This is a genomic window from Burkholderiales bacterium (genome assembly GCA_015075645.1).
Taxonomy (GTDB): Bacteria; Pseudomonadota; Gammaproteobacteria; order Burkholderiales; family Casimicrobiaceae; genus VBCG01.
Map to the genome: position 1 here is coordinate 343,557 of JABTUF010000006.1, position 54,727 is coordinate 398,283.

At 70.6% G+C, this 54,727-nt stretch carries 56 protein-coding genes, 1 tRNA gene, 2 pseudogenes and 1 riboswitch (2 of these 60 only partly in view); of the genes and pseudogenes, 21 read left to right on the forward strand and 38 right to left on the reverse strand.

Going from position 1 to position 54,727, the window contains the following annotated elements:
* The 4 genes in view from HS109_17140 to HS109_17155 are tightly spaced (at most 17 nt apart) and all read right to left on the reverse strand, a layout consistent with a single transcriptional unit that may run on beyond the window.
* Positions 1-161 carry the start of a sugar phosphate isomerase/epimerase gene (locus HS109_17140; protein MBE7524096.1) on the reverse strand. It extends 691 nt beyond the left edge of the window, so the window shows 161 of its 852 coding nt (coding positions 1-161); its start codon is at positions 159-161; the stop codon falls past the left edge of the window.
* Entirely contained in the window at positions 158-1,174 is a 1,017-nt protein-coding gene (locus tag HS109_17145; GenBank protein ID MBE7524097.1) for a Gfo/Idh/MocA family oxidoreductase, read from the reverse strand. Before HS109_17145 ends, HS109_17140 begins: the two co-directional genes overlap by 4 nt.
* A gap of 17 nt (positions 1,175-1,191) precedes the next feature.
* Positions 1,192-1,935 carry an SDR family oxidoreductase gene (locus tag HS109_17150; protein ID MBE7524098.1) on the reverse strand — a complete coding sequence of 248 codons (744 nt, stop codon included), beginning with the start codon at positions 1,933-1,935 and terminating at the stop codon, positions 1,192-1,194.
* A complete protein-coding gene (locus tag HS109_17155) occupies positions 1,932-3,083 on the reverse strand; it encodes an amino acid ABC transporter substrate-binding protein (GenBank protein MBE7524099.1) in 1,152 nt (383 codons plus the stop codon). The genes HS109_17150 and HS109_17155 overlap by 4 nt, the downstream gene beginning before the upstream one ends.
* A gap of 305 nt (positions 3,084-3,388) precedes the next feature.
* On the opposite strand from HS109_17155, the gene HS109_17160 reads away from it, so the two are divergent.
* Positions 3,389-4,057, forward strand: coding sequence for a hypothetical protein (locus HS109_17160; GenBank protein ID MBE7524100.1), 669 nt, complete (start codon positions 3,389-3,391; stop codon positions 4,055-4,057).
* Positions 4,058-4,109: 52 nt separating this feature from the next.
* Here the strand turns inward: HS109_17160 and HS109_17165 are convergent, their stop codons facing one another.
* From HS109_17165 to HS109_17230, 14 genes are all read right to left on the reverse strand, one after another.
* Complete coding sequence (locus tag HS109_17165; protein MBE7524101.1) at positions 4,110-5,255, reverse strand: ABC transporter substrate-binding protein; 1,146 nt, start codon at positions 5,253-5,255, stop codon at positions 4,110-4,112.
* Between the two features lie 87 nt (positions 5,256-5,342).
* Positions 5,343-6,122 (reverse strand): type I 3-dehydroquinate dehydratase, encoded by a 780-nt coding sequence (locus HS109_17170; GenBank protein MBE7524102.1) that lies wholly within the window; start codon positions 6,120-6,122, stop codon positions 5,343-5,345.
* 66 nt (positions 6,123-6,188) lie between these two features.
* Positions 6,189-6,935 carry an ABC transporter ATP-binding protein gene (locus HS109_17175; protein MBE7524103.1) on the reverse strand — a complete coding sequence of 249 codons (747 nt, stop codon included), beginning with the start codon at positions 6,933-6,935 and terminating at the stop codon, positions 6,189-6,191.
* A gap of 2 nt (positions 6,936-6,937) precedes the next feature.
* Positions 6,938-7,720 carry an ABC transporter ATP-binding protein gene (locus tag HS109_17180; protein MBE7524104.1) on the reverse strand — a complete coding sequence of 261 codons (783 nt, stop codon included), beginning with the start codon at positions 7,718-7,720 and terminating at the stop codon, positions 6,938-6,940.
* Positions 7,717-8,679, reverse strand: a complete 963-nt coding sequence (locus HS109_17185) for a branched-chain amino acid ABC transporter permease (GenBank protein ID MBE7524105.1) — start codon at positions 8,677-8,679, stop codon at positions 7,717-7,719. The genes HS109_17180 and HS109_17185 overlap by 4 nt, the downstream gene beginning before the upstream one ends.
* Entirely contained in the window at positions 8,676-9,551 is an 876-nt protein-coding gene (locus HS109_17190) for a branched-chain amino acid ABC transporter permease (GenBank protein ID MBE7524106.1), read from the reverse strand. Before HS109_17190 ends, HS109_17185 begins: the two co-directional genes overlap by 4 nt.
* Before the next feature lie 75 nt (positions 9,552-9,626).
* Positions 9,627-10,928 carry a TRAP transporter large permease gene (locus tag HS109_17195; protein ID MBE7524107.1) on the reverse strand — a complete coding sequence of 434 codons (1,302 nt, stop codon included), beginning with the start codon at positions 10,926-10,928 and terminating at the stop codon, positions 9,627-9,629.
* Entirely contained in the window at positions 10,925-11,437 is a 513-nt protein-coding gene (locus tag HS109_17200) for a TRAP transporter small permease subunit (protein MBE7524108.1), read from the reverse strand. Before HS109_17200 ends, HS109_17195 begins: the two co-directional genes overlap by 4 nt.
* An 88-nt stretch (positions 11,438-11,525) precedes the next feature.
* Positions 11,526-12,518: a TRAP transporter substrate-binding protein DctP gene (gene dctP / locus HS109_17205; GenBank protein MBE7524109.1), complete on the reverse strand. Its 993-nt coding sequence runs from the start codon at positions 12,516-12,518 to the stop codon at positions 11,526-11,528.
* Between the two features lie 181 nt (positions 12,519-12,699).
* Positions 12,700-13,533: a shikimate dehydrogenase gene (locus tag HS109_17210; protein ID MBE7524110.1), complete on the reverse strand. Its 834-nt coding sequence runs from the start codon at positions 13,531-13,533 to the stop codon at positions 12,700-12,702.
* Positions 13,534-13,567: 34 nt separating this feature from the next.
* Entirely contained in the window at positions 13,568-14,407 is an 840-nt protein-coding gene (locus tag HS109_17215) for a sugar phosphate isomerase/epimerase (protein ID MBE7524111.1), read from the reverse strand.
* 26 nt (positions 14,408-14,433) lie between these two features.
* Positions 14,434-16,209 carry a thiamine pyrophosphate-binding protein gene (locus HS109_17220; protein MBE7524112.1) on the reverse strand — a complete coding sequence of 592 codons (1,776 nt, stop codon included), beginning with the start codon at positions 16,207-16,209 and terminating at the stop codon, positions 14,434-14,436.
* Between the two features lie 46 nt (positions 16,210-16,255).
* Positions 16,256-17,119 carry a citryl-CoA lyase gene (locus tag HS109_17225; GenBank protein MBE7524113.1) on the reverse strand — a complete coding sequence of 288 codons (864 nt, stop codon included), beginning with the start codon at positions 17,117-17,119 and terminating at the stop codon, positions 16,256-16,258.
* 49 nt (positions 17,120-17,168) lie between these two features.
* The gene (locus HS109_17230) at positions 17,169-18,617 is read right to left on the reverse strand and encodes an aldehyde dehydrogenase family protein (protein MBE7524114.1); all 1,449 of its coding nucleotides are present in this window, start codon (positions 18,615-18,617) and stop codon (positions 17,169-17,171) included.
* Positions 18,618-18,900: 283 nt separating this feature from the next.
* Here HS109_17230 and HS109_17235 point away from each other — a divergent pair, with 283 nt between their 5' ends.
* The 8 genes from HS109_17235 (at position 18,901) to pcaF (ending at position 26,930) form a co-directional block, all read left to right on the forward strand.
* Positions 18,901-19,788 (forward strand): helix-turn-helix domain-containing protein, encoded by an 888-nt coding sequence (locus tag HS109_17235; GenBank protein ID MBE7524115.1) that lies wholly within the window; start codon positions 18,901-18,903, stop codon positions 19,786-19,788.
* Between the two features lie 129 nt (positions 19,789-19,917).
* Positions 19,918-20,814: a 4-hydroxyphenylpyruvate dioxygenase gene (locus tag HS109_17240; protein ID MBE7524116.1), complete on the forward strand. Its 897-nt coding sequence runs from the start codon at positions 19,918-19,920 to the stop codon at positions 20,812-20,814.
* Positions 20,811-21,698, forward strand: a complete 888-nt coding sequence (locus tag HS109_17245) for a sugar phosphate isomerase/epimerase (protein MBE7524117.1) — start codon at positions 20,811-20,813, stop codon at positions 21,696-21,698. The genes HS109_17240 and HS109_17245 overlap by 4 nt, the downstream gene beginning before the upstream one ends.
* Positions 21,699-21,870: 172 nt before the next feature.
* Positions 21,871-23,007, forward strand: a complete 1,137-nt coding sequence (locus HS109_17250; protein MBE7524118.1) for an ABC transporter substrate-binding protein — start codon at positions 21,871-21,873, stop codon at positions 23,005-23,007.
* Between the two features lie 174 nt (positions 23,008-23,181).
* Positions 23,182-24,588 (forward strand): sensor histidine kinase, encoded by a 1,407-nt coding sequence (locus tag HS109_17255; protein MBE7524119.1) that lies wholly within the window; start codon positions 23,182-23,184, stop codon positions 24,586-24,588.
* Positions 24,581-25,225: a response regulator transcription factor gene (locus HS109_17260; GenBank protein ID MBE7524120.1), complete on the forward strand. Its 645-nt coding sequence runs from the start codon at positions 24,581-24,583 to the stop codon at positions 25,223-25,225. Before HS109_17255 ends, HS109_17260 begins: the two co-directional genes overlap by 8 nt.
* The gene (locus HS109_17265; GenBank protein MBE7524121.1) at positions 25,222-25,494 is read left to right on the forward strand and encodes a hypothetical protein; all 273 of its coding nucleotides are present in this window, start codon (positions 25,222-25,224) and stop codon (positions 25,492-25,494) included. The genes HS109_17260 and HS109_17265 overlap by 4 nt, the downstream gene beginning before the upstream one ends.
* 233 nt (positions 25,495-25,727) lie before the next feature.
* Complete coding sequence (gene pcaF, locus HS109_17270; GenBank protein MBE7524122.1) at positions 25,728-26,930, forward strand: 3-oxoadipyl-CoA thiolase; 1,203 nt, start codon at positions 25,728-25,730, stop codon at positions 26,928-26,930.
* A gap of 10 nt (positions 26,931-26,940) precedes the next feature.
* Here pcaF and HS109_17275 read toward each other — a convergent pair whose 3' ends face one another.
* The 12 genes and pseudogenes from HS109_17275 to hppD form a co-directional block, all read right to left on the reverse strand.
* Positions 26,941-27,924 carry a TPM domain-containing protein gene (locus HS109_17275; GenBank protein ID MBE7524123.1) on the reverse strand — a complete coding sequence of 328 codons (984 nt, stop codon included), beginning with the start codon at positions 27,922-27,924 and terminating at the stop codon, positions 26,941-26,943.
* Positions 27,921-28,571, reverse strand: coding sequence for a hypothetical protein (locus HS109_17280; GenBank protein ID MBE7524124.1), 651 nt, complete (start codon positions 28,569-28,571; stop codon positions 27,921-27,923). Before HS109_17280 ends, HS109_17275 begins: the two co-directional genes overlap by 4 nt.
* Positions 28,572-28,778: 207 nt before the next feature.
* Positions 28,779-28,922: pseudogene (locus tag HS109_17285) on the reverse strand (DNA-binding protein).
* A 66-nt stretch (positions 28,923-28,988) separates the two neighbouring features.
* Positions 28,989-29,216: a hypothetical protein gene (locus tag HS109_17290; protein ID MBE7524125.1), complete on the reverse strand. Its 228-nt coding sequence runs from the start codon at positions 29,214-29,216 to the stop codon at positions 28,989-28,991.
* 10 nt (positions 29,217-29,226) lie between these two features.
* A pseudogene (locus HS109_17295) lies at positions 29,227-29,456 on the reverse strand (hypothetical protein).
* Positions 29,457-29,645: 189 nt separating this feature from the next.
* A complete protein-coding gene (locus HS109_17300) occupies positions 29,646-30,470 on the reverse strand; it encodes an OmpA family protein (protein ID MBE7524126.1) in 825 nt (274 codons plus the stop codon).
* A 115-nt stretch (positions 30,471-30,585) separates the two neighbouring features.
* Positions 30,586-31,122: a GNAT family N-acetyltransferase gene (locus HS109_17305; GenBank protein ID MBE7524127.1), complete on the reverse strand. Its 537-nt coding sequence runs from the start codon at positions 31,120-31,122 to the stop codon at positions 30,586-30,588.
* Complete coding sequence (locus HS109_17310) at positions 31,119-31,538, reverse strand: cytidine deaminase (protein MBE7524128.1); 420 nt, start codon at positions 31,536-31,538, stop codon at positions 31,119-31,121. The genes HS109_17305 and HS109_17310 overlap by 4 nt, the downstream gene beginning before the upstream one ends.
* Before the next feature lie 94 nt (positions 31,539-31,632).
* Positions 31,633-32,280 (reverse strand): SPOR domain-containing protein, encoded by a 648-nt coding sequence (locus tag HS109_17315; GenBank protein ID MBE7524129.1) that lies wholly within the window; start codon positions 32,278-32,280, stop codon positions 31,633-31,635.
* 17 nt (positions 32,281-32,297) lie between these two features.
* Positions 32,298-33,038, reverse strand: coding sequence for a type III pantothenate kinase (locus tag HS109_17320; GenBank protein MBE7524130.1), 741 nt, complete (start codon positions 33,036-33,038; stop codon positions 32,298-32,300).
* Positions 33,039-33,086: 48 nt separating this feature from the next.
* Positions 33,087-34,178: a biotin--[acetyl-CoA-carboxylase] ligase gene (locus HS109_17325; GenBank protein ID MBE7524131.1), complete on the reverse strand. Its 1,092-nt coding sequence runs from the start codon at positions 34,176-34,178 to the stop codon at positions 33,087-33,089.
* A gap of 194 nt (positions 34,179-34,372) precedes the next feature.
* Positions 34,373-35,452, reverse strand: a complete 1,080-nt coding sequence (gene hppD, locus HS109_17330) for a 4-hydroxyphenylpyruvate dioxygenase (GenBank protein ID MBE7524132.1) — start codon at positions 35,450-35,452, stop codon at positions 34,373-34,375.
* 145 nt (positions 35,453-35,597) lie between these two features.
* Between hppD and HS109_17335 the strand changes: the two genes are divergently transcribed.
* Together HS109_17335 and HS109_17340 are read left to right on the forward strand one after the other, a co-directional pair.
* Positions 35,598-36,074, forward strand: coding sequence for an Lrp/AsnC family transcriptional regulator (locus HS109_17335; GenBank protein MBE7524133.1), 477 nt, complete (start codon positions 35,598-35,600; stop codon positions 36,072-36,074).
* 34 nt (positions 36,075-36,108) lie between these two features.
* Positions 36,109-36,654: a YaeQ family protein gene (locus tag HS109_17340; protein MBE7524134.1), complete on the forward strand. Its 546-nt coding sequence runs from the start codon at positions 36,109-36,111 to the stop codon at positions 36,652-36,654.
* Between the two features lie 48 nt (positions 36,655-36,702).
* Here the strand turns inward: HS109_17340 and HS109_17345 are convergent, their stop codons facing one another.
* Positions 36,703-37,671 (reverse strand): AraC family transcriptional regulator, encoded by a 969-nt coding sequence (locus HS109_17345; GenBank protein MBE7524135.1) that lies wholly within the window; start codon positions 37,669-37,671, stop codon positions 36,703-36,705.
* 151 nt (positions 37,672-37,822) lie between these two features.
* Here HS109_17345 and HS109_17350 point away from each other — a divergent pair, with 151 nt between their 5' ends.
* A complete protein-coding gene (locus HS109_17350) occupies positions 37,823-38,302 on the forward strand; it encodes a GFA family protein (protein MBE7524136.1) in 480 nt (159 codons plus the stop codon).
* 179 nt (positions 38,303-38,481) lie between these two features.
* Positions 38,482-38,925 (forward strand): DoxX family protein, encoded by a 444-nt coding sequence (locus HS109_17355; GenBank protein ID MBE7524137.1) that lies wholly within the window; start codon positions 38,482-38,484, stop codon positions 38,923-38,925.
* On the opposite strand, the gene HS109_17360 is transcribed toward HS109_17355, so the two are convergent.
* Positions 38,926-39,645: an MBL fold metallo-hydrolase gene (locus HS109_17360; GenBank protein ID MBE7524138.1), complete on the reverse strand. Its 720-nt coding sequence runs from the start codon at positions 39,643-39,645 to the stop codon at positions 38,926-38,928.
* A 249-nt stretch (positions 39,646-39,894) separates the two neighbouring features.
* Between HS109_17360 and HS109_17365 the strand changes: the two genes are divergently transcribed.
* Entirely contained in the window at positions 39,895-40,179 is a 285-nt protein-coding gene (locus HS109_17365) for a hypothetical protein (GenBank protein ID MBE7524139.1), read from the forward strand.
* A gap of 22 nt (positions 40,180-40,201) precedes the next feature.
* Positions 40,202-40,657 carry an SRPBCC domain-containing protein gene (locus tag HS109_17370; protein ID MBE7524140.1) on the forward strand — a complete coding sequence of 152 codons (456 nt, stop codon included), beginning with the start codon at positions 40,202-40,204 and terminating at the stop codon, positions 40,655-40,657.
* A gap of 43 nt (positions 40,658-40,700) precedes the next feature.
* Here HS109_17370 and HS109_17375 read toward each other — a convergent pair whose 3' ends face one another.
* The 5 genes from HS109_17375 to HS109_17395 all read right to left on the reverse strand — a co-directional run bounded on the left by HS109_17375 (position 40,701) and on the right by HS109_17395 (position 44,727).
* Positions 40,701-41,732, reverse strand: coding sequence for an NAD-dependent epimerase/dehydratase family protein (locus HS109_17375; GenBank protein ID MBE7524141.1), 1,032 nt, complete (start codon positions 41,730-41,732; stop codon positions 40,701-40,703).
* A complete protein-coding gene (locus HS109_17380) occupies positions 41,729-42,517 on the reverse strand; it encodes an inositol monophosphatase family protein (GenBank protein MBE7524142.1) in 789 nt (262 codons plus the stop codon). The genes HS109_17375 and HS109_17380 overlap by 4 nt, the downstream gene beginning before the upstream one ends.
* A 49-nt stretch (positions 42,518-42,566) precedes the next feature.
* A complete protein-coding gene (locus HS109_17385; protein ID MBE7524143.1) occupies positions 42,567-43,433 on the reverse strand; it encodes an NAD(P)-dependent oxidoreductase in 867 nt (288 codons plus the stop codon).
* A 117-nt stretch (positions 43,434-43,550) separates the two neighbouring features.
* On the reverse strand, positions 43,551-44,456 hold the full coding sequence (locus tag HS109_17390; protein MBE7524144.1) for a DMT family transporter: 906 nt from the start codon (positions 44,454-44,456) through the stop codon (positions 43,551-43,553).
* Between the two features lie 197 nt (positions 44,457-44,653).
* Positions 44,654-44,727 (reverse strand) — tRNA-Gly (locus HS109_17395).
* A 76-nt stretch (positions 44,728-44,803) separates the two neighbouring features.
* On the opposite strand from HS109_17395, the gene thiD reads away from it, so the two are divergent.
* Complete coding sequence (thiD, locus tag HS109_17400; protein ID MBE7524145.1) at positions 44,804-45,634, forward strand: bifunctional hydroxymethylpyrimidine kinase/phosphomethylpyrimidine kinase; 831 nt, start codon at positions 44,804-44,806, stop codon at positions 45,632-45,634.
* A gap of 92 nt (positions 45,635-45,726) precedes the next feature.
* Here thiD and HS109_17405 read toward each other — a convergent pair whose 3' ends face one another.
* The gene (locus HS109_17405) at positions 45,727-48,867 is read right to left on the reverse strand and encodes an AAA family ATPase (protein ID MBE7524146.1); all 3,141 of its coding nucleotides are present in this window, start codon (positions 48,865-48,867) and stop codon (positions 45,727-45,729) included.
* A gap of 112 nt (positions 48,868-48,979) precedes the next feature.
* Positions 48,980-49,080, forward strand: a riboswitch (TPP riboswitch).
* 47 nt (positions 49,081-49,127) lie between these two features.
* Between HS109_17405 and thiC the strand changes: the two genes are divergently transcribed.
* From thiC to HS109_17430, 5 genes are all read left to right on the forward strand, one after another.
* Positions 49,128-51,011: a phosphomethylpyrimidine synthase ThiC gene (gene thiC, locus HS109_17410; protein MBE7524147.1), complete on the forward strand. Its 1,884-nt coding sequence runs from the start codon at positions 49,128-49,130 to the stop codon at positions 51,009-51,011.
* A 166-nt stretch (positions 51,012-51,177) separates the two neighbouring features.
* Positions 51,178-52,248, forward strand: coding sequence for a glycosyltransferase (locus HS109_17415; protein ID MBE7524148.1), 1,071 nt, complete (start codon positions 51,178-51,180; stop codon positions 52,246-52,248).
* A 12-nt stretch (positions 52,249-52,260) separates the two neighbouring features.
* Positions 52,261-53,046, forward strand: a complete 786-nt coding sequence (locus HS109_17420; protein MBE7524149.1) for a glycosyltransferase family 2 protein — start codon at positions 52,261-52,263, stop codon at positions 53,044-53,046.
* A gap of 10 nt (positions 53,047-53,056) precedes the next feature.
* On the forward strand, positions 53,057-54,148 hold the full coding sequence (locus tag HS109_17425) for a glycosyltransferase family 4 protein (protein MBE7524150.1): 1,092 nt from the start codon (positions 53,057-53,059) through the stop codon (positions 54,146-54,148).
* Positions 54,149-54,233: 85 nt separating this feature from the next.
* Positions 54,234-54,727, forward strand: partial view of a YbhB/YbcL family Raf kinase inhibitor-like protein gene (locus HS109_17430; GenBank protein ID MBE7524151.1) — the 5' portion only. Its footprint extends 67 nt past the window's final position; only the first 494 of its 561 coding nucleotides appear in the window; the start codon lies at positions 54,234-54,236; the stop codon falls past the right edge of the window.

Consider the following 54,727-nt stretch of genomic DNA (forward strand, 5'->3'; position numbering starts at 1 on the left):
CGCTCGACCGGATACACCTTCGTGCCCGGCGCCGCCGAATGCATCCGCAGGCCGACCCGCTGGTAGCCGGCGCGCGCCGCGACGTCGAAGAGTTCGGGCGGTCCGAAGTCGAGCAGCGGCAGATGCGCGATGCCCAGCGCGAAGCCGGCGGCGTCGGTCATGGCGTTCTCCATTGTGCGTCGCGCGCCGAGGCGAACAGCGCTTCGATGACGCGCAGCGTCGTCGCCGCGTCCTCGACCGGCCAGTTCGGCACGCGCTCGCCCAGCACATGGCGCGAGAACCGCTCGAACTGCAGCGCGTATTGGTTGACCGGATCGAAGGTCCAGGTGCGCGTCGGCATCGAACCGCCGCTCCCTTCGTCGCCGACGAACACCCGGCAGGCCGTCGGACGGCCGTGCGCGTAGGGGAAGTCGCAGGCGAGCCAGCCGCGGCTGCCCAGCACGGTGAACTGCTGGTGCGACGCCCAGGCGTTCGGGCCGCCCTGGCTCGACACGCTGATCGTGGCGTGACGACCCCCGTAGTCGAGGATCGCCGTCGACAGGCGGTCGATCCGGAAGCGCGGGTCGATGTCGAGCGCGCCGATCACCCGGCCGGGCGCGCGGCCGTAGACGAGCGTGCACGCGCTGATCGCGTAGGAGCCGAGATCGTAGAGCGCGCCGCCGCCCTTGTCCGGCTGGTTGCGGATGTCGGCGGGGTCGTGGAACTGCTTGGCGAGCGTGGCGTGCACCGACAGCGGTTCGCCGATGGCGCCCTGGTCGAGGAGTTCGCGGATCTTCGCCCACTGCGGATGGTTGCGGTAGGAGAATGCTTCCTCGATGTGGCGGCCGGTGCGGTCGCGCGCGGCGGCGAGTGTCGCGACCTCGGCCGACTTCAGCACGAGCGGCTTCTCGCACAGCACGTGCTTGCCGGCGTCCAGCGCGCGCACCGACCACTCCAGGTGCAGGTGGTTGGGCAGCGGGACGTAGAGGGCGTCGACGCCGGGGTCGGCGAGCAGCGCCTCGTAGGATCCGTGCGCGCGCGGCGCGCCGAACGCGTCGGCCATCGCGCGAGCCTTCGCGAGGTCGCGCGAGCCGATGGCGACGAGCGTGGCGTGTTCCGCGTCGGCGATCGCGGGCAGCGCCCGCGCCCGCGCGATGTCGGCGGTGCCGAGGACGCCCCAGCGGATCGTGTCCATCGAGGTTTCCCGCCCGGTCAGTAGGTCGCGCGACCGCCGGAGAGGTCGAAGGTGAAGCCGGTGCAGAACGTGCACTCGGGACCGACGACCCAGGCGACCATCGCCGCGATCTCGGGGATCGTGAGCAGCCGTCCCATCGGGATCTTGGCCTTGGTCGACGCGATGTGCTCGGCGGTCATCTCGCGGAACAATTCGGTCTCGGTCATGACCGGCGCGAGCGCGTTGACCAGCACGCCGCTGCCGACGAGTTCGCGCGCGATCGACTTCGTGTACCCGATGACGCCGGCCTTCGCGGCCGCGTACGCCGCGATGTTCTGCACGCCTTCCTTGCCGGCCGCCGACGAGATGTTGAGGATGCGTCCGTAGCCCGCCGCCCGCATTCCCGGGATCGCGGTGCGGCAGCAATGGAACACGCCGGTCAGGTCGATCGCGAGGACCTTGTGCCAGGCGTCGACCGGGTATTCCCAGGTCGGCGCGACCGGACCGTTGATGCCGGCGTTGTTGACCAGGATGTCGACGCGACCGGTGCGCGCGATCGTCTGCGCGTGCGCGCGCTCGACCGAGGCCAGATCCGCGACGTCGGTCTCGACCAGCGCCGCCGGAGCGAAGCCGGCGGTCGCCTCGTCGAACGGTGCCAGATCGCGATCCCAGATCGCGACCTGTGCACCGTCGCGTGCGAGGCGCTGCGCGATGCCGAGCCCGATGCCACGCGCCGCGCCGGTGACGACGGCGACCCGTCCGGCGAGCGGACCTGCGGTCACTTCGACGCCCAGGCGGGCCTCAACGTCTCGATGACCTGGGCCCGGCCGTTGACGATCTTGACGATGAAGCTCTCGCGGTCGAGGTCGCCCTTGTCGTCGTAGCGGACGTCGAAGAGGAGTCCCGGATAGTCCTTCGCGGCGAACTGCGCGCCGTGCAGCGTGGCGGCGAACGCCTTGTGGTCGAACTTGCGGAGCTTGTCCTGGACCGCCCGGATCGCCCAGGCGCCGGTGTAGCCCTTCATCGCGTTGTGATCCGGCCGCATCTTGAACTCGGCCTCGTACTTCTTCGCGAACGCCTGGACGGTCGCGTTCGGCGCGTCGGCGGTGAGGCCGACGTGCGCAATGACGCCGTTGGCGGCGTCGCCGGCCAGCTCGACGACCTTCTCGTTGGCGAGCGTCGTCTCCCCGACGATCGGCTTGTCGTAGCCCTGCTTGCGCAGTTCGCGCAGCGCGCGCGCCGATTCCTCCTCGTGCAGGTAGACGAACAGCACGTCGGCGTTCGCCTGCTTCGCGCGGAGCACCGGGCCGGAGAAGTCGACCTGCGGCACGTCGGTCGAGATGTCGGCGACGACCTTGATGCCGGCCGCGCCGAGGTCCTTGACGATCGCGTCGCGGCCGCCCTTGCCGAAATCGGAGTTCGCGAACAGCACTGCGACCGACTTCGCCTTCAGGTAGTCCTTGATGTAGCGCACGACCTTGGGCATCGCCGCCGCCTGCGTGAACGACGTGCGGAAGACGAACGGGTTGCCCTGCTGCGTGATCGCGGCCGCTTCGCCGCCGATGATGTTCGGCACCTCGGAACGGCGCGTCTCCTGCATGCTGACGAGGATCGAGCCGGAGAACACCGGGCCGATGACGATGTAGGCCTGGTCGTCGATCGCGCGCTGCGCGAGTCCCTTCGCGATGCCGGGATTGGTCTGCGTGTCGGACGACGTGTATTCGATCGGCCGGCCGTTCAGGCCGCCGGACGCGTTGATCTCGCGGACCGCGAGCGTCACGCCGTTGTTGAAGTTGGTGCCGGCGGTCGCGCCGGGGCCGGACAGCTCGACCAGGCCGGCGATCTTCACCGGCTGGGCGAAGGCGGCGCCGGAGGCGACGGCCAGTGCGACGGCGAGCGCGGTCACGATGGGGCGGAATGGTCGAATCATCGGGATCCTCCGGAATCGGGTGTCGAGGCGGTGGGCGCGCGGATCGGGGAACCGGAGACCGGTTCGGCAGAGCGGCCACGGTGAACCGACGATACGAGCGATCCGGCACGCTGTCGATGCGATGGGGCCAATGCGCAGCATGTCGAAACGCAATAATGCAGCGGTGGCGGGTGCGAGCCGGTGCCCCGGCGCGAATGCGCATGCCACAATCGGCCGATGGTCAACCGCTCCGAATCGCCGCGCGCACTCGGCGAGGCGATGTCCGAGGCTGGATGCGCCAGGGTGCGGGCGACGAGAGCCTCCGCATGACGACGACGGCCCGCGGCGCGCTCCTCCTCCTGTTCGACGTCTCCCCCGACGCCGTCGCGGAGCACGACGACTGGCACACGCGCGAGCACCTGCCGGAGCGCCTCGCGATCCCCGGCTTCGTCCGCGGCACGCGATGGACGCGCGAGCGGGGATCGCCGCGCTACTGCGTGATCTACGACGTCACCGCCCCCGATGTCCTCGAATCGCCGGCGTACCGCGAACGACTCGACCATCCGCCACCGTGGACCACGCGGATGATGGCGAGGTACGCGGGCATGCGGCGGACGCTGTGCGAAGTCGTGGCGGGCGGCGGCGAGGCGGTCGGCGGGTGGAGCCTCGTTGCGCCGTTCGCACCGGACGAAGGCCGCTTCGACGAGGTCCGGCGCTGGCTCGTCGACGACGCACTGCCCGCTGCGATTCCGCGCCGGGGCCTCGCGTCGTGGCGGCTGCTCGTGAACACGCGCGATGCGGCGATGACACGGGAGCAGGCGATCCGCGGTCGCGACGGCTCGGTGGCCTTCGCGCTCGTCGTGACCGGATACGACGAAGCGGCGATCACGGAACTCGCCGCGCGCGATCTCGCGGCACCCCGCTGGGCCCGGCAGGGCGCGAACCGCGTCGAGCCCGCGGTCTACCGGCTCGGCTGCACGATCGGCGCCGCCTGAATCGGGTGCGCCGCGGGATGCCTTCCGCGACGCGCGGACCGACGCGCTCGCGTCAGAACGGGTTGTTCGGCGGAAGCGTCTGCAGCACGACCTGCTTGCCGTTGCGGATCTCGACGATGTAGCTCTCGCGGTCGGGGTCGCCGTTCTTGTCGAACTTGACGCTGACGAGGATGCCCGGGTAGTCCTTCACGTGCAGCGGCGTGTCGCGCAGCGCGGCGTTGAACGCCTTCGGATCGACCTTGCCGATCTTCTCGCTCACCGCCTTGATGATGTACGGCACCGAGTAGCCCTGGATGCCGTTGTGGTCCGAACGCACCTTGAACTCGCGCTGGAACTTCTCGTCGAAGGCCTTCATCACCGCGGTCGGCGCGTCGGGGGTCAGCGCGACGTGGCCGCGGATGCCGTTGGCGGCATCGCCGGCGAGCTCGATCGCCTTCTGGCTGATGATCGTCGCCTCGCCGACGATCGGCTTCGCGTAGCCCTGCTTGCGCAGTTCGCGCGCGAGCCGCGCGGACTCCTCCTCGTTGGTGTAGACGAACAGCACGTCCGAGTTCGACTGCTTCGCCTTCAGCACCGCCGACGAGAAGTCGACCTGGTTCTGGTCGGACGAGATGTCGGCGCCCACCTTGAGGCCGAGCTTCTGCGCCGCGCGCAGGAACTCGTCGCGCCCGCCCTTGCCGAAGTCGGTGTTGATCCAGATGATGTCGACCGAGCTGGCCTTGAGGTCGTCCTTGATGTAGCGCGCGACCTTGGGCATCGACGTGGTCTGCGTGAAGTTGGTGCGGATCACGTAGGGGTTGCCCTGCTGCGTGATCGACGCGGCGGCGGCGCCGGTGAAGTTCGGGATCTCGGCGCGGCGCGTCTCGACGGCGCTGACCACCATCGCGCCCGAGAGCGTCGGGCCGATCACCGCGAACGCGCCCATGTCGACCGCGCGCTGGGCCATCGCCTTCGCGACGCCGGAGTTGCTCTGCGCGTCGAGCGTCACGGTCTCGAACTTGCGTCCGAGGACGCCGCCCGAGGCGTTGATCTCCTTGACGGCGAGTTCGACGCCGTTGCGGTAGTTCGTGCCGGCCGTCGCGATCGCGCCGGAGAGCTCCAGCACGTTGACGAGCTTGATCGTGTCCTGCGCGTGGACGAATGCGGGTGCCGCGGCGAACGCGAGCGTCGCGGTGGCGAGAACGAAGCGGGTCTTCATCATGGTCTCCGTGGGGTGACGTGGCGTCGCGCGCGAGCGGATCGCACGCGACAGAGTCCCGTGGCGTGAAACGGGGGGACGGGCGCGTCAGCGCCCGCCGCGGGCTCGGGCGACGATGTCGTAGAGCGCCTTCAAGTCGGCGATCGGCATCTGGCCGGGCGCCGACGCCCCCTCGCCGATCGCGAACGAGAGCGACGAGCCGAACACGCCGCCGATCATCCGCGTGACCGCGCCGAGCGGGCCCATCGACATGCTGATGAGCGGCACGCGCGACTTCGACTCCGCCTGCGCGGTCGCGGCGAGCAGCGCGAGCACGTCGGCGCGGTCGCGCGGCATCACCGCGACCTTCGCGACGTCGGCGCCCAGCCGCTCGGCCTCGAGGAAGCGTCCGACGAGGAAGTCGACGCCCGGCGTGTAGCCGAAGTTGTGGTACGAGAGGACGAGATGCGTCCCCGACGCGCGCGTCGCGGCGCGCACCTCGCGGACCTGTTCGGGGTCGTTGCCCATCTCGAAGTCGATCAGGTCGACGAGGCGGCTCGCGGCGACGGCGCCGTAGAGCTCCACGACCTCGGCGTCGCCGATCGGGACCGCCTCGCCGCCCTCGCGGATCGAGCGGCGCGTGAAGAGGATCGGCGTATCGCCGGCGATCGCGCGCAGCGCACGGCCCGCGTCGAGCACGGCCGCGGTGTCGGCGATCGCCTCGAAGTAGTCGACGCGCCACTCGATCACGTCGGGACCCTTGGCGTGGACGTTCGCGGTCTCCGCGAGGAGGCGCTCGCGCGTGCGCCCGACGAGCGGCGAACAGATCAGCGGACGGTCGCCGCCGAGCGTGCGGCCGCGCAGGGTGAGGGGCTTGCCGGGAGTCATTGCGGTGTCCTTGCGATGTGTCGTGGAGCCGTGGCCGCCGCGGATCGCCCGCCCGGCCGCGGCGAGTCAGGCGGCGGCGGGCGCGGCGGTCCCCCTGCCTGCGCCGAGGAACAGGCGGTTCAGGTCCGGGTCGCCCAGGAGCTCGGACGCGGGACGGTCGAGCGCGAGCCGGCCCATCTCGAGCACGAGCGCGCGGTTCGAGTACTTGAGCGCGGTGCGCACGTTCTGCTCGACCATCAGCACCGTCGTGCCCGCATCGGCGAGGGTGCGCAACAGCGTCATCACGTCGCGGACGAGGATCGGCGACAGGCCGATCGACGGTTCGTCGATCAGCAGCACGCGCGGGCGAAGCAGCAGCGCGCGTCCGATCTCGAGCTGCTTCTGCTCGCCGCCCGACATCGTCGACGCCTGGTTGTCGAGCCGCTCGCGGATCCGCGGAAAGCGCTGCAGCACTTCCTCCATGCGTCCGGGCAGCTCGCCGTGCGGCAGCGTGATGCCGCCGAGCTCGAGGTTGTGGCGCACGGTGAGCGACGGGAACAGGTTGCGCCCCTGCGGCACGTAGGCGATGCCCTCGCGCAGGAGTTCGCGCGGCGGGCGGCCGTTGATCCGGCGACCTTCGAAACGCACCTCGCCCGAACGCGGCACGAGGAACCCGAACAGCGTCTTCAGCACGGTCGACTTGCCGGCGCCGTTCGGCCCGATCAAGAGCGTGATCTCGCCCGCCCGGGCGTCGAGCGTGGTCTCGTTCAGGATCGTGAGGCTCGGCGAGTAGCCGGCGACGACCTTGTCGAACTCGATGATCCGGTCGGTCACGGTCAGTTCCCCAGGTAGGCCTCGAGCACGGCGGGATTGGACTGCACGACGGCGGGCTTGCCTTCGGCGAGCACCTTGCCCTCGACCATGCAGATCACGTGCGGGCAGAGCTTCATGATGAAGTCCATGTTGTGCTCGATGACGACGAAGCTGCCGCCCTGCGTCCGGTTGAGCTCGACCAGGAGCTCGCGCAACTGGTCGACGAGGCTCGGGTTGACGCCGGCGCAGGGCTCGTCGAGCAGCACGAGCCTGGGCGTGGGCATGAACGCCATCGCGATGTCGATCAGCTTCTGCTGGCCGTAGGAGAGCCGGCCCGCGAGCTCGTGCGCGACGTGCTTCAGCCGGAACAGCTCGATCATCTCGTCCGCGCGATGGCCGAGCCCCGCATCGGGCGCGGCGAACAGCCGGCCGGGCAGCGTGCCCTTGAACTCCTGCGCTGCGACGATCAGGTTGTCGCGCACCGAGAGTTGCCCGAACACCTGCAGCGTCTGGAACGTGCGTCCGACACCGCGCCGCGAGAGTTCGAGCGGCGACATGCCGGTGATGTCCTCGCCGCAGAACTCGACGCCGCCCGACGTCGGTCGGATCTGGCCGAGGATGGCGTTGAACAGCGTCGTCTTGCCGGAGCCGTTGGGGCCGATCACGCCGACGATCTCGCCGGGGCCTACCTTGAACGACACGCCGTCGACGGCCTTGATCGCGCCGTAGTGCTTGCGCAGGTCACGGACCTCGAGGAATGTCTGGCCGCTGGAAGGCGCTCCCCGGGGCGGCGTCGCCGCGTTCATTGCGGCCCCCCCTTGCGGTCGAGCCGCTCCTTGATCGACAGGAGCCCCCCCGGCAGCCAGATCATCAGCGCGACGACGGCGGCGCCGAAGAACGCGAGGTACCAGACCTGCATGAACTTGAGCCACGGAATCGACGAGCCGCGCATGAACTCCGGCAGGAGGACCACGATCGCCGTGCCGAGCGCCGGTCCGTAGAACCGGCCCGATCCGCCGACGATGACCGCCAGCAGCATCATGAGCGAGGTCGAGAAGTGGAACGGCCCGGGCTCGATGAACTCGACGAGCGACGCGTAGTAGACGCCGCCGATGCCCGCGCAGGCCGCGCCGATCGCGAAGGCGAGCAGCGTGTACGCGGTGATGTTGATGCCGAGGCTCTCCGCGCGGATCGGATTGTCGCGCAGCGCCGCGAACGCGCGCCCCCAGGGCGAGCGCAGCAGCCACCACAGGACGCCGCCGAGCACGACCAGCGAGCCCAGTGTCCAGTACCAGTACGCGACGTGACCTCCGAGGTCGACGCCCAGGATCGTCGGCCGGGGAATGCCGGAGATGCCGAACGTCCCGCCGGTGATCGCCTCCTCGTTGCGCATCGCGAGGTAGACGAGCACGTTGAATCCGAGCGTGGCGAACGCGAGGTAGTGGTGCTGGACGCGGAGCGCGGGGAAGCCCAGCGCGAGGCCCAGCACGAAGCAGGCGATCGCCGCGACCGGGAGCACGAGCAGGAACGGCCAGGAGAGCTTGAGCAGGATCGCGGCGAGGTAGGCGCCGATGCCGAAGAACGCGGCCTGGCCGAGCGACATCTGGCCCGCGTAGCCGACGGTGAGGTTGAGGCCCATCGTCGCCATCAGGTAGACCGCCCACAGCGTGAGCAGGTAGACCTCGCTGCGCTTCAGGAACAGCGCGACGATCGCGAACGCGGCGAGCACCGCGCCCAGGACCAGCAGGTGGTTGCGCGCGCTCATACCTTGCGTTCCTCCGCCTTGCCGAGCAGACCCTCGGGGCGCCACAGGATCACGACGAGGAAGAGCATCAGCGCGACGCCCTCCTTGTACGCCGGGGACCAGTAGAAGCCCACGAGATTCTCGAGGACGCCGATCAGCACGCCGCCCACCAGCGCGCCGCGGGTCTGGTTGAACCCGCCGATGATCGCCGCGAAGAACGCCTTGAGGCCGAGCGATTCGCCCATGTCGAACTTCGCGAGATAGGCCGGCGTGACGAGGAGCGCCGTGACCACCGCGAGGACCGCGTTGATCAGGAACGTGTAGAGGACCATGCGCTTCGCGTCGATGCCCAGCACGCGCGCCGCGTCGGTGTTCTGCGCGACCGCCTGCATCGCGCGGCCGGTGACCGTCCGCGTGACGAACGTCTGGAGGGCCACGATGATCGCGCCGGCGAGAACGAGCGTCCCGACATCCGCGTAGGAGACGGTGACGCCCGCGATCGAGAACACCCCGGCCGGGAACGGGCTCGCGAACTGGTGCGCCTCCGCGGAGTATCCGGCGCGCACGATCGTCTTGAGCGAGATCGCCAGTCCCAGCGTCGCGATGACCAGCGGAATGACGCCGTGCCGGATCAGCGGGTCGACGATCGCCTTCTTGAATCCGACGCCCAGCACCAGCATCGCCACCGCGCAGGTGACGAGGAACGCGAGCCACAGCGGCGCGCCGAAGCTCATGCAGAGGAGCATCGTGAAGGCGGGCAGCATGACGAACTCGCCCTGCGCGAAGTTGATCGTCCCCGAGGCCTGCCACAGCAGCGTGAAGCCGAGCCCGGCCAGCGCGTAGATCGCGCCGGTCGCGGTTCCCGAGACGACGAGCTGGATCAGTTCGTTCATGGTGTGCGTCCCATGTCGCGCGTTCGGCCGGCGGGCGCGCCGACGGGTTCGAAGTCGTGATGGACGTTCAACCGATCACCCCTTGTAGCCGAACAGCCGCGGCAGCCAGAGGACGAGGTCCGGCACGAATGCGATCAGCATGAGCGCCGCGACCATCACGTAGAGGAACGGCATCACCTCGCGCACGAGGTCCCTCAGCGGCACGTCGGCGACCTTGGTCATCAGGAACAGCAGCAGGCCGTAGGGCGGAGTGACGAGGCCGAGCATGATGTTGACCACCGCCATCACGCCGAAATGGACCGGGTCGACCCCGACCGAGGCGGCGGTCGGCAGCAGCACCGGCAGGATCACGAGGATGATCGTCGTCCCTTCGAGGAAGCAGCCCAGCAGGAGCAGCAGCACGTTGACCAGCAGCAGGAACGCGATCGGCGACAGATCGTAGGTCTGCAGCACCGCCGTCAGCGTCTTCGGAATGTTCTCGGCGGTGATGACGTAGTTGAGCACCAGCGCGGCGGCGATGAGCATGCCGATCGACACGGTCACCCGCCCGCAGGTCGCGAGCGAATGGTAGATGCTCGCCGGGGTCACGCTCCGGTAGAGGAACGCCGAGATGAGAAGCGCGTAAAGGGCGGCGACGGCGGCGGCCTCGGTCGGCGTCGTGACGCCGCTGTAGAGGCAGCCCAGCAGGACGACCGGCATCAGGAGCGCCGGGGTCGCGCGCCAGGTGATGCGCGGCAGCTCGCGCAGCGGCACCCTCTCCTCGACCGGGAAGTTGCGCCGCTTCGCCATCCTCGCGATCAGGCCCATCTGCACGGCGCCGAGCAGGATGCCCGGGACCACGCCTCCGAGGAACAGGTAGAAGATCGACGTGTCGGAGATGAGCGCGTAGAGCACGAGGGGGATCGAAGGCGGGATGATCGGCCCCAGCACCGACGACACGCAGGTCAGCGCGGCGGCGAACGCCGCGGTGTACTTGCCGTCGCGCGTCATCAGCGTCTGCATGATCTTGCCGGAGCCCGCGGCATCGGCGAGCGCCGAGCCCGACATGCTGGCGAACACGATGCTCTGCAGGACGTTCACCTGCGCGAGGCCGCCCCGGAAGCGCCCGACGATCGCGTTGCAGAAGCGCAGCAGGCGATCCATGATCGCGCCGGAGTTCATGAACTCGGCGGCGAGGATGAACAGCGGAATGGCGAGCAGCAGCTGGCTCCCCATCATGCCGTTCAGCAACTGCTCGGCGGCCGTGCCGAGGTCCTGTCCGGACAGGAAGAGCCACAGGATCGAACCGCCGATCATCGAGTAGGCGACCGGGAGCCCCGCGAGGCTCAGGCCGACGATGGCGATGAGCGCGAGGGAGAACGGGCTGGCGAGGTTCATAGTCCGGAGGTCGTCTTGGTCACGTCGATCTCTTCGGTCGCGCGGCCGGTGACGGCGCCGATGAGCGCCCATGCATAGCGCACGACGACCGCGACCGAGAAGACGATGTAGACCGAATAGAGGATGTCGAGGCGGATCTTGAGGTAGGACGAGCTCTCGACCTTCATGAACGCCACGTAGTCGACGCTGGCCGGCAGCGCCAACCCGAACAGGACGATCGCGCAGAGCGCGACCGCGAATCCGGCGACGCGGCGTCCGATCGGACCCAGCCGGTCGGAGATCAGGTCGAAGCGGATCTCCTCGCTCTCCTTCAGCCAGAACGCGGAGCCGAGCAGCGTGATGTAGAGCCAGGTGATCACGGAGAGCTCGGAGGTCCAGCCGACCGGGAAGTTGAGGAAGTAGCGGAAGACGATCTGCAGGATGAAGCAGACGAACATGATCGCGAGCAGCGCCGCGACGACGTTCTCCGCGCGCCGCCTCATCCAAGCGACGAGACCTGCAATGCTCATGACCTGCCCCCCCTCGCGGCGGTCCGCCGCTCGATTCGCGGCCGGCGGCGGAGACCGCGGCTGCGGCCACCGCCCCGGACCCGTGCGGTTACCTGACCGCGAGGATCTTGTCGTGGATCCCCGGCGCCCACGCCTTCGCCTCGTCGGAGGCGAGGTACACCTTCTGGGCGTAGGCGCGGAACGCCGCCTGGTCGGGAACGTAGACGTCGAGGCCGGCCTTCTTGAACTTCTCCGCGAGTTCGGCCTCCCGCTTCAGGTGCTCCTGGACGCTCCAGGCGAGCGCCTTGTCCGTCGCGGCCTGGAGGTTCTTCTGCTTCGCGGCGCCGAGCGCGTTCCAGCTCTTGAGGCTCATCGAGAGCACGTCGAACGCGACCAGATGCGAGGTCAGCACGATCTGCGACATGACCTCGTAGAACTTCATGTTCTCCACGTTCGGCAGCGGATTGTCCTGCCCGTCGATCGCGCCCGTCTGCAGACCGGTGTAGGTTTCCGCGTACGCCATCGGCGTGGGGTTGGCGCCCAGCGAGCGGCCGAGGAGCTGCCAGGCGTCGCCCGGGGGCATGCGCAGCTTGATGCCCGCCAGGTCGGCCGGCGTGTTGATCTTCTTCTTCGGCCTGAGGCCCACCTGCCGCGTGCCGTAGAACGTCGGCCCGAGGATCTTGATCCTGAGCTTGGTCTCGGCCTCGTTCTTCATCTGCGCGCCGAGCGGGCTCGCGAAGAACGCGAGCACGTGATGCGCGTCGCGGAACGTGTAGGCCGACGTCAGCACCGACCAGGCGGGCATCTGCTTGCTGATGTCCTGCGGAGCGACGTTCCCGAGCTCCAGGTTGTCGCGCTGCAGCGCGACCAGTTCCGTGCCCTGCTTGAACAGCGTGCCGCCGTAGAACGGCTCGATCGTGGCATCGGCCGCGACGTCCTTCGCGAGCATCCGGATCATGTCGGCCCGGATGTCCTTGTCGGAGAAGACGGCGGCGAAGCGCAGCGTCGGCTTGTCCTGCGCGAAGGCAGCGGGAACGATGCTCGCCGCAGCGAGCGCGCCGCCGGCCTTGAGCAGCGTACGTCGATCAATCGTGATGCCCATCGGATCTCTCCTCGATGAAGACTGCGTCCTGAACTCCCGCGCCCCGCAGGGCGCAGGCCAACTCAACCTGATGCAGGCGACGCCGGAGCATCGCCCATGGGCGCTCGCGCACGGCCATCCGCCGAGGAGGGCCCGTTCGCACGACGGTCCGGATCGAAATGCCGCGGCACGGGTGCGCTCCTCAGTAGGAGACCTTCGCGACGGCGCGCAGCTCGTCGGGGGTCGCGGTGCCGAAGCCGAAGAACTCGAGATACGGCGGGATCATCTCGAACAGCATGTCGGTGCCCACCTGGTAGCGGCAGCCGCGCGCGCGCGCGGCCTCGAGCAGCGGCGTGATCTCCTGCTTCATCACGACCTCCCCGACGAACGTCGACGTCGAGAGCCGGGCGACGTCGAACGGCAGGGGGTCGCCGGGATTCATGCCGAGCGGCGTCGCGTTCACGGCGAGATCGTAGCCTGCCGGGTCGTTCGTGGCGACCGCGACATGGGTCGCCGGATAGTGGAGGCGCAGCCGCCGGGCCAGTCCGTCCGCGGTGGCGGCATCGACGTCGCTCACGGCGATCGAGGACGCGCCGTCCGCGGCGAGCGCCGCGGCGATCGCCGACCCCACTCCGCCGGATCCGACGACGAGGCAACGCGATCCCGCGACCCGGAAGCCCTTCCGCGCGAGGCCGCGCGCGAAGCCCGTACCGTCGAAGTTGTCCCCGGCGAAGGTCCCGTCGTCGCGGCGGAGCACCGCGTTGCACGACCCGGCGATTTCGACCGCCTTCGACCGCTCCGCCAACAGCTCGACGACCGCGACCTTGTGCGGCATCGTGATCAGCGCGCCGCGCACGTTGCGCACGTGCGCCATGGCCCGCATCACCGAAACGAAGTCGTCCGCGACCACCGCCATCGGCACGACGACCGCGTTCACCCCGCGACGCTCGAACCAGGGGTTGTAGATCATCGGCGCCTTGAACGACCCGGTCGGGTAGCCGATGTGCGGCAGGAGGAGCGTCAGGCCGTTGATCATGGCGTTCGCGGCGGGATCGCTGTCGGGCCGCCGGTCAGTGCGCCGCGAGCGCTTCGGCGCCCTTCGCGTGCGCGGCGAAGTAGGTCTTGGCGGATTCCAGGCAGCGGAACGCGTGCTCGGCGTAGCCCATCTCGTCGGAGCGCGCCAGGTGCGGCAGCTCGATCGAATACGGCATTCGCGGCAGGCGCGCGAGGATCCCCGCGATGTCGATGCCGCCCTCGCCGCAGTAGAGCCGCTCGGCGCGCATGATGTGGATCATCCGCTCGTGGTCCGCGGGAATCTCGGCGGACGCGTCGCAGATCTGCGCGAAGTGGAACCAGCCGCGCGGCACGGCGTCGAGCGCCTCGACACGGTCGCGGGCCCGATGGAAGTGGTGGGTGTCGATCATCAGCCCCGCGTTGTCGCGCTTCACGGCGCGCAGCACGTCGAGCGCCTGAGCGAGGTTGGTGACGGCGGCGACCGGCACCGGCTCGAGGTCGACGGTGAGGCCGTAGCGCGCGGCGAGGTCGCACAGGCGGGCGAACTTGTCGACGACCATCGCGCGGTCGCCGGTCCAGATCGACGAGAGCACCGCGCGCGCGCCGAGTTCCGCGGCGACGGCGATCGCCGGCTCGTAGGACTCGGGCTCGACGTCCGCGAGGATCCGCGCGAGTTCGATGTCGTGGACGCGCACGCCGGTCGCGGCGAGCGCCGCCCGGGTCTGGCGCAGCATCTCGGGCTTCTCGGCGAGCGCCCAGTTCGGCTCGCCGGGCAACCCCATGTAGATGAGACGCGGGCTCACGTAGTCGTACCCGGCCCGGGCGGCGACGTAGACCATCTCGGGCGGCGCGAGGCCCATCACCGTCAGGTGCGCGAGCGAGTATTCCTGCTTCATCGACGGATCCTCCGGGGACGCGTGCATCAGTCCGAGGCGGGGCCGGTGGCGACGTGGTGCACCTTCCGGTCCGGCGAGTAGATGTCCATGATGTTCCAGTGCCCGGCGGTCGGCACCGGCTCGTTCTTCATGTAGACGTCGAGCACGACCGGCTTCTTCGCCTTGATCGCCTTCGCGAGCGCGGGCTTGAACTCGGCGGCCGACGCGACCTTGATTCCCTCGACGCCGTAGGCGCGCGCGATCGCCGCATAGTCGGGCGACCAGCTCCTGCCGTCCTTCTCGAACACCGTGCCGAACGTCGTGCCGTAGTGCGCGGCCTCGAGGCCCGCGATCGTGCCGAACGCGTGGTTGTTCATGATCACCCACACCACCGGGATGTCCTCCTCGAACGCGGTGGCGAGCGCGGCCGGGTTCTGGCCGAACCCGCCGTCGCCGATGAGCGCGATGACGACGCGGTCGGGCAGCGCGACCTTCGCGCCGAGCGCCGCGGGCGAACCGAAGCCCATCGTCGCGAACCCGCCGGGCGTGAAGATGCTGCCGGGCGTGTAGATCGGAAATTGCTGGCCGACGCCGTTCTTGTTCCAGCCCACGTCGGTGCACAGGATCGCGTCGCGCGGCATCACCTCGCGCAGATCGGCGAGGATGCGCTCGGGGCGCATCGGCCAGGCGTCGCTTTGCATCGCCTTGCGGTTGCCGGCGACGAACTTCGCGCGGTTCGCCGCCATCTCCGCGACGAGCTTGTCGCGCTTCACGCCCTTCGGCGCGAGCTTCCGCGCCACGCGGACGAGCGTCCTGAGCGCGAGCTTCAGGTCCGCGACCGCGCCGATCGCCACCGGATAGTTGCGGCCGATCTCGGCGGGATCGATGTCGATGTGGATCAACTTCGTCGGCGGCATCCGGAACGTGTACTTGTCCTCCCAGGAGCTGCAGTCGGCTTCCGAGAAGCGCGTGCCCAGCGCGAGGATCCAGTCGGCGGCGCGGCACTTGTCGTTGATGTACTTCGTGCCCCAGAACCCGGTCATCCCGAGCACGAGCGGGTGGTCGTCGGGCAGCGCGCCCTTGCCCATCAGCGTGTGCGCGACCGGCAGCGACAGATGCTCGGCGAGTTCGCGCATCTCGTCGGCCGCCTGCGCGAGCAGGACGCCGCCGCCCGCGTAGATCACCGGCGTCTTCGCTTCGAGCAGTGCGCTCACGATCTTCGTCGCGGTCTCGTCGTCGAGCGCGGGCTTCGCGAGCGCGCGCGTACCGGCCGCGGCGCGCTTCCAGTGCGCGGCGTCGGCAGGCTTCGAGAAGATGTCCATCGGCACGTCGACCAGCACCGGACCGGGACGTCCGCTCTCCGCGAGCGCGAACGCCTTCTCGAGGATCTCGGGCATCAGGTGCGCAGAGTCGACGCGCCAGGCGCGCTTGACGAACGGCCGGTAGATCTCGTACTGCGAGGCGTCCGCGTGCAGGTTCACCTCCTGGTGCGGATGCTTGCCGTAGTAGTGCGTCGGCACGTCGCCCGCGATCACCACCATCGGGATCGAGTCGAGCGCGGCGTTGGCCACGCCGGTCGCCGCGTTGGTGAGTCCGGGCGACAGGTGCGAGAGCAGCACCGAGGCCTTGCCGGTCGCGCGCGCGTAGCCGTCGGCCGCGTGCGCGGCGATCTGCTCGTGGCGCGTGTTGATGAACCGGATCTTCCGGCTCTTCGCGAGCGCCGCCAGCACCGCGATGTTGGTGTGTCCGCACAATCCGAAGACGTGGCGGACGCCGCGTCCTTCGAGGTACTTGACGAGCTGCTCGGCAACGGTGTCGTTCATCGTGCTTCCTCGGGTGCTCGGGGTCGGTGCGCGCATCGCGGCCGCCTCAGGGGTTCTTCGGCGCGCGGGTGGCGTAGGCATCCGGCAGGTCGCGGCGCGCGGGACCGCTGTATCGATAGGGAATCGCGGGCGGCATCGGACCCATGATCCGCCGCCCGCGCTGCTTCTGCTCCCACGCGTGGGCGAGGATGCCCACCGAACGCGACAGGATGAAGAGCCCGCGGCCGAGTTCCGGCTCGAAGCCCAGCTCGCAGAAGATCACGGCGGTGATGCCGTCGATGTTCATCGGGATCGTCCTGCCCTTGTGGGCGAGGAGCGCCGCCTCGACCGCTCGGCCGATCCGCGCGTAGCGCCCGCCGATCGCGCCGCCCGCCTCGGCGCGGCGCAGGAGTTCGTAGAGCGGCGCCACGCGCGGGTCGATCGGATGGAAGCGGTGGCCGAAGCCGGGCATGATCTTCTCGCCCTCCGCGCGATGGCGCTCCAGCACCTTCGCGGCCGCCTCGACGAGGTCGCCCGATTCGCCCGCGAGCGCGTCGATCTCCCGGTAGCGCTCCATGCACTGCTGGCCCGCGCCGCCGTGGATGTCGTCCAGCACGTTGATCGCCGAGGCCATCGCGCCGTTGACCGGCAGGCCGCAGGTCACCGCCATGCGCGAGATCGCGATCGACGGCGCGTGCGGCCCGTGGTCGACGCCGGGAACCAGCGCCGCTTCGAGGAGTTCCGCCTGCGCCGTGGTCGGCAGCTCGCCGCGCAGCATGAGCCAGATCATCTCGGGAAAGCGCACGCGGCCGATCAGCTGCTCGACCGGATAGCCGCGGATCGCGATCTTCCCCGGGTGGATGTCGATGATCGACGTGTCCCACCAGGCGGATGCGTCGGAGACGAGTTGTTCGGCGGCAGGTGTCGGCATGTCCGGTCGGGGGATGCGAAGGGTTGTCGGGAACGGGCGCGCGCCGGCGTCAGGTCGTGATCATCTCGACCTCGGACTCGAGCGCCGGGTCGTAGAACGCGCCGAACAGCTCCTCGTCGGAGGGCTTGTCCTCCTTGATCGGCACCGACACCCAGGTCGTGTTGAGGTAGTGCTTGAGGTGCACGTTCTCGGAGACGACGTTGCCGCCCCAGGTGCCGCAGCCCAGGCTCGAGGTCATCGGCATGCCGTTGTTGAACGCCCCGGCGTTGGCCTTCGACTGCGGCTGGCGCACCATGATCCGCGACACCGGAGCGACGAGCGCGAGCGCGTCGATGTGGCTCGCGTCGAACGAGTAGATGCCGCAGGAGTGGCCCTTGCCGCCGACTTCGTAGATCGCGCGCACCATCGAGAGCGCCTGGTCGAAGTCCGAGAACTCGTAGACCGCGAGGAGCGTCGTGAGCTTCTCGCCCGAGAACGGGTGCTCCTTGCCGATGCCGTCGCCGCGCACGATGATGAACTTGCGGTCGGCGGGAATCGTGAAGCCGGCGATCTGCGCGAGTTGCTGCGGCGCGATCGCGACGGTGTTCGACGTGCGGTGCCGCTCGTCGTCCCACATCGCCTTCCGGAGGAGCGCCTTCTCCTCCTCGCTCGCGAGGTAGCCGCCCTCCTTCTGGAGCTGCGCGACCATCCGGTCGAAGATCGACGCCTCGATCAGCAGGTTGCCGTCGGCCGAACAGCCCGAGCCGAAATCCGAGGTCTTGGACAATCGCGTGTTGCGCGCGGCCTCCTCGATGTTCGCGGTCGCGTCGATGACCATCGTCGAGTTCCCCGCGCCCACGCCGTACGCCGGCGTGCCGGAGCTGTAGGCCGCGCGCACCATCGGCTGGCCGCCGGTGGCGATGATGAGGTCGGCGCGCGCCATCAGCGCCTGCGACATCGGGATGTTGACCTTGGTCAGACACTGCAGGATGTCGGCCGGCGCGCCCTCGCGCTCGAGCGCCTCGCGCATCAGGCGCACCGTCTCGTACGAAGTCTTCTTCGAGCGCGGGTGCGGCGAGTAGATGACGACGTCGCGCGCCTTGATCGCGTAGATCGCGTTGCCCGCGGGCGTCAGGTCCGGGTTCGTGGTCGGGACGATGCAGGCGATGATGCCGGCGGGCTTGCCGTACTTGACGATGCCCTTCTCCGGGATCTCCTCGATGACGCCGACGCTCTTCTGGCGCAGCGCGTCGCGCAGCACACCGCGGATCTTCATCCGCTTGCCCATCCGGCTCTCGGGATCGCCGAGTCCGCTCTCCTCGATGCCCATCTTGACGAGACGCGTGAAGGTCCGCTTGTTCGCGACCGCCCACGCCACCGCCTGGCAGAGCCGGTCGACGCGCGCCTGGTCGTAGGTCTCGATGATCGCGAGCGCCTTGCGTGCCCGGGCGAAAGCCTCGTCCAATTCCTGCTGCTGTTCGTCGCTGATGCCCTTGCGGGTGTCGGGGGAGGTGGCCATGATCGTCCTCGAAGGAGTCCGGGCGCGGCTGCCGCGTCCGGGATGCCGGGCGGGAGCCGTCGGCGTCGCGCCCGTGGAATGGCTGGGACGATAGATTCGACGGCGCCGGACGTCAAGGGCGCATTGCGGCAAACTGTGCGCTATGCGCCCACAAAATGCACGGGCGGGCGCTCATGGCCGATCCGACCGGCGTATCGTTCCCGGGCCGGGCGAGCGACCGAAGCGGGTCGCGTCCCCCCGCAATGACCTCACGCCGCCATCCGCGCATCCTGTTCCGGAACCCATGCCGCCTCCCGACGCCATCGTCCCTTCGTCCGCGCCGTACGACTCCACGGGGGCGACGACCTCCGGCGACCGCGGCGCGCCGCCCGACCACCACGCGCTGCCCGCCGAGACGATCGACCGCCTGGGCGAGGACCGCGATTTCGTCACCGCGCTCGCCCGCGGCCTCGCCGTGATGCTCGCCCTCTCCGGCAAGCGCCGCAGGATGTCGATCGCGCAGGTGTCGCATCTCACCGGCATTCCGCGCGCCGCGACGAGGCGGAGCCTCCACACGCTCGCGAAGCTGGGCTTCGTCGCGATCGACGACGCGCGGCGCTACTACCTGCGGCCGCGCGTGCTGTCGTTGAGCCACGCGTTCCTGTCGTCGTCGCCGATCGTCGTGCTCGCGCAGCCGATCCTCGACCGGCTCGGCGAAGCGCTGCAGGAGGCGTGCTCGGTCGGCATCCTCGACGGCGACCAGATCGTCTACCTCGCGCGCTCGACGACCTCGCGGATCATGTCGCCGACGCTGAACGTGGGCCGGCGGCTGCCCGCGTACTGCACGTCGATCGGCCACGTGCTGCTCGCGCACCTGCCCTCCGACCAGATCGACGACTACCTCGAACGCGTGCGGCTTCATGCGTACACCGAGTACACGCCGTCGACGGAGCGGCGCCTGCGCGCGCTGCTGAAGGCCGTGCGCGAGAAGGGCTATGCGTTCGCGAGCCAGTTCATGGAATCGCGCCTGTGCACGCTCGCCGTTCCCGTGCGCGACGCCGGCGGCAACTACGTGGCCGGCCTCAACGTCATCGTCCAGGACCGGTTGATGACCGAGGACGAGATGGCGACGCGGTTCCTGCGCCCGATGCAGGCCGCCGCGCTCGAACTCGGCGGGCTGCTCCTCCCCTGACACGGCGCGGAGCGGGGCGCGAACGATGCGCTATGATCGGCGGCACGCACCCGGCCGGAGCGCGACGCCGCCGCACGGCGTCGACGCGGCGCCAAGCGCGCATCGCGGCCGATCACACGAGGAAGCGCGATGAATCCCGCCACCGATCGCGAGGCGATCCCGGAACCTCAGAACCCGCTCGGCGTCGACGGCATCGAGTTCATCGAGCTCGCGACCTCGCGGCCGCAGGCGCTCGGCAGCGCGCTCGAGACGCTGGGATTCCGGCCGATCGCGCGCCATCGCTCGCGCGAGGTCGCGCTCTACCGCCAGGGGACGATGAACCTGATCGTCAACGCCCAGCCGGCGGACATCCCGCGCATCGTGGTTCCCACCGAACGGCCGGTGATCAGCGCGTTCGCGCTGCGCGTGCGCGATGCACGCTACGCGTACCGCCGCGCGCTCGAACTGGGCGCCTGGGAGATCCCGGTGCGCGCGCAGGCGATGGAGATCAACATCCCGGCGATCCACGGCGTCGGCGAGAGCCTCGTCTACTTCGTCGACCGTTACGACGAGTTCTCGATCTACGACGTCGACTTCCGCGCGATCCCGACGGTGGATCCGCACCCGCCGGCGATCGCGGGCATGCACTTCTTCGGCATCGTCCAGTACGTGAAGCCCGACCGCACCGCCGACTGGGCCGAGTTCTATTCGCAGCTCATGGGCTTCACGCCGCTGCCCCGGGACGTGCGCTTCGGCATCATGCCGAGCGGACTGCTGCTCGAAAGCCCGTGCCGTACGTTCTTCCTGCAGTTGATCGAGCCCGAGGACGCGGCCCGCTTCGCCCAGATGGACGAGCACCTGCAGCGGATCGGCATCGGCACGCCCGACGTGCTCGCCGCCGTCGCGAGCCTCGAGAAGCGCGGTGTCGGCTTCCTCGCCACCGAGCGCGTGAAGCCGGGCGAGCGCGGCGCGCTCACCCGGCCGCTCGAGGGCGGCATGATGTTCGAACTGGTGAAGAGCCAGCCGCGGGAAGCGCGCGCGCGATGATCTTCCACGACTTCGGCATGACGACGGCGTCGCTCGCGGGGTCGCTCGAGACCAAGCTCGCCTCGGTGCGCGACGCGGGGTTCTCGCAGGTGATGATCGCGGCCTCCGACGTCGTGTCGCATCCCGGAGGGCCCGCGGCCGGCGTGCGCGCCGTGCGTGAATGCGGTCTCGAGGTGACCGGACTCGAGGCCCTGCGCGACTTCGAGGGCCTCGAGGGCCAGCTCCACGCGTACAAGCTCGACGTCGCGAAGTCGATGCTCGAGGTGTGCGCCGATCTGGGCAGCCGGCTGATCCTGGTCGAGGCGTCGGCGTCGAAGCACGCGAGCGGCGACGCCGAACTCGTCGTGCGCGACCTGCGCAAACTCGCGCTGCTGGCGGTCCCGCTCGGCATCCGCGTCGCGTTCAAGGGCCAGCCGTGGAGCCGCACCGCGCGCGACTTCCGGCAGGTCGCGGACCTCGTACTGCGCGCGGACGTTCCGAACCTCGGAGCGGCGGTCGACGCCTTCGACGTGCTCGCCTCCGGCGTCCCGCAGGACGACCTCGACATCCTCGATCCGGACCAGGTCTTCCTCGTGCAGATCTCGGACTACATGTGGCAGGAGATCCGCTCCGCCGAGGAGGAGGAGTCGACGGCCGCCCACTTCCGCGTGTTCCCCGGCGAAGGCGCGCACAGCGAGGGGCTGGCCCAGTTCGTGTCGCATCTCGACACGATCGGCTACGTCGGCAGCTACAGCTTCGACGTCTACAACGACGACTTCGTGCAGATGCCGCCGGCCACCGTGTGCCGCCGGGCGCGCCGCGCCGCCACCTGGCTCGCGGAGACCGTGCTGCGCCGCGTGCTGCCGGTGCCGAACGTCGAACGCCTGCGCGCGGCACGAGGATGACGCCGCCTCCGGCACCGGTCTCCCGCGCCGGCGCAGCGGGTGCGCGCAGGACTCCGCTCGCCGCGCCGATTGAACACCCGGGCCAAACCCGTGTACCCTTGACGCCCCCGATGACCCGGACCCTCTGCGGGCCGGGTGATTTCGCCACATCTCCCCGATGAAGGAGTCCAGCATGATTCGCCTTTCCCGCCTGCTCGTCGCAGGCCTCGCGCTCGCTGCCGCGCCGCTCTTCGCGCAGCCGATCAAGATCGCCGGGCTGGTGGAGCTCTCCGGCGCCGGCGCGACGGCCGGCACCAATTTCGACAACGGCGCGAAGCTCGCCGTCAAGGAAATCAACGCCGCCGGCGGTATCCTCGGCCGCCAGGTCCAGTACACGTCGGGCGACACCCAGTCGAACCCGGGCGTCGCCAAGGCGCTCGCCCAGAAGGCCGTCGACGACGGCGTCTACGTCGTGATGGGGCCGGTGTTCTCCGGCTCGATCCTCGTGAGCATGGACGAGACGCGGCGCGCCGGCATCCCCAACTTCACCGGTGGCGAGGCCGCGTCGATCACGCAGAAGGGCAACCCGTACATCTTCCGCACCTCGTTCACGCAGGCGGCCGCGATGCCGAAGGTCGCGCGCTACATCAAGAACGGGCTCAAGGCCAGGACCGTCGACGTCATGTGGGTCAACAACGACTTCGGCAAGGGCGGCCGCGACATGATCGTGAAGGCGCTCGAGGCCGAAGGCGTCAAGGTCGGCGCCGACATCTCGACCGACCCCGGCCAGGTCGACTTCTCGTCGCCGGTGCTGAAGGCGAAGCAGTCGAACTCGGACGCGCTGTTCGTGTACACGAACGAGGAGGAGTCGGCGCGTGCGCTGCGCGAACTCCGCAAGCAGGGGTATTCGAAGCCGATCATCGGCGAAACCACGCTCACCGGCCAGAAGGTGATCGAACTCGCGGGCGAGGCGGCCAACGGCGCGATCGCCCACGTCGGACTCACCGCGGACGCACCGCTGCCGACGATCAGGAAGTTCGACGAGGCGTTCCAGCGCGAGTACCGCGCCAAGTCGGACCACAACGGGCTCAAGGGTTACACGGCGATGTACTTCGTCAAGGTGATGACCGAACGCATCGGCAAGGTCGACGGCAAGGCGTTCGCGGCCGCGATGCACGGGGCGAAGATGACCGTGAAGGACAACCCCGGCATCCTGATGGACGTCACGTTCGACCAGAACGGCGACCTCGACCGCGAGAGCTTCCTCACCAAGGTCGTCAACGGCAAGCAGGTGGTGGTCGAGACGCTGCCCCCGCTCGGCGCGAAGTAGCGCATCCGCGTTTCACCGCACCGGGGCGCCCGCCGCGCGGGGGCCCCGATGTCGGCGCCGCGGCGCCTCCGCGAGCGCTTCGGCAACCCGGGTTCGCGCCGACGCAAGTCCCGCCGCGCATCCGACCTTGGTCCGTGGTCGGCTCCCGCAGCAGGGAGTACGCTTCGCGCCGTCATGGACTGGTTCCGCCGCCTGACGCTCTCGACGCAGTTCTTCGTCGCGAGCTTCCCGATCCTGCTCGCGGGCATGCTCGTGATCGGCTTCGTCGTCGAGCATGAGATCGAGCGCGGCGTCGTGCGGCGCATCGCCGAGGTCCAGAGCCTCTACGTCGACAGCCTCGTGGCGCCGAACCTCGCCGCGCTCCTCGCCGATCCGCGCGATCCGGCGCACCGCGACCGACTGGACACACTCTTCTCGGACACGCCGCTCGGCAGGAAGCTCGTCGCCTTCATCCTGTGGCGACCGGACGGTACGGTGCTCTACAGCAACGAGCACGCGTTGATCGGCCGGGTGCTGCCGATCGGTCCCGGCCTCGCGACCGCGATGGGCGGGGGCATCTACTCGAAGGTGATCGATCGACGCGAACAGCCGCACGACTACGCGCAGCGCGGCTGGCCGGACCGGCTGATCGAGACCTATGCGCCGGTTCCCGCGCAGGGGCAGGGCGGCGCGCGCGCGATCGCCGAGTTCTACCAGACGACCGACGAACTCGACCGCGCGATGACGCTCGCCCGGACCCGAACCTGGGGCACGGTCGCGGCGACCACGGTCGCGATGCTGGTCATCCTCTCCGGCCTCGTGCGGCGCGCGAGCCGCACGATCGTCGAGCAACGCCGGGAACTCAATGCACGCGTCGCCGAACTCTCCGCTCTGCTCGACGCGAACCAGCGGCTCGACGCGAAGGTTCGCCGCGCGGCCGCCGAGACGACGACGCTCAGCGAGCGCTTCCTGCGCCGCGTCGCGGCGGACCTGCACGACGGCCCGGCCCAGGACCTGGGCTTCGCGCAGATGCGGCTGGTTTCGATGACCGAAGGCGCGGCGCGCACCGACGGATCGTCCACGCTCGTGGTTGCGGCGTCGGATCTCGCGGCGGTGCGGACCGCGGTCGACACCGCGATGGCCGACCTGCGTTCGATCTCCGCCGGACTTCAACTCCCCGAAATCGAGCGCCTCGCGCCCACCGAGATCGCGGCGCGCGCGGTGCGCGATTACGAACGCAAGACCGGCGCGTCGGTCGCATGGAGCGGTTCGGGCGAGGCGGGCGAGGCGCCGCTCGCGGTCAAGATCGCGATCTACCGGGTGCTGCAGGAACTCCTCGCCAACGGCCTGCGGCACGCGGGCGGGGTAGGCCAGACGGTGGACCTCACGTCGACCGCGGACCAGGTGACGCTGCGCGTCGGCGATCGCGGACAGGGGTTCGACGCGAAGGCGGCGGGCACGCGCGATCGCGGTGGCATCGCCGGCATGCGCGAGCGCGTGGAGGCGCTCGGCGGTGTCTTCGAACTCGTCTCGACGCCGGGCGCGGGCACCGTCGCGCACGTGCGCCTGCCGCTCCGTCTCCCGGAGGCCGGACATGCCTGACGCGATCAGCGTCCTCGTCGTCGACGACCATCCGATCTTCCGTTCGGGTGTCGTGCACGGCCTCGCGGGCGAGCCGGGGATCGCGGTCGTCGGCGCGGCCGACTCGGGCGAGGCCGCGCTGCGCATGGCGCGCGAACTCCTGCCCGACGTCGTGCTGCTCGACGTCAGCATGCCCGGCTGGGACGGTCTCGCCACCGCCGAGCGCATCGCGACCGCGTGCCCCGCCACCGCGATCCTGATGCTCACGGCGTCCGAGGACCAGGACCGCTTGCTGGCGGCCTTCAAGGCCGGCGCGCGCGGCTACGTGCTGAAAGGCGTGTCGGTGGGCGAACTCGCGCAGGCGATCCGCGGCGCGGTGGCCGGCGAAGTGGTCGTGTCGCCGCCGCTCGCCTCGGAAATGCTGGCGCTCCTCACGCGCGGTCGCGCGCCCGATCCGCTGCAGGAACTGACCGAGCGCGAGCGCGACATCCTCGCCCTCATCGGACGCGGCCTCACCAACCGGGCGATCGGCGAGCGGCTCGGGCTCACGGAGAAGACGATCAAGCACCACGTGACCAACATCCTGCAGAAGCTGCAGGTCCGCAGCCGCGTCGAGGCGGCGCTCATCGCCGCGAAGCGCCTGGAGACCGCGCGATGAGCGCTTCGCCTGCCGCGCCCGGGGCCGACCGCGCGGTCCTCACGTCGCTGGGCGTGCGCGGCCCGCTCACCGACACCGAGGCCGCGCTCTACGTCCGCTACTTGCGCGCGCTCGCGCTCCTGTGCGAATGCCGCCCCTACCTCGACGAGCCGGACTACGCCGGCCTGATCGACGAACTGCTCGACGACGCCGCGTCGCACTATCCGTTCGACGTCGAGCGCGACGGCGATCGTCGCGGCCTCGTGCCGCGCGTCCCGCCCAGCGACTGAACCGCGCGCCCCGGTCCTGCGCGCGGGTCCGTCTTGCAACGGACCTGCTCCACCCTCGCCTCGGCGCTCGATGCGCCGCCACCGGGCACACCGCCGCCACTGACAACCGTCAACCGACTCCTGACTTCTGCCTTCGATTATCCTAGGAGGCTAGCCGACGCGTTGCCCCGCGATCGCACTCCCGCTGCCCTCGCCCGCGTCCGTCCCCGCCACCGCACCTCCCGGAGTCCATGATGACCGAAGCCTTCCTCTGCGACGCGATCCGCACGCCGTTCGGGCGCTACGGCGGAGCCCTCGCAGCGATGCGCACCGACGACCTCGCGGCGGCGCCGATCCGCGCGCTCGTCGAGCGCAACGCGCGCGTCGACTGGGAGGCGGTCGACGACGTCGTCTACGGCTGCGCGAACCAGGCCGGCGAGGACAACCGCAACGTCGCGCGCATGGCGCTGCTGCTCGCGGGTCTGCCGCCGGTGGTGCCCGGGACGACGGTGAACCGGCTGTGCGGTTCGAGCCTCGATGCGATCGCGATCGCCGCGCGCGCGATCAGGGCCGGCGAGCAGTCGCTGGTGATCGCCGGCGGCGTCGAGAGCATGTCGCGCGCGCCGTTCGTGCAGGCGAAGGCGACCGAGGCCTACTCGCGCGCGGCGAAGATCGAGGACACGACGATCGGCTGGCGCTTCGTCAACCCGGTGATGAAGGCGAAGTACGGCATCGACTCGATGCCCGAGACCGCCGAGAACGTCGCCGCGGAGTTCCGCATCGCGCGCGCCGACCAGGACGCCTTCGCGCTGCGCTCGCAGCAGCGCGCGGCCGACGCGATCGCGGCCGGGCGTTTGGCCGAGGAGATCGTCACCGTGCACGTTCCTTCGCGCAAGGGAGATCCGGTGGCCGTCGACCGCGACGAGCACCCGCGCGCGACCACGCTCGAGTCGCTCGCGAAGCTGAAGGGCGTCGTGCGTCCCGACGGCACGGTCACCGCGGGCAACGCGTCGGGCGTCAACGACGGCGCCTGCGCGACGATCGTCGCGTCCGAGGCTGCAGCGAGGAAGCACGGGCTCGTGCCGCGCGCGCGCATCGTCGCCTCCGCGGTGGCCGGCGTGCCGCCGCGCATCATGGGCATCGGTCCGGCGCCGGCGACGCGCAAGGCGCTCGCGCTCGCGAAGCTTCGTGTCGGCGACCTCGACGTGATCGAGTTGAACGAAGCGTTCGCGGCTCAGGCGCTCGCGGTGACGCGCGACCTGGGCCTGCCCGACGACGCCGCGCACGTGAACCCGAACGGCGGCGCGATCGCGCTCGGCCACCCGCTCGGTGCGTCGGGCGCGCGGCTCGCGACCACCGCCAGCTACGAACTCGCGCGCCGCCAGGGCCGCTACGCGCTCGCGACGATGTGCATCGGCGTGGGACAGGGCATCGCGCTCGTGCTCGAGCGCGCCTGACGACGGCGCGCTACCAGCTCCCCGACGCGCCACCGCCGCCGGAGCTGCCGCCGCCGCCCGAGAATCCTCCGCCGCTCGACGACGAGCCGCTCGACCAGCCGCCCGAACTGCGGCCGCTCGACATGACGAACCCGCCGATCGACGTACTGCCCTTGGACTTCATCTCCTTCGCGGCCTTGACGTACCAGTCCTGCCGCGACAGCACGAGCTTCGCGATCGGGTAGCCGACCACGTAGATGACGAGCAGCGTGAGCGCGCCCTTCACCCCGACGATGATGATCGGGAACATCGCCCAGAACGGAATCAGGAACACGTAGAGGAACCAGCCGACGCCGGGCGTCATCACGCCGATCACGGTGAAGAGCCCGATGATCCCGAAGATGAACGCGCCGAGCAGGATGCGCATCGGCCACGGCGGGAGGTCGGCCTCGATGTCCATGAACGAGCGCGACGAGCTCGACGACGACGCGCTCGAGGCGCCTGCGCTCCCCCAGTCGCCCTGGCCCTCGAGCGTCTGCACGATGGCCTGGACGCCCGCGATCACGCCGCCGTCGAAGTCGCCGCCCTTGAACTTCGGCGCCATCGCCTCGCGGATGATGCGCGACGCCGCCGCGTCGGTGAGCGAGCCCTCGAGCCCGTAGCCCACCTCGATGCGCATCTTGCGCTCCGAAGGCGCCACGATCACGAGCACGCCGTTGTCCTTGCCCTTCTGCCCGAGCTTCCACGTCTCGAACACGCGGGTCGCGAAGCCCTCGATGCTCTCGCCGTCGAGCGTGCCCATCGTCAGCACGACGATCTGGTCGCCGGTCGCCTGCTCGCGCGCCGCGGAGATCTGCGCGATCTTCTCCCGCGTTCCCGCCGACAGGATGCCCGCCTCGTCGACGACGCGGCCGGAGAGATAGGGCACGTCCACCGCGAACGCGAGCGTCGCGAACAGCGTTGCGGCGAACGCGAGCGCGCATGCGGCGGAGCGTGCTGCGACGTTCGCGGTCATTCCGGCGCCTCCCCTTCCTCGACGGTCGCGTCGGGAAGCTCGTTGGCGCTCCTGCCGTCGCCGGAGAAGCCGCGAGAGGAGAGCAGGCGGTCGAGCGCCTCCAGCCCCGCGAGCAGAGCCTCGTGCGGCCGGTTCTCGCGCAGCAGCGGCACCATCGGCGGGATCACGCTCCCCCACTCGTTCGCCGCGATCCGGCCGTCGTAGCCGATGTCGGCGATGACCTCGACGCGATGCTCGAACTTCGATACGAGGATCAGGATGCCCAGCCGCCGGCGGGTGCGGAAGAGCTGGCGTTCGAGGAAGAACGCCTGCGCGAACTGCCGGACCTCGGTTTCGGCGCGCGACTTCGACAGGAACAGCCGCGCGAACGCGGGGACGAAGATCGCGAGCAGCGCGACCCCGGCGCCGGTCAGCATCACCGCCGCGAGCGCGAGCACGAGCGTCGTCGAGGTCGCCCACTCCGGCCGCAGCACGTCGCCGAGCGCGAGCACGAGCGCGACCAGCGCGCCGGCGAGCGCGCCCGCGCGCCACGGCAACTCCAGATAGACATCCGCCTTCGCGATCGAGGCGGTGACGACCTCGACGCCGCGCGCCCGCTCGAGGGTCGCGACGCGTGCGGCGATCGCGGAGGCCTGAGCGTCGGTCATGCCGGGCTGCCTGCGCGCCGGCGGACGTGGCGGCGCGTGATGACGGGCGCAACCGCTGCGCGACGTCCCATCGTCGCATCGGCGTTCCGTGAGGTCGAGCGCTCGCGTCGAGCAGCGGGCTGCTCATCATGTCCGTCGACGTAGCCACCGCGCCGCCGGCCGGACTTCCGTTCGATCGTCAGGTTCGGGTTCGCCTCCAACCGAGCCTCACGCCGCCTGCAGGAGAAACGCGACCTTCGCCGCCTGGTAGGGGAATACGATCCCCCCGCCTTCGGCGCGCTCGAGCACACCGGCATCGAGCAATGCGGTGACGTCTCCGTGAACGGCCTTGACGTCCCTCCCGACGCGGCGGCGGCAGAAGCACAATCCTGCGGGGCCTTGCCGCCGCCGTGAAGCGGTGTCGGCTTGAACGCGAGGTCAGGCCGCTTGCAACACACGACGGCGAACGGCTTGCGGGAGTTCGACTGGCACAAAGAACGCTTCGGGATACAGGTAGTCATCGCCCGATTCATCGATGATTCGAAGCTGACCATGCTTCGACGCCTCCGCGTCGGAGATGGCATCGTACAGTTTCCTCCGTTCGAGTGAAGCCGCATATCCATCGTTCTTGACGCAAACCACGAACTGTCTCGATCTCGATGCCATGGGTCAGATATCAGAGAAAACGGTTGATCTTGAACTCACGCTTCCCGATGCCGTTTGCCTCGTACCAGTGCAACTCCGCAACAAGGAATCGCCGCCGGCCAGGCGCACGCGCGCGATGCCCTTGCGCTTGCGCCATCGACCACGGCCATGGAGCTTTCGCAGGCGGCCGAGCTCGCGAATGCCGGAGCCGGTCGCGATGGTCTCCATCGCGTTGAGTTCACCGATGATCTCGAAGTGCATGGTGCCATCGTTGCGAATGGTGCGCCAGTGGTCAATTCGACACGTGGCCTGACGCTCAGCATCAGCGGCGGCGCGCAGCGCCGTCGGCTGCATGCTGTTGTTAGGCGCCTGTGGCGCATTGGGTTTCGCGCTGATCATCATCGGGTTTCTCCTGATGAAGATCGGTCGGCGTTCCTTCGCTGACCGCGGTCAGCGCGCCACCATCTCCACCCGGCGATTGGCGGACTTGCCGGCGTCGGAACGGTTTGTCTTCGCGGGGCTCAGCGACCCCACCCCATGCGCGGACAGGCGGCCCGCGGGAATCCCGTAGTGCGTGGTCAGCGCCGCCACGACGGCCTTAGCCCGGTTTAGCGACAGCGTCATGTTGTGCTCGAATGTTCCGTCCATGTCGGTATGCCCCACGATGAAGACCTGCAGCGACGGATCGGCCTTGAGGAACTGCCCAATCACGTCCAAAGCCGGCTTCGACTCTGGGGTGAGCACTGCCTTGTCGGTGTCGAAGAAGAGCCCGTCCAGCACGACCCTCCCCTCCGCCGCCAGCCCACGCTTCAGCGCCTCGGCCGTCACGGTCACCAGCCCCCTATCCATCGCCTTCGCTTCCAGGATGTCGATCTCGTGGCGGGGTTTCATCACGGCGATCGCCACGTAGATTTCCGAGTGGTCCGACACCCGTTTCGCCGACAGATACCACAGCGGAGAGGACGTGTATTTCATTCCGGTCACCCGCCCCCAGCGGCTCCCCGCCCACGACGGCCCACAGTCCTTATCTCCGCACTCGAACAGAACCGAGAACCCCGCGGCCTGCAGCGCCTCCTTGTAATTCGCGAGGATTTCGAACTGGGACCGGCCGGCCGGATTCTCGTAGAACAGACGGGAGAGGTTGCCGGTGGCCGTCATAGTACGGATGACTTCGTCGTCGGTCTTCCCCTGCGGATCGAGGGACGTCACGACCTTGTAAGTACTGTGGCCCAGGTCGTCCCGCCGCGACATCACGGATCCGTCGTACGGCTTCATGAGGGGATGATCCTGGGGCGCAGCGCCGGCGGACGACGCGGCTAGCAGGGCTCCGGCGAGAACAAGTGACGTCATTCGGGTGATGGTCATTCGTGATCTCTCCAATTGGTTCGGGTCATGAGCCACATCCAGGCTCTGCGTAGCACCTCCGTAGTGCGCGTAACGCATAGTAGACGGCATTCTCCAGCGGATTGTCGTAGTACTTCGCGCACGGCGCGAACCCGAGACTCTCGTAGAGCGCGCGCGCCTCGGTCATCCAGTCGAGCGTGTCGAGGCAGAGGGTACGGTACCCGATCGTCCGCGCAGCATCGACGATCGCACCCGCCAGCGCACGCCCGGCGCCGGTGCCGCGCGCACGCGGCTGCACGTACAGGCGCTTCACCTCGCCCACCGGCGGCGCGAACGCCGCGGGGAACGCGGACGGCGGCAGCGGGCGCAGGGCGATGCATCCGCAGGCGTCGCCCGGCGGTCCGGCGAGGAAGAGTCGCCCCTCGGGCGGCGCGTACTTGCCCGGCAGCGACGCGAGTTCGGCGTCGAAACCCTGGAAGCAGAGGTCGATGCCGATCGCGTGCGCGTACTCGACGAACAGCGCGCGCGCCAGCGCGATGTCGGCCGCACCGTTCGCGACGCGGATCGGCGGCGCGGCTTTCAATCGCGCGCGAACAGCGGCTCGAGCCAGGCCCGCGGCAGCAGATCCGCCACGCGCGAGGTCGTCTCGCCGGGCAGGATCACCTCGCACTCCAGGTTGCGCCGGTCGACCTGCACGATCAGTTCGCGGCAGCGGCCGCAGGGCGCGAGCACGCCCTCGTCGTCGAGCGCGACGATGCGCCGGATCGCGGTCTCGCGCGCCTTCAGCATCTCGGCGATCGCGGCGTGCTCGGCGCAGGTGCCGATGCCGCAGGCGAGATCGAGGTTGATGCCGGTGTAGATGCGCCCGGACGCGGTTTCGAGCGCCGCGGCCACGCCGCCGGCGGAGATCGACGGCTTCACCAACGCGAACTTGCCGAGCACGCGGCGCGCCTCGGCAACGAGCGCGTCGCGGGTGAGACGGGGAGCATCGCGGTTCATCGCGCTCCAGTCCGGTTCGAAGGGCCGGACAGGCTACGCTTTCACGGCGGAGGTGTCCACCCGCCGCGGCGTCAGGCGAACGGGGGTCGGCCGCTCAGGCCCGCTCGCAGGTTCCGACCTTGAACTCGGTGCCGGGATATCCCGTCGAGAGTTCGCGCATCTTCGCGACTGCATTCGCCGGCGGGTCGCGGACGACGAGCAGCGACTGAGTCACCGGCTGCGTGCGCCGCGTGGCGGCCGGGAGCGCGACGCCCAGGCGCGCGAGTTCGCTCGCGTGGGCGTTCGCCGCATCCTCGGTGCGGAACGCGCCGATCGCCACCGTGTAGCGGCCGCCGGGCGCGTCGACGACCGACACGTCGCGCAGGTTCATCGCACGAAGCTCGCCCGCGCGCCGGTCGGCCGCCGCGCGGTTCGAGTACGGCGCGAGCATCGGCGACCACAGTCCGGCCACGTCGACGCGCCGCGTCGACGTGAGCTTGCCGATCCCGAGCGGCTCGAGATCGGCGAGCACCTTCGCGCGTTCCGCGTCGCTGAACGGGCCCCATTCGACGCACACGTCGGCGAGCGAGGCGACCTTCGCCGGTCCGAGCGCCGCGACCTCCTGCGGCGAAAGGAGCTTGATCTTGTCGGGCTGCACCTGCTCGGAGAGCCGGACGGCCTCGCCGCTCGATCCGCCGTCGAGGCGTGTGTACGCGAACAGCGTCAGGTTCGCGAGGAGGAGCAGGACGAGGACGGTTCGCATGGATCGCCGCGGCCGGCTCACGCATCCGCGAGCGCCAGCGCGCCTTCGAGCACGAGATTATCCACGACCTCCACCGGCGCAGCGAGATGGCGGGCGAGTTCGCCCGCGGCACCGCCGGTGACGAGGCAAGGCACCGACGCGTCACCGCGACGCAGGCGTTCGCGCACCTGCTCGATCGCGCCGGTCGCGGCGGCGAGCACGCCGGTCGCCGCGGCGTCGGCGTTGCTGGTCGGAAAGTCGCTCCACTGCCCCCGCACCCTGCGCCACGCCGCCGACGCCTCGCCCAGCGCCTTCTGCATCGCGTTCAATCCGGGCAGCGCGAGTCCGCCGCGAAACACGCCGTCCTCGTCGAGCGCGTCGACGGTGATGAGCGTGCCTGCGCCGACGACGACGCGCGCGGCCGACGCGTCCGGATCGTCGAGCGCGCGGCGGCGGGCCGCGACGAGCGAGGTCCAGCGCGCCGGCGAGAGCGTCGCCGGTTCCTCGTAGCGATTGACGACGCCGCCCGCCTCGGCCGCGGGCACGATCCAGCGCATCGGGACGCGCCAGCGCGCGAGCTGCGCTTCCACGCGCACGCGCTGCGCTTCGCCGGCGGCGTTGACCCCGAGCGCACGCGAAGGCCGCGCGAGGTTCTGCCACTCGCGCAGGACCAGCGTGCCGATCTCGTTGTTCGCGACGACGCCCTGCGCCACCCAGCCGCGCGGGCCGGCGAGGCCCCACTTCATGCGCGAGCCGCCGATGTGGACGACGAGGATCATGTTCGGGGGTGACGCGAAGCGTCCGCCCGAATCACGGCGCCGGCCCCGTTACGCGCGCCGGAGCGAGAGTTCGCCGGAGAGGAAGCGCAGGCGGCGCGGGCCGTCGGCGAGCACCAGCGCCCCGCTCGCATCGACGCCGGCGACGCTGCCCTTCACCGCGCCGCCGTCGGGAAGCACGAGCTTCACCGGCTTGCCCTGGTAGGCGTGACGCTGCTGCCATTCGGCGGCGATCGGCGCGAAACCGTGCTCGGCGTAGGCCGCGAGCATCGACGCGACCTCGGAGATCAGGCGGGCGAGCACGCGATTGCGGTCGACCGCCTTCGCGCCGCGGCCGGCGACGGTCTGCAGGTCGGTCACCGGCTGCGGAATCTCACGGCGCACTTCGCGCGGCATCCGCACGTTGACGCCGACGCCGACGACGACCGTCGACGGGCCGAGCGCGTCGCCGTTCAGTTCGATCAGGATGCCGCCCAGCTTGTGGTGGCGGAACACGAGATCGTTCGGCCACTTGAGTTCGACGCCGTCGAAGCCTTCCTTCTCGAGCGCGCGCGCGACGGCCACGCCCATCGCGAGCGACAGCCCCGCGAGGAAGCCTGCGCCCTGCTCGAAGCGCCAGCCGATCGAGAACGTGATCGAGCCGCCGGCGACCGCGGTCCACGCGCGGCCCTGACGGCCGCGTCCCGAGGTCTGCCACTCGGCGGCGAGCACCGCGCCGTGGATGTCGCGACGCGGCGCGCGGCGGAGCAACTCGCTCGAGGTCGAGTCCATCTGGTCGGAGACCTCGATCTGCAGCGCGGGCGGCGTCGGATCGATGACCGGACGGTCGTTGCCGTTGAGCGCGAGGTCTTCCTCGACCGGCGCCTGCGGCTTGGGGGCGGGCGTACCGGGCTTGGCGACCTTGGCGCCGAAGTCCACGAGCATCGAGCGGACCGCATTGGCGTCGAGGAAATCGGGCGCGGCCTTGAGACGGTAGCCGAGGCCACGCACCCGTTCGAGCGACAGGCCCGCGGTCTCCGCCTGCCGCAGGAGCTGCGAAACGCGGGCGCGCGTCAGCCCCACCTTCGCGGCGAGGTCCTCGCCCGAGTGGAAATCGCCATCCGAAAGCTGGCGCAGCAGCGTGAAACTGAGCGGAGTAAGCACTAACCTTCCTCGGCCCGCAGCAAAGCCTTGAAGTGTAACAGAAAGGGGCGAAAAACACACCCCCATTCGGCCCTCCCGGTCGAACTTGGGGCCCGATTCTGATCCCGCAAGGGGCTCGGGGGCCGCCTGCCCCAGGTTGGAGCACGCTGCGCCGCGGAAATTCCCGGCCCGGGCGACGTTCCCGCCCGCGACGGTCAGGTCTTCAGCACCCCGCGCCGGATCTGGTCGAGTTCGATCGACTCGAACAGCGCGCGGAAATTGCCCTCGCCGAAGCCCTCGTTGCCCTTGCGCTGGATGATCTCGAAGAAGATCGGCCCGATCGCGTTCTTCGTGAAGATCTGCAGCAGCATCTCGTCGCGCGCGGGGGCGCCGTCGAGCAGGATGCGGTTCCGTCGCAGGCGCTCGGTGTCCTCGCGGTGTCCGGGGAGGCGGGTCGCGAGCTGCTCGTAGTAGGTGTCGAGCGTGTCCTGGAACGCGACGCCGCGCGCGGTCAGCGCCTCCACCGTCGCGTGGATGTCGGCGGTCGACAGCGCCACGTGCTGGATGCCCTCGCCGCGGTAGTCGACGAGGTACTCCTGGATCTGGCTCTTGTCGTCGGACGACTCGTTGATCGGGATGCGGATCTTGCCGCAGGGGCTCGTCATCGCCTTCGACTTCAACCCGGTGAGCTTGCCCTCGATGTCGAAGTAGCGGACCTCGCGGAAGTTGAACAGTCGCTCGTAGAAGCCGGCCCACTCGTCCATCCGCCCGCGGTACACGTTGTGCGTCAGGTGGTCGATCGAGGCGAGCCCCGCGCCCGCCGGATGCTGGTCGACACCCGGCAGCGGCACGAAGTCGATGTCGTAGATCGACACGCCGCGTCCGTCGCGCTCGTAGCGGTCGACGAGGTAGACGAGCGAGTCGCCGATGCCCTTGATCGCTGGGATCGCGAGTTCCATCGGCGCCGGATGCGATTCGACGCCCCACGCGCCGTTCGCCACGCAGGCCTTGTACGCGCGCGCCGCGTCCGCGACGCGGAAGGCGATCGCGCAGATCGACGGCCCGTGCACGCGCGCGAACGACTGCGCGAACGATGCGGGCTCGGCGTTGACGATGAAGTTCACGCCGCCCTGCCGGTAGAGCAGCACGTTCTTGCTGCGGTGCTTCGCGACCGCGACGAAACCCATCCGCTCGAACAGCGCACCGAGCGCCGCCGGATCGGGCGCCGCGTACTCGATGAACTCGAAACCGTCGGTCCCGAGCGGGTTGTCCCACAGGTCGGTGCGCGTTCCCATCGGTCCTCCCGGAAGTGTCGCGGCGCGCCTTTCGGCCGGCCGGAAGCCTACGAGGATACGCCCGACCGCGGCGCATGATTCTTGCGTCCATGTGCCTGTTGGCGCATGATTCATGCCCACTCCTGCCCCGCCCCCCCCGCAACCGATGACCACGACCCCCGCCCCCGAACTCGACCGCATCGACCGGCGCATCCTCGCGATCCTGCAGGAGCAGGGCCGCATGTCGGTGGCCGACCTCGCGCCGAAGGTCGCGCTCTCCGCCGCGCCGTGCCTGCGCCGGATGCGCCGCCTCGAGGAAGCCGGCGTGATCGCGCGCTACGCCGCGATCCTCGATCCGCGCAAGCTGGGCCTCGGGCTCACCGCGCACCTCGAGGTGCAGCTCGACAAACAGGCCGAGCACGCGCGGAGCACGTTCCGCAAGGCGGTGGGGCGCTGGCCCGAGGTGCTCGCCTGCTTCGCGCTGTCCGGCCAGTGGGACTATTCGATGAAGGTCGTCGCGACCGATCTCGACGCCTACGCGAAGTTCCTGATGGAGAAGGTGATCGCGCTGCCGGTCGTCGTGAACGTGCAGTCGTCGTTCGTGCTGGAGACGGTCAAGGACACGAGCGCGCTGCCGGTGTGACGGTCCCCGCGCGGGCCCCGGATACACTCCGGCCATGGCGCTCAAGGCGACCGTCTTCAAGGCGGACCTCTCGGTCGCGGACATCGACCGCGGCGTCTACGCCGACCACGCGCTGACGCTCGCGCGCCACCCGTCCGAGACCGACGAGCGCCTGATGGTGCGGCTCCTCGCGTTCGCGCTGCACGCCGACGAGCGCCTCGCGTTCGGCCGCGGCTTGAGCGCGGAGGACGAGCCCGATCTCGCGTTGCGCGATCTCTCCGGCGAGATCGTCGAGTGGATCGACGTGGGGCTGCCCGACGAGCGCGAGGTGCGCAAGGCCTGCGGGCGCGCGCGTTCGGTGTTCGTCTACGCCTACGGCGGCCGCGCCGCCGCGCTGTGGTGGACGAAGGCCGCGGCCACGCTCGAGCGCCAGCCGACGCTCACCGTGCGCGAGGTTCCCGAGGAAGCGAGCGCGGCGCTGTCCGCGCTCGCAGCGCGCACGATGGCACTGCAGGTGACGATCCAGGACGGGCACGCGATCGTGTCCGGAGGCGAACACGTCGTCGCGCTCGACCTCGTGACGCTGAAGGCGCCGGCGTAGCCGCCCGCGCCCGGCGGACGGGGAGCGTACGCCGGTCTCCGCCCGCCGTCAGGCTCGGCCCAGCCTGCGCCACGCCGCCGGCGGGACGCCGAACTCGCGCTTGAACGCGCGGCCGAACGCGGCGTTGGAGTCGTAGCCCGCGCGCTCCGCGATGCGCGCGATCGCCTCGTCGTGCGCACGCAGCGCCTGTGCGGCGAGCGCGAGCCGCCAGCGCGTCAGGTAGACCATCGGCGGCTCGCCGACGAGTTCGGCGAATCGCTCGCCGAACGACGAGCGCGACAGCGCCGCTTCCCGCGCGAGCGCGTCGACCGTCCAGTCGTGTTCCGGCCGGCCGTGGAGGGCGGAGAGCGCGCGGCCGACATGGGCGTCGCGCAATCCGGCGAACCAGCCGGCTCCGACCGGCGGCAGCGTCGCGACGTAGCGCCGCATCGCCTCGACGAACAGCAGTTCGGCGACCTTGACACGCGCCGAACCCGAGCCCGTCGCCTCGGACGCCGACTCGCGAACGCCGGTGCGCATCAGTTCGCGCACGAGTCCGGAGGCCGGACCCTCGCCGACGCCCACGCGCAGCATCGGGGGCAGCGTCTCGATCAGCGGGCGCAGCAGCGCACGCTGGCCGATGAGATAGCTGCAGACGAAGCGCGTCTTCTCGCCGTCGCCGCCGGCGCGCATGCGGATCAGGTGCGGGTCGGACAGGTCGGCCGCGGAGACGAGCGCGTCGGTGTCCGCGGGCGCGAGGTGCACGTCGCTTCCCACCAGGTGATGGTCGTCGCGCGGAAACAGGATGACGTCGCCCGCCGAGAGTTCGACCGGCGCCCCGCCTTCCGCCAGGCGCACGCGGCAGGCGCCCTCGGTCACGTGGTGGAAATAGACGACGTGCTCGCCTGGCCGGAGCGCCCGGTGCACGCCCGGCAATCCGTAGCTTGCGCGCATGCACCACGGCGCGCCGAACTCCGCGGCGAGGTAGACGGCGCCGTCCAGCCGGACCGCCCGAAGGACTTCCGAGAGGGCATCCACGGTCATTCGATCAAGGAACGCGGCGCCGCGATCAACGCGGAACTGCCGCCGGTTTCCATAGTAGCAACCCGCGGGTCGTCGTCCCGCGCGGCGCCGCCGCCCGACGACTCGCGGCCGGGCCGATCGCCCGGTCACTTCGAGGACGAACGCCATGCCACTCGACGACAAGCCCCATGCGACACCCGCCGATGCCGACCGTGAACGGGCCGCGACCCATGCCGGCGCGTGCTTCTGCGGCAGCGTTCGCTTCGAGGTCGCGGGCGCGCCCGAAGCGATGGGCTACTGCCACTGCGACTCCTGCCGCCGCTGGTCGGCCGGTCCGGTCAACGCGTTCACGCTGTGGAAGCCCGACGCGCTGCGGGTCACGCAGGGCGCCGACCACATCGGCACCTACCGCAAGACGCCGCGAAGCGAGCGCAAGTGGTGCCGCGTCTGCGGCGGCCATCTGTTCACGCACCACCCGCACTGGAATCTCACCGACGTGTACGCGGCGGTGATTCCCGACTTCCCGTTCCATGCGGGCGTCCACGTCAACTACCACGAGACGCGGTTGCCGATGCACGACGGGCTGCCGAAGTTCCACGACGTGCCCGCCGAGATGGGCGGCAGCGGAACAACGATTCCCGAGTAGCGCGGAGGCGAAGGAAGGGGTCAGAGCCGCAATTCGGACGACGCTTCGCGTTGCCCGAATTGCGGCTCTGACCCCTTGCGATGGTCGAGCGACGTCCCGGGGGAACGAACGCGGGCATCATGCGGTCTGTCGCGCGATGCCCGCCCGTCAGGCGGGCCGCGCCATGGAGCCCGAACCCGATGACCGCGATCGACCGCAGCCGCCTCCTCTTCCCCTCGCTCGGAGGCCTCTACGACAGGCTCACCTGCGTGTCGGTGCCGCTGATGCGCCTCTGCGCGGGACTGATCCTGATGGTGCACGGCTGGCCGAAGATCCAGCAGCCGTTCAAGGCCGCGGGCATGGCCGAGAGCCTGGGCTTCGTCCCCGGCGTGTTCTGGTCACCGCTCCTGGCCGGCACCGAGTTCATCGGCGGAGCGCTGCTCGCGCTCGGGCTCCTCACGCGTTTCGCCGCGGCCGGCGCGACCGTGGTGCTGCTCGTTACCGTCTACTTCCACTGGATCGTCCAGGGCCAGGGACTCTCCGGTTCCGAGAAGTCGATCCTCTGGGCGGCGATGACGTTCTTCTTCGTCGCGCACGGCGGCGGTGCGTTCTCGGTCGATCGGAGGCTCTCGCGGGAACTCTGACTACGCGCCCAGCCGGGCGGACAGCGCGCGCAGCATCGAGGCGCCGTCGCCGCGCCACGCCGAGCCGTGCATGCACGCGAGCGTGGTGGGCGCGGTGTCCGCGAGCGCGGCGAGCACCCGGCCGGTGTTCGGCGAATGCGCGTAGTAGTCCATCCTGCTGCGGCCGGCTTCGGACGCCTCGAGGATGTCGCCTTCGGTGATCGCGTCGTGGCGATCGCCGAACTGCGTGAACAGGTCGCCGCAGAAGAGCGTGTGCGTCGTCGTCTCGGAGAGGAATCCGCATTCCCAGCCGTGCGGGACGTGGGGGGCGTCGTGCCAGCGCACCTCGCGCGCGCCGAGCGAGAGCGCTTCGCCGTCGGCGAGCGGGCGCGGCGGACGGTCGGCGAGGTCGCCGATCGACACCAGTGCGGCGATGCGCCCGCACAGCGGGACCGCGTGCGGCGCGACGGCGAGGAACGGATTGAGCGCGCCGCACTCGTCCGCCTCGACATGCGAGAACGAGACGTAGCGCAGGCGCTCGACTGGCAGCACCCGCTCGATCCCGGCGCGCACGGCGTCGAACAGCTTCCGCGGACCGGTGTGGAAGAGGAGCGGCGCCTCGTCGCGGACGAGGTACTGGTTGAACGTGAATCCGCCCGATCCGGTGCTCGGAGGGATCGCGATGCTGATGCGATAGATGCCGTCGGCGATCTCGTCGACGCCGGTGTCGTGGAGGCTCATCGGGTGTCCTTTCGGCTTCGGGTGGACCAGATCAGACGGGGCACGAGGTCCGCCGGCATGTCTCCGGCGAGGCGCGCGGCGTCCCGCGTGGAACGGTTACGCGTCGGGATCGTCCACGCCGGATGGTCGAGGAGCACGATCTCCGCGTCAACGAAGGCCGGAGCGGGTCGCAGGCGTTCGCGCCGCCCGGCATTCGAAGGGGGGTATCATGCTCGCGCCGCTCGTTCCATCGCGCGTAGGGAGCCCGCCATGCGTCCCGTCACCCGGATCTGGGCATGGACCGCCGTGTGCGTCGCCGTGCTCGCGACGCTCCGGGGTTTCTGGCCTCTGGCGCTCGCGGTCTTCCTGCTGTCGCCCGCGCCCGCGTGGGTCTTCGCCGGTCGGGGGTCCGCGGCCGGCCCGGCGACGGCCGCATGGCTGCGCGCGATCGGCATCGCGGCGGCCGTGCTCGCGCTCGTCTACGTCGCGGTCGTCGCGATGGGGGGCCTGCCGCAGATGCATGAATGGCGCGGCCTCCTGTCCGGCGCGCGATGAAGACGCGCGTATCGCCCGACCGATGATCGCCGCGTCGCGCACCCACCGCATCGACACGACGATCGACATCGGCGCATCCGCCGACCGCATCTGGCGGATCCTCTGCGATTTCGCGGGCTACGCGCGCTGGAACCCGTTCGTGCGCGCAATCGCCGGCGAGCCGGCGATCGGCGCGAGCCTCGTCGTGTCGCTCGCTCCGCCCGGAGGCCGGCCGATGCGCTTCCGGCCGGTCGTCGTCGCGCTCGAACCGGAACGCGAGCTGCGCTGGAAGGGGAAGCTGCTGATCCCCGGACTCTTCGACGGGGAACACTGGTTCCGCCTGGTCGCGCGCGGCCGCGCGCGCACGACCTTCGAGCACGGCGAGCAGTTCTCGGGGCTGCTCGTGCCGCGCTTCCGGCCCGCGCTCGAGGACACGACGCGGCGCGGTTTCGTCGCGATGAACGAGGCGCTGAAGCGCGAGGCCGAGCGCGCGGCGTGAGTACCGTCCGGCCACCACACGGGAAGCCGGCATCGGCCGGCGTTCAACCGCGGACGGCCTGCAGCGCGACGAGCCGCCGTTCCCGTTCGACGGTCAACACCTTCTGCCAGGCGTCCGGCCGCCACCGGCCGCCGAGCCACGCGGCCGTGTCCGAGACGGTCGCGGTCATCGGGCGGACCGTGAGCCCGGCCTCGACCGCACGCGAGGTTTCGATCGCGTAGAAGCCGGCGTACCGCGGATCGTCGGAGGGCAGCCACAGCGGCAGTTCGGTCCACGGTTCGATGCCCGCCCGGCGCAGGACCTCCTCGTCGATCCACACCGGCGCGGGAGCATCGACGCGGCGCAGCAGCGTCGCGGCCTCGACCAGATCCTGCATCGTGAACCGGCCCGCGGGGCTCGTCGCGTTGAAGGTGCCGCCGACATCGCCTTCGGCCAGCACCACCATCCACGTCGCGAGATCGCGCGCGTCGATGAACTGGATCGGCCGCTCCGGCGGCGCGGGCACCGCGGCTTCGTCGTCGCGCTCGCCCAGGACCTCGGGTTGGGTGAACCGAGCGACCCAGTAGGCGAAGCGGTCGGTCGGGTCGTGCGGCCCCACGATGAGCCCCGGACGCACGATCGTCGCGTTCGCGCCGCAGCGCGCGAGGACGCGGTCCTCGCAGGCGGCCTTGAGCGCACCGTAGTGCGCGGCGACATCCTCGCTCTCCGGATCGGCGAGCGTCTCGCGCGCGGCGTCCTCGCCGATGCCCGGCGTCGCCGTGTCCGCGTACACCGATTGCGTCGACACGAAGAGGTAGCGGCGCACGCGGGCGGCGAGGAGTTCGCAGGACGCATCGACGATGCGCGGCACGTAGCCGGAGAGGTCGAACGCGGCATCCCAGGTCCCGGACGCGAGCGCCGCGAGTCCGGCGCCCTTGCGCGGGTCGCGGTCGCCGCCGAGCGGCAGGACCGCGGGGTGTTCGTGCGTCGGCGACTGGCCGCGCGTGAACGTCGTGACCGTGTGTCCCCGTTCGACCGCGGCGTCGACCAGGTGCCGGCCGAGGAATCTCGTGCCGCCGAGGACGAGGAACTTCACGCGCCTCGCAGGAGCGCGCGGACCTGCGGCGCGAGCGAAGGATCGCCGCAGGCGACGACGTCGCCGCCCTCCTCGCAGACCCCGCCGTCCCAGGCGGTCACGACACCGCCCGCGCCTTCGATGATCGGGATCAGCGCCTGGATGTCCCAGGCGTGCAGCCCCGACTCGACCACGACGTCGATCAGGCCCATCGCGAGCAGGCAGTACGCGTAGCAGTCGCCGCCGAAGCGGGTGAGCCGCACCCGCGAGCGCACGCGCGCGAAACCCGCCGCACGCGCGGGCGTGTCGAACAGGTCGGGGGACGTGGACGCGAGGATCGCGTCGCCGAGCGCGCCGCAGCGGCGCGTCGAGAGCGCGCGCTCGGTCCCGGCGTGACGGAACCGCGCCTTCCCGCCGGCGGACGCGAGGAAGGTCTCGCCGACGTAGGGCTGGTGCGACACGCCGCAGACCACGCGCTCGCCGTCGTGGAGCGCGACCAGCATGCCCCAGTGCAACTGGCCGGTGATGAAGCTGCGCGTGCCGTCGACCGGATCGATCACCCAGGTGTGGCGCGACCGCCCGCGCTCGAACCCGTGCTCCTCGCCGCGGATGCCGTGGTCCGGGAACGCTTTCGCGATCGCGGCGCGGATCACCGCCTCCGCGTCGCGATCCGCCGCGGTCACCGGGTCGTAGCCGGTGTCGCCCTTGTCGTCGACCGCGATCGGCACGCGGAAGTGCGGCAGCGTCGCCGCCCCCGCATCGACCACCGTGCGGTAGGCGAACTCGAGATAGTCGTCCGGACTCATCGCCTCGACCCCGTGACCCGTGCGCGCCCCGGACCCCTCTTGCGCCGGGTCATCGCGGCACGATCTTCACGTTGCCGATCCGCTCCTGCGCCTCGATCAGCGAGGCCACGTAGCGGTCGCCGAACCCCAGCGCGTTCGCGGTCACGAGCGACTGGTGTACGGCCTCGCCGACGACCGAGGGCAGCATCATCGATTCGGTGAAGTGGGTGTAGTAGCGGAGATCCTTCGCGGCGTTCGAGAGCGTGAACTTGAGCCCCGTGAGGTCGCCGCCGTCGAGCATCCGTCCCACGAGCATCTGGAACAGGCCCGAGTTGACCGCGCCCGCCGAGATCACCTCGTGCAGCTTGCGGATCGACAGTCCGGCCTTCGCCGCCGCCGCGACGCCTTCCGCGGTGGCGGTGCAGATCGCCTGCGCGATGAAGTTGTTGATGAGCTTCAGCACGATCCCGTGCCCCGGCGGACCGGCGTGGACGATGTTCTCGCAGTAGGCGGCGAGCACCGGCTTCAGTTCCGCGAAGGTGGCGTCGTCGGCGCCGACCATCGTGTTGAGCCGACCCTGCTCCGCCTCGACCGGCGTGCGCGCGAGCGGCGCGTCGACGAAGCGCACGTCCTGTCGTGCGAGCGCCTCGCGCATCTTCGCCGAGGTGGCGGGCTCCGAGGTCGAGGTGTCGACGACGATCAGCCCCGGCCGCGCCGCGCCCGCGACGCCGGCCGGGCCGAAGATCACCTCCTCGACCTGCGGTGCGCCGGTGACGCACAGGATCACGATGTCGGCGTGGTGCGCGAGGTCGGCGTTGGTCGCGACCTCCTTCGCGCCGCGGCGCACGAGGTCCTCGATCGGCGCGCGGTTGCGATGCGCGCGCACGACGAGCGGGAAGCCCTTCTCCACCAGGTTCTTCGCGATGCCGTGGCCCATCAGGCCGGCGCCGACGATGCCGATGCGCTGTTTCGTGCTCAAGGGATCCGTCCGTCGAGATTGGCGATGCGAGGATCCGCGCGGGGAGGGGTTCCGGCGCGAGCGTCCGATTCTACGTCATCGGTCGTTCCGCCGCTCCCGCGACGGGCGCGCAGCGGAAGCCCGGCGCCGCTCGTGCAGCGTGATCAGGAGCCCGCTGCCGGCGATGATGGCGATGCCCGCGAGCGCGTACCCGTCCGGGAACGTCCCGAACACCGCCCAGCCCAGCATCGTCGCCCAGACCAGGTGCATGTAGGTGAACGGCGTGAGCGCGGACGCGGGCGCCCGCCGGAACGCGAGCACGAGCATGAAGTGGCCGAACGTGCCGGCCATGCCGCCCGACACCAGCGTCATCACGTCGGCCCACGGCATGGCGATCGATTCGAGCGTGAACGCCAGCGGAATCGCGAGTGCCAGCGCGCCGACGGCAGCCGGATAGAAGAGCAGCGCGCCCGGATCCTCCTCCGCCATCTTGCGCGTCAGGACCTGGAACAGCGCGAAGCAGCCGGCCGAGGCGAGCGCGAGGAGCGACGCGCCGCGAAACATCTCGCTCCCGGGCCGCACGACGAGGATCATCCCGATCGCTCCCGCGACGACGAAGGCGATCCGCGCGGGCGTCACGCGTTCGTCCAGCAGCACGACCGAGAGCACGACGACCATCATCGGCGCGGCGTAGCTCAGCGCCGTGACGTTCGCGAGCGGCAGGTCGGCGAGCGCGTAGACGAACATGACCGACGAGACGATGAGCACGCCCCCGCGCACGAGGTGGCGTCGCACAAGCCGCGTGCGCAGGAACCGGGCCCCCGACTTCGGCGCGAGCCAGGCGACGATGGCGAGCGCCTGGATCGCCCAGCGCGCCCAGACGAGCAGCGGTACCGGGTAGCGCGCCGACAGGGCCTTGATCACCGCGTCGAGCGTCGCGAAGCAGGCCGTCGCCGCGCAGATCAGCAGCACCGCGCGAACCGGAACGTGCTCGTGCTTCATACCGTGCACGCACGCCCCGCTATCGGGGTGCACGGCCGGGCGATTCGACGCAGAGGCGACGGCCGAAGCAACGGGCGCTGCCCGAGCCGCGCACGACGGATCCGGGCGCCCGCTGCGGGTGGGTGGACGGCTGCGAGGAGCATACTTGCGCGCGGCGAGCCCTCCGCGCGCCCGGGGCGGCCGCCCACCTGCCGCCGTGGAGCGGGTGAAGGGAATCGAACCCTCGTCGTAGGCTTGGGAAGCCTCTGCTCTACCATTGAGCTACACCCGCGCGGAGGCGGATTCTACACCCGGCCCGCGAGAGGCGAGCGCGCTCGCCCCCGATCCGGCATGACCGTCCACGAGCGATGACCCACGAAGCGAAGATCCCGAACGTGCTCTCGATCGCGGGTGTCGATCCGTCGGGCGGCGCGGGCGTGCTCGCCGACGTCAAGGCGATCAGCGCGCTTCGGGCATACGCCTGCGCCGTCGTCGCCGCGCTCACCGCGCAGAACACGCGCGAGGTGACCGGCGTGTTCCCGATCCCGCCCGACTTCGTGCGCGCGCAGATCGACACGCTCTTCGCCGACGTCCGCATCGACGCGGTGAAGATCGGCATGGTCGGCGCGGCGCCGGTGATCCGCGCGGTCGCCGACGCACTCGCGCATTGGCAGCCGCCGCACGTGGTGCTCGATCCGGTGATGGTCGCGAAGAGCGGCGACGCGCTGCTCGCGAGGGACGCGATCGGCGCGCTCGTCGAGGCGCTCGTTCCGCACGCGACCGTGCTCACGCCGAACCTGCCCGAGGCCGGCGCGCTCCTCGCGCAACGCCCGCCCGAATCGCTCGCCGAGATGCGCCGCGCCGCCGAGCGGCTGCGCGAGCGCATGACGCATGCGGGCACGCGCTGGGTGGTGCTCAAGGGCGGCCACCTGCCGGGGAGCGAGGCGATCGACGTCCTGACCGACGGCGACCGGATGATCGAGTTGGCCGGCCGGCGCATCGACACGAAGAACACGCACGGCACCGGCTGCACGCTGTCCGCCGCGATCGCCGCGCTGTTGCCGCAGTCGGCCGATGTCCCGACGGCGGTTCGCGCCGCCAAAGACTACCTCGCCTCGGCCATCGCCGCCGCCGACCGCCTCGCGGTCGGCACGGGCCACGGTCCGGTCCACCATTTCCACGCGCTGTGGCGCGCCTGATCCGCGCGGCACCAGCACGGTCCACGACTCCGGAGAGCCGATGCGCAACGCCGCCCTGCCGGTCACGCCGGACAAGCCCGACGCCTGATCGGTCAGGACGGGAGCGCCCCGAGCGCGCGCTCGATCGCCGGCAACTCTGCCGCCCGCTGCCACGCACGCGCGCGGTCGCGCAGGTCCTCCAGTTCCGATCTCGTGGCGACCCCGCGGCCCGCCCGCACGAGGACCCGCCCGAAGGCGACGTGGAACGTCGACCAGGGAAGCGTCTCGGCCTCCACCTTCGCCTCGAGTTCGCCCGCGTGATGCATCGCGCCGTCCCAGTCGGCCGCGTCGAGCGACGCGCGGATCGCATCGCGCCGGAACCAGAAGTGGTTGTGCGCCATCGGCGCCTCGCGCAAGAGCGCCTCGCCCCGGGCGATTGCCGCGTCTCGCGCAGCGGCGTCGCGGGCCACGATCGCCTCCGTGCCGAAGAGAAGGCCCCCGGCGAACTTCATGCCGATCGTCTCGCACAACGCGCGCGACTCCGCGAGATGGCGCTCCATCGCGTCGATGTCGCCGTCGTCGCGCGCGATCCGCGCGAGCAGCATCAGGTCGATCGCCGCGAAGCGCCGTGAATCGATGCGCCGCGCGAGCGCGAGGCTCCGCGCCAGCGGCTCGCGCGCCTCGTCGAACCGCCCCGCGTCGACGAACACGAGGCCGGCGCATTCGTCGGCCATCACCTCGGCGACGCGATGCCCGATCGCGCGCGCGGCGTCCCGCGCCTCGTCGATCGCCGCGCGCGCGAGGTCGAGGCGACACAGGTAGCCCGCCGTGATCGCGATCATGCAGCGGTTGGTGAGCGAGTCGCGCAGCTCGCCCATCCGGTCGTACAACGCGACGCAGCGCGCGAACGCGTCGTGCGCGCTCGCCATCCTCCCGTCGGCGTACAGCACGTCGGCGATGCCCGAGTGCGCCTGTGCCTGCGACGCCTCGTCGCCGGCGATCCGCGCCTGATCGAGCGCACGCCGGTGCTCGCGCGCGCAGCCTGCCGTATCGCCGCGCGCGAAGGCGAGGCAGCCGCGCAGGTAGGCGATCCGCGCGAGCGCACGCGGCGAGGCCGATTGCACGGCGAGGGCCTCCGCCGCGTCGAGCGCCGCCTGGCCGGGCCCGAACGCGCTGGTGAGCCGGTGCGCGGCGCCGACACCGATCCACGCCTCGCAGCGCTCGTCGTCGGTCGATGCGTGCTCGAGCGCGCGAGCGAAGGCTGCCGCGGATGCCGGCGCGTCGCCGACATCGCGCGCGACCTCGCCTTCGAACGCGGCGAGCGCGTGGCGCATCGAAGGGGAGGCCGGAAGCTCGGCTCCGCGTCGAACGAGCGCGAGCGCGCGGTCGTGCTGCCAGGCGAGCGCCGCCGCACGCGCGGCGGCCAGGTACGCTTCCGCCGCGCCGGGATCCTCCGCGCGGTCGAGGTGGGCGGCATGGAGCGCGGGGTCGCGTTCCGCGTACCACGCGGCCGCGCGCCGGTGCAGGTCGCGGCGCGCGCTGTGCAGGAGCGACGCGTAGGCGCCGTCGCGGATCAGCGCGTGCGTGAACGCGAGTTCGCCGGGCGTCTCCGCGTCGCGGACGAGGTCGCGCGCGCGCGCCTGGGCGAACGGGACCGGGGAACCGACGAGATGCGCGACGAGCGCGGGGTCGAAACGCTGCCCCACGACCGACGCGGCCTGCAGCGCGGTTTTCTCCGCCGCCGGCAAGCGGTCGAGTCGCGCGAGCACCACGTTGCGGATCGTGCCCGGGACCGCTTCGCCGTCGGCGCCGCTCTGCAGCAACTGGATGAGGAACAGCGGATTGCCCTGAGCGCGCTCGACGCAACGACGCGCGACCTCGGGTCGTGCGTCGAGGAAGCGGCGCGCGACCTCCAGCGCCTCGTCGGTCGACAGCGGATCGAGTTCGATCGTCTCGGCGAGTCCGGGCGGCCAGCGGCCGGTCACCGGATCGCCTTCGCGCCGCGTCGTCGCCAGCAGCACGACCGCCCGCTCGGCCGCGACGGCGGCGATCGCGGCGATCGCGTCGATCACCGGGCGATCGGCCCAGTGCAGGTCCTCGACGAGGATCGCGACCGGGCGCGCGGCGGCCGCGCGCCCGACGAGCGCCGCCAGCGCGTTCACGCGCCCGCGCGCGCGCGTCGCGGGGTCCATCGCGTCGTACCGGCTGCCCGGCGGCGGCGGCAGGCCCAGCAGGTCCGCGACGAACGGATCGTCCGCGTCGGCGAAGGCGCCGGAGGCACGGGCGGCGGTCCAGGCAGCGAGGCAGGTCTCGGCGTCCGCCGCGACCGCGACGCCGAGGAGCGAACGCGCGAGCACGCTCGCGGCATCGCGGCCGCGCTCGGCGCCGAAATCGAGCACCGAGGCGACATGGCACGCGCAGCCCGCCTCGGCGGCGGCGGCGAGCATCGCTTCGCCGAAGAGCGACTTGCCCACGCCCGGGTCCCCGCGCACGACGAACGCGCGACCGGTGCGCGGCGCGCGCGCCGCGGCGATCGCCGCCTCGACGCGCGCACGTTCGGCGGGCCGCCCCACCATCGCGTGCCGCGCCGTCGGCGCGGCGTTGAGCGCACGGGCGCGCCAGACGCGCATCTCGCGCGCGAAGCCGCGCACCGCGAGCGTGCCGCGCGCCTCGACGTCGAGCCGCGAGCCGAGCGCTTCGCGCACTTCGTCGGAGACGATCGTCTCGCCAGGCTCGGCGAGATCCTCGAGGCGGGACGCCAGGTTGACCGCGTCGCCGGTCACCGTGTAGTCGGCGCGCACGGCGCTGCCGGTCGACGCGGCGACGACCTCGCCGCTCGCGATGCCGACGTGCGCGGCGAGCGTCCGTCCGGTCTCGCGCGAGAGCAATTCCATCGCGTCGTGGATCTCGAACGCGGCGCGCACCGCGCGCTCGATGTCGTTGCCGTGCGCGACCGGCGCGCCGAACACCGCCATCGTGGCGTCGCCGATGTGCTTGTCCACGGTGCCGCCCGCGCGCGCGATCGCGCCGTCCACGAGGTCGAAGTAGCGTCCGAGCAGGCGGTGGATCGCCTCGGCGTCGGATTCGGAGGTGAGGCGCGTGAATCCCGCGAGGTCGGCGAACAGGATCGCGACCGTCCTGCGTTCGCCTGCCGCGGGAGGCGGCGCGACGGCGACACGAGCGCCGCATTGCGGGCAGAAGCGCGCGCCCGAGGGCAGCGCGGCGGTGCAGGTTCCGCAAGCTCCATCGCCCATGCGTGAGCGCTCCGGCAGCGCGCGGCCTCGGACCGCCTCCGCGCGTGCGCCATTCTGGCAGCTTCCGGGGCCGGCGGCGTTGTCGCCGCCGCGCGAACGGCGTATCGTGGCGAGCATGCGCTAGGGGTCCTGTCCGCGTGCGCGGACGGGTGAGACAGACCCTAAGAACCTGATCCGGGTAATGCCGGCGTAGGGAAGCGCGGCCCCGGAGCCCGGGCGCCCGCTCCTCCCGCCCGCCGGCGGACCCACGAGGAGCCACGATGAACGCCAACGACCAGTTCTACGCGCGCGACGCGCACGTCGATGCCGCCGCGGTCGCGCCGCTGCCCGCGTCGCGCAAGATCCACGTGCAGGGCTCGCGCCCGGACCTCCGCGTGCCGATGCGCGAGATCGCGCAGTCCGACACGCCGGCGTCGTTCGGGGCCGAGAAGAATCCGCCGATCGTCGTCTACGACACCTCGGGCCCCTACACCGACCCGGACGCGCGCATCGACATCCGCCGCGGACTCGAGCCGCTGCGGGCGCGCTGGATCGAGGAGCGCGGCGACACGGTCGAACTCGACGGCCCGACGTCCGCGTACGGCCGGGCGCGGCTCGCCGACCCCGCGCTCGCCGGCATGCGCTTCGATCTCGCCCGCAAGCCACGCCGCGCGAAGCCGGGCGCGAATGTCACGCAAATGCGCTACGCGCGCCGCGGTGTCGTCACGCCTGAAATGGAGTTCATCGCGATTCGCGAGAACTGCCTTCGCGACGAGATGCTGCGCGCGCTTCCGCCCGGCGTCACGCGCCGGCACCCGGGCCAGAGCTTCGGCGCATCCATTCCCGATGCGATCACGCCGGAGTTCGTGCGCGACGAGGTCGCGCGCGGCCGCGCGATCATCCCCTGCAACGTGAACCACCCGGAGAGCGAGCCGATGATCATCGGCCGCAACTTCCTCGTGAAGATCAACGCGAACATCGGCAACTCGGCGGTGTCGTCGTCGATCGGCGAGGAAGTCGAGAAGATGACCTGGGCGATCCGCTGGGGCGGCGACACCGTCATGGACCTCTCCACCGGGAAGAACATCCACGAGACGCGCGAGTGGATCGTGCGCAATTCGCCGGTCCCGATCGGCACGGTCCCGATCTACCAGGCGCTCGAGAAGGTCGACGGGAAAGCCGAGGAGCTCACCTGGGAGATCTACCGCGACACGCTCGTCGAGCAGGCCGAGCAGGGCGTCGACTACTTCACGATCCACGCGGGCGTGCTCCTGCGCTACATCCCGATGACCGCGAAGCGCATGACCGGCATCGTGTCGCGCGGCGGCTCGATCATGGCGAAGTGGTGCCTCGCGCACCACCGCGAGAGCTTCCTCTACACGCGCTTCGAGGAGATCTGCGAGATCATGAAGGCCTACGACGTGGCGTTCTCGCTCGGCGACGGGCTGCGTCCCGGGTCGGGTCACGACGCGAACGACGAGGCGCAGATGGCCGAGCTCGCGACCCTCGGTGAGTTGACGCAGGTCGCGTGGAAGCACGACGTCCAGACGATGATCGAGGGCCCCGGCCACGTGCCGATGCACCTCGTCAAGCACAACATGGACGAGCAGCTCCGGCTGTGCGGCGAGGCGCCGTTCTACACGCTCGGCCCGCTCACCACCGACATCGCCCCCGGCTACGACCACATCACCAGCGCGATCGGCGCGGCGATGATCGGCTGGTACGGCACCGCGATGCTCTGCTACGTGACGCCGAAGGAGCATCTCGGGCTGCCGAACAAGACCGACGTCAAGGACGGGATCGTCGCGTACAAGATCGCGGCGCACGCGGCCGACCTCGCCAAGGGGCATCCGGGCGCGCAGATCCGCGACAACGCGCTGTCGAAGGCGCGCTTCGAGTTCCGCTGGGAGGACCAGTTCAACCTCGGCCTCGACCCGGACAAGGCGCGCGAGTTCCACGACGAGACGCTGCCGCAGCACGGCGCGAAGCTCGCGCACTTCTGCTCGATGTGCGGGCCGCATTTCTGCTCGATGAAGATCACGCAGGACGTGCGCGACTACGCGGCGAAGCAGGGCATCGCCGAGGACGACGCGCTCGCGCAGGGCATGGAGGCGAAGGCGGTCGAGTTCGTGCGGAAAGGCGCGGAGCTCTACTCGAAGGCTTGAGGCCGCGACCGGCCCCGGACGCGCGCGGGCCCGCAACGCGGCTGGTCAGGCCACCGGCTCTGCAGTTGACCGCCCGAACAAGGCCGTCGAACATCCGGTGACGGAGCCGCCGGTCGGCCGCGGGCGAACGACCCTGCGGCCGGGCCGATCCGGCTCGCGGCAGGCGATGGACGACGCGATAGTTCGCGCTTCGGCGCAGCCCGATGCATCCCGGCCCGGCGACCCCGGCGGCGCCGCCCGGCGGCTGTCGATCGTGGTGCTGACGCACAACCGCGCCCACCTGCTGGGCGGCTGTCTCGACTCGCTCGCGCGCCAGGCCGATCCGGACGCGCCGCTCGAGATCGTCGTGGTCGACGACGGCTCGAGCGACGCAACGCCGACGGTGGTGCGCGAATGGCAGGGACGCGATGCGCGCATTCGCTACTGCCGGCGGCCGCACGGCGGCATCGCGGCTGCTCGCAACACCGGGATCGTGAATGCGACCGGCGACGTCGTCGCCATCGTCGCGGACGACTATCTGCTGGCGCCCGACTATGCGAGGACCGTCGTGTCGTTCTTCCGCGCGAATCCGGTCGCGATGATCGTCCGCTTCAGGCTGGTCGCGGCCGACGACCGTTTCCTGAGCCGCGTCAGCCACGCCTACCAGGAGGCGAGCACGAGTCGCCGTCTCGCCGACGGCGGCCGATTCGGAGGGCATCGGGCGCTGTGGCGACACCGGCCCGCGCCGACGTCGACCACCACCGAGCACGGGCTGGAGGCGGCCGGCGCGGCGGCATTCCGTCGCGAGGTGTTCAGCCGCGTCGGCCTGTTCGACGAGTCGTTCGAGCGCGCCGAGGATTCGGACCTGACCGCGCGCCTGCGCGCCGCGGGGATCCCGGTTCACTATTGCCCGAACCATGCGATTCGTCATCGCTACGACACCGACCTGCGCACGGTGCTGCGGACCGCGCATCTCAGCGGACGCTACCGCTGGCGCTACTACGCCAAGCACGAGGCGCCGGCGTTGACCGGCGCGGCGCTCGTCCGCCTTCGGTTCGCGACCAAGCTCTCCGCGCTCTATTGGGCGTGCTGGCGCAGCGCCCAGGCCGGATCGCTCGGGAAGTTCCTGTCCTACCTGCCGGTCATGGTGCTGATCGAGGGCGCCAACAAGGCGGGCTTCCTCGCCGAGGCGCGCGCCGCACGGCGGCGCACCAGGGCAGCGCGGAGCCCGGCGCGCGGCCCGATCGCGCCGGACTGACCGCCGACCGCCGTGCTCCAGCGAATCCGTCCGCTCGTCCAGGTGCCGTCGTTCCGGGTCCTCCCGCTGGAGCGACGGCGCGAGCGCGTGAGGCTCATCGCCACGACGATGGTGCGCAACGAGCGCGAGCACCTGCCGGCGATGCTGCGAAACGTCGCGGCGCAGGTCGACGGCATCGTCGCGCTGGACGACGGATCGACCGATGGTTCGGCGGAGATGCTCGCGGCCTCCCCCGGCGTCCTCGAGGTGCTGCGCAATCCGGCGGATCGCGGCGCGTACGACGAGCCGGGGGGGCACCGGCGGCTGGTCGCCGCGGCGCTCGCGCACGGAGCCGACTGGATCGTCTCGATCGATGCGGACGAACGGCTCGAGCACGACTTCCGCGTTCGCGCCGAACGCGTGATTCGGCGCGGTCGGGCACTCGGGTTCACGGCCTTCGCGCTGCACCTGCGTGAACTCTGGGATCATCCCGACCGCTACCGGGCCGACGGCCTCTGGGGCAGGAAGCGGGTAGCCCGGCTGTTCCGCGCTCGCCTCGACCACCGCTTCGACCCGCGCCCTCTCCACGGGTCCAAGGCGCCGCTGCAGGGGAAGGTGATGGGCGCGTTCCCACCGGCCGATCTCGTCATCTATCACCTGAGGATGATCCGCCTCGAGGACCGGATCGCGCGGCGCGACCGCTACCTCGCCCTCGATCCCGGGGCCGTCTGGCAGCCCGGGATCGGCTACGACTATCTCACCGACGACCGCGGACTCGTGTTGCGACACATCCCGCCACGCCGCGGTTACATCCGTTGACCGCGACGTCATGCGATTGCCGGGGTGGTTTTCGCGTCGCATCGGAGGCACACGCGCCGGCTCGCCGGCGTCGCCCGATCTCTCGTCGATTCCGTCCGGCAGCAACTACGCGAGCCTCTTTTGCGTCGATCCCCCGATCGTCCTCGGCTGGACCGGACGCCGGTTCCGCTTCGGCAGCGCCTCGGCGCTCGCACCGCTCTTCCGGCGCCGCCGGATCACGTTCCTGCTGATCGCCAAAGGCAGCGTCGCCGACGACGACGAGGCCCGCGAGCTCGCGGCGGACGCGAAGGCATTCATCGCCGCGCACCCACATCACCGTTTCGAGTGGCTGTGCAACATCGACGAGGAGACCTCCCGGCTCCGCGAACTGGGCCTGAGCGCGCACACGCACAACCAGAATCTGTTCCTGCGCGAGGACGTCTTCCGGCCGCTGCCGCGCGTCGCGCCGGTCTTCGACGCCATCTACAACGCCCGCGTTTCGCCGGAGAAACGAAACGAGCTCGCCGCGCGGCTCGACAGCGTGGCGTTCGTCGCCTATCGCGACCCGGGCGAACACGACGCCGCGGCGTTCCACGAGGCCTGCCGCGCCCTAGCAGAGCGCGTCCCCGGGGGCCGGCTGCTCAACACCCCCACGCGCGACGGCTGCAGGCGCCTCACGCCGAAGGAGGTGAACGCCGCCTATGCCCGGGCTCGCGTTGGGTTGTGCCTGTCGCCGCGGGAAGGCGCGATGCGCGTCGCGGTCGAGTATCAGCTCGCTGGCCTGCCGATCGTCGCCACGCCATGCCGGGGCGGCCGCGATCACTTCCTGGACGCCGAGACCTGGGCGATCGTGCCGCCCGAGCCGGACGCCATCCGCGACGCGGTGTCGGCGTTCCGGGCGCGCGCGCTGCCGCGCGAATGGGTCCGGGCGCGAACGCTCGCTCGAATCGCGCACGCCCGCGCGCGCTTCGTGGAATTCGTCCAGGGCCTGATCGACTCGGAGGGCGGCCAGGGCGCATTCGACGCAACCTTCCGCGCGTACCATCGGAAGGAGCGTTTCGAGCGGTGGCTGCCGATGCGCGACTTCGCCGCCGAAACGTGGAAGAGGCTGGGCGGCGACTGAGCCCGCGCTCGGTGTCCGGCGGGCCTGCCGATATAATCGGCGTGCAGACGCCCTTCCCGCGGTGCGTCGAACATCGGAGGATTTCGTGTTTCGTCTCGTCCTATCGCTCGCCATCGCCGTCACGCTTTCGTTCGTACCGCTCGCCGCCGCCGCGTTCACGCTGTCGAGCGCGGAAATCAAGCCGGAAGCGACGATCGCCAACGCCCAGGTGTTCAACGGCTTCGGCTGCACCGGCGAGAACGTGTCGCCCTCGCTCGCCTGGAAGAATCCTCCGGCCGGCACGAAGAGTTTCGCCGTCACCGTCTACGATCCCGACGCGCCGACCGGCAGCGGCTGGTGGCACTGGGTCGTGTTCAACCTGCCGGCGTCGACGACGTCGCTGCCGCTCGGCGCGGGCGACAAGTCGGGTTCGAAGCTTCCCGCCGGCGCGGTCCAGGGCCGCACCGATTTCGGCGCGCCCGGCTGGGGCGGCCCCTGTCCGCCGGCCGGCGACAAGCCGCACCGCTACATCTTCACCGTGCATGCGCTGAAGATCGACAAGATCGAGGTTCCGGCCGACGCCACCGCCGCGCTCGTGGG

What these genes read in the sequence shown, in the direction of transcription:
- HS109_17260 (MBE7524120.1), top strand. Translation starts at nt 24,581, where the DNA reads ATGCCTGACGCGATCAGCGTCCTCGTCGTCGACGACCATCCGATCTTC.
- HS109_17180 (MBE7524104.1), bottom strand. Translation starts at nt 7,720, where the DNA reads ATGAACGCGGCGACGCCGCCCCGGGGAGCGCCTTCCAGCGGCCAGACA.
- HS109_17245 (MBE7524117.1), top strand. Translation starts at nt 20,811, where the DNA reads ATGATCTTCCACGACTTCGGCATGACGACGGCGTCGCTCGCGGGGTCG.
- HS109_17405 (MBE7524146.1), bottom strand. Translation starts at nt 48,867, where the DNA reads ATGGGCGATGGAGCTTGCGGAACCTGCACCGCCGCGCTGCCCTCGGGC.
- HS109_17225 (MBE7524113.1), bottom strand. Translation starts at nt 17,119, where the DNA reads ATGCCGACACCTGCCGCCGAACAACTCGTCTCCGACGCATCCGCCTGG.
- HS109_17255 (MBE7524119.1), top strand. Translation starts at nt 23,182, where the DNA reads ATGGACTGGTTCCGCCGCCTGACGCTCTCGACGCAGTTCTTCGTCGCG.
- hppD (MBE7524132.1), bottom strand. Translation starts at nt 35,452, where the DNA reads ATGGGAACGCGCACCGACCTGTGGGACAACCCGCTCGGGACCGACGGT.
- HS109_17155 (MBE7524099.1), bottom strand. Translation starts at nt 3,083, where the DNA reads ATGATTCGACCATTCCGCCCCATCGTGACCGCGCTCGCCGTCGCACTG.
- HS109_17390 (MBE7524144.1), bottom strand. Translation starts at nt 44,456, where the DNA reads ATGAAGCACGAGCACGTTCCGGTTCGCGCGGTGCTGCTGATCTGCGCG.
- HS109_17160 (MBE7524100.1), top strand. Translation starts at nt 3,389, where the DNA reads ATGACGACGACGGCCCGCGGCGCGCTCCTCCTCCTGTTCGACGTCTCC.
- HS109_17210 (MBE7524110.1), bottom strand. Translation starts at nt 13,533, where the DNA reads ATGATCAACGGCCTGACGCTCCTCCTGCCGCACATCGGCTACCCGACC.
- HS109_17280 (MBE7524124.1), bottom strand. Translation starts at nt 28,571, where the DNA reads ATGACCGACGCTCAGGCCTCCGCGATCGCCGCACGCGTCGCGACCCTC.
- HS109_17165 (MBE7524101.1), bottom strand. Translation starts at nt 5,255, where the DNA reads ATGAAGACCCGCTTCGTTCTCGCCACCGCGACGCTCGCGTTCGCCGCG.
- HS109_17275 (MBE7524123.1), bottom strand. Translation starts at nt 27,924, where the DNA reads ATGACCGCGAACGTCGCAGCACGCTCCGCCGCATGCGCGCTCGCGTTC.
- HS109_17385 (MBE7524143.1), bottom strand. Translation starts at nt 43,433, where the DNA reads ATGGGCCACGGCATCGCGAAGAACCTGGTGGAGAAGGGCTTCCCGCTC.
- HS109_17215 (MBE7524111.1), bottom strand. Translation starts at nt 14,407, where the DNA reads ATGAAGCAGGAATACTCGCTCGCGCACCTGACGGTGATGGGCCTCGCG.
- HS109_17250 (MBE7524118.1), top strand. Translation starts at nt 21,871, where the DNA reads ATGATTCGCCTTTCCCGCCTGCTCGTCGCAGGCCTCGCGCTCGCTGCC.
- HS109_17300 (MBE7524126.1), bottom strand. Translation starts at nt 30,470, where the DNA reads ATGAAGCCGTACGACGGATCCGTGATGTCGCGGCGGGACGACCTGGGC.
- HS109_17370 (MBE7524140.1), top strand. Translation starts at nt 40,202, where the DNA reads ATGATCGCCGCGTCGCGCACCCACCGCATCGACACGACGATCGACATC.
- HS109_17360 (MBE7524138.1), bottom strand. Translation starts at nt 39,645, where the DNA reads ATGAGCCTCCACGACACCGGCGTCGACGAGATCGCCGACGGCATCTAT.
- HS109_17425 (MBE7524150.1), top strand. Translation starts at nt 53,057, where the DNA reads ATGCGATTGCCGGGGTGGTTTTCGCGTCGCATCGGAGGCACACGCGCC.
- HS109_17145 (MBE7524097.1), bottom strand. Translation starts at nt 1,174, where the DNA reads ATGGACACGATCCGCTGGGGCGTCCTCGGCACCGCCGACATCGCGCGG.
- dctP (MBE7524109.1), bottom strand. Translation starts at nt 12,518, where the DNA reads ATGGGCATCACGATTGATCGACGTACGCTGCTCAAGGCCGGCGGCGCG.
- HS109_17230 (MBE7524114.1), bottom strand. Translation starts at nt 18,617, where the DNA reads ATGGCCACCTCCCCCGACACCCGCAAGGGCATCAGCGACGAACAGCAG.
- HS109_17185 (MBE7524105.1), bottom strand. Translation starts at nt 8,679, where the DNA reads ATGAGCGCGCGCAACCACCTGCTGGTCCTGGGCGCGGTGCTCGCCGCG.
- pcaF (MBE7524122.1), top strand. Translation starts at nt 25,728, where the DNA reads ATGACCGAAGCCTTCCTCTGCGACGCGATCCGCACGCCGTTCGGGCGC.
- HS109_17195 (MBE7524107.1), bottom strand. Translation starts at nt 10,928, where the DNA reads ATGAACCTCGCCAGCCCGTTCTCCCTCGCGCTCATCGCCATCGTCGGC.
- HS109_17355 (MBE7524137.1), top strand. Translation starts at nt 38,482, where the DNA reads ATGACCGCGATCGACCGCAGCCGCCTCCTCTTCCCCTCGCTCGGAGGC.
- HS109_17340 (MBE7524134.1), top strand. Translation starts at nt 36,109, where the DNA reads ATGGCGCTCAAGGCGACCGTCTTCAAGGCGGACCTCTCGGTCGCGGAC.
- HS109_17265 (MBE7524121.1), top strand. Translation starts at nt 25,222, where the DNA reads ATGAGCGCTTCGCCTGCCGCGCCCGGGGCCGACCGCGCGGTCCTCACG.
- HS109_17350 (MBE7524136.1), top strand. Translation starts at nt 37,823, where the DNA reads ATGCCACTCGACGACAAGCCCCATGCGACACCCGCCGATGCCGACCGT.
- HS109_17380 (MBE7524142.1), bottom strand. Translation starts at nt 42,517, where the DNA reads ATGAGTCCGGACGACTATCTCGAGTTCGCCTACCGCACGGTGGTCGAT.
- HS109_17415 (MBE7524148.1), top strand. Translation starts at nt 51,178, where the DNA reads ATGGACGACGCGATAGTTCGCGCTTCGGCGCAGCCCGATGCATCCCGG.
- HS109_17200 (MBE7524108.1), bottom strand. Translation starts at nt 11,437, where the DNA reads ATGAGCATTGCAGGTCTCGTCGCTTGGATGAGGCGGCGCGCGGAGAAC.
- HS109_17320 (MBE7524130.1), bottom strand. Translation starts at nt 33,038, where the DNA reads ATGATCCTCGTCGTCCACATCGGCGGCTCGCGCATGAAGTGGGGCCTC.
- thiC (MBE7524147.1), top strand. Translation starts at nt 49,128, where the DNA reads ATGAACGCCAACGACCAGTTCTACGCGCGCGACGCGCACGTCGATGCC.
- HS109_17310 (MBE7524128.1), bottom strand. Translation starts at nt 31,538, where the DNA reads ATGAACCGCGATGCTCCCCGTCTCACCCGCGACGCGCTCGTTGCCGAG.
- HS109_17170 (MBE7524102.1), bottom strand. Translation starts at nt 6,122, where the DNA reads ATGACTCCCGGCAAGCCCCTCACCCTGCGCGGCCGCACGCTCGGCGGC.
- HS109_17190 (MBE7524106.1), bottom strand. Translation starts at nt 9,551, where the DNA reads ATGAACGAACTGATCCAGCTCGTCGTCTCGGGAACCGCGACCGGCGCG.
- HS109_17335 (MBE7524133.1), top strand. Translation starts at nt 35,598, where the DNA reads ATGACCACGACCCCCGCCCCCGAACTCGACCGCATCGACCGGCGCATC.
- HS109_17240 (MBE7524116.1), top strand. Translation starts at nt 19,918, where the DNA reads ATGAATCCCGCCACCGATCGCGAGGCGATCCCGGAACCTCAGAACCCG.
- HS109_17315 (MBE7524129.1), bottom strand. Translation starts at nt 32,280, where the DNA reads ATGCGAACCGTCCTCGTCCTGCTCCTCCTCGCGAACCTGACGCTGTTC.
- HS109_17290 (MBE7524125.1), bottom strand. Translation starts at nt 29,216, where the DNA reads ATGGCATCGAGATCGAGACAGTTCGTGGTTTGCGTCAAGAACGATGGA.
- HS109_17365 (MBE7524139.1), top strand. Translation starts at nt 39,895, where the DNA reads ATGCGTCCCGTCACCCGGATCTGGGCATGGACCGCCGTGTGCGTCGCC.
- HS109_17235 (MBE7524115.1), top strand. Translation starts at nt 18,901, where the DNA reads ATGCCGCCTCCCGACGCCATCGTCCCTTCGTCCGCGCCGTACGACTCC.
- thiD (MBE7524145.1), top strand. Translation starts at nt 44,804, where the DNA reads ATGACCCACGAAGCGAAGATCCCGAACGTGCTCTCGATCGCGGGTGTC.
- HS109_17220 (MBE7524112.1), bottom strand. Translation starts at nt 16,209, where the DNA reads ATGAACGACACCGTTGCCGAGCAGCTCGTCAAGTACCTCGAAGGACGC.